The 57,671-nt window shown below is 67.0% G+C and carries 47 protein-coding genes, 1 tRNA gene and 3 pseudogenes (1 of these 51 only partly in view); 26 read left to right on the plus strand and 25 right to left on the minus strand.

The window, feature by feature from the left end; translation table 11 throughout:
* The first annotated feature begins 265 nt into the window (after positions 1-265).
* The 5 genes from gyrA to ACU4E7_RS15560 all read left to right on the plus strand — a co-directional run bounded on the left by gyrA (position 266) and on the right by ACU4E7_RS15560 (position 5,639).
* Complete coding sequence (gyrA, locus tag ACU4E7_RS15540; protein WP_238121910.1) at positions 266-3,028, plus strand: DNA gyrase subunit A; 2,763 nt, start codon at positions 266-268, stop codon at positions 3,026-3,028.
* Positions 3,025-3,636, plus strand: coding sequence for a LysE family translocator (locus ACU4E7_RS15545; RefSeq protein ID WP_238121911.1), 612 nt, complete (start codon positions 3,025-3,027; stop codon positions 3,634-3,636). Before gyrA ends, ACU4E7_RS15545 begins: the two co-directional genes overlap by 4 nt.
* A 168-nt stretch (positions 3,637-3,804) precedes the next feature.
* Positions 3,805-4,305, plus strand: a complete 501-nt coding sequence (coaD, locus tag ACU4E7_RS15550; protein ID WP_238121912.1) for a pantetheine-phosphate adenylyltransferase — start codon at positions 3,805-3,807, stop codon at positions 4,303-4,305.
* A 74-nt stretch (positions 4,306-4,379) separates the two neighbouring features.
* Entirely contained in the window at positions 4,380-4,943 is a 564-nt protein-coding gene (locus tag ACU4E7_RS15555; RefSeq protein WP_238121913.1) for a peptidylprolyl isomerase, read from the plus strand.
* A 240-nt stretch (positions 4,944-5,183) separates the two neighbouring features.
* The gene (locus tag ACU4E7_RS15560) at positions 5,184-5,639 is read left to right on the plus strand and encodes a peptidylprolyl isomerase (protein ID WP_238121914.1); all 456 of its coding nucleotides are present in this window, start codon (positions 5,184-5,186) and stop codon (positions 5,637-5,639) included.
* Positions 5,640-5,714: 75 nt separating this feature from the next.
* Here ACU4E7_RS15560 and ACU4E7_RS15565 read toward each other — a convergent pair whose 3' ends face one another.
* The 4 genes from ACU4E7_RS15565 to ACU4E7_RS15580 form a co-directional block, all read right to left on the minus strand.
* On the minus strand, positions 5,715-6,506 hold the full coding sequence (locus ACU4E7_RS15565) for a proteasome-type protease (protein WP_238122036.1): 792 nt from the start codon (positions 6,504-6,506) through the stop codon (positions 5,715-5,717).
* Positions 6,507-6,636: 130 nt separating this feature from the next.
* On the minus strand, positions 6,637-7,812 hold the full coding sequence (locus ACU4E7_RS15570; RefSeq protein WP_447019372.1) for a GNAT family N-acetyltransferase: 1,176 nt from the start codon (positions 7,810-7,812) through the stop codon (positions 6,637-6,639).
* Positions 7,813-7,870: 58 nt separating this feature from the next.
* Positions 7,871-8,614: a glycerophosphodiester phosphodiesterase family protein gene (locus tag ACU4E7_RS15575; RefSeq protein ID WP_447019373.1), complete on the minus strand. Its 744-nt coding sequence runs from the start codon at positions 8,612-8,614 to the stop codon at positions 7,871-7,873.
* 9 nt (positions 8,615-8,623) lie between these two features.
* The gene (locus ACU4E7_RS15580; RefSeq protein ID WP_447019374.1) at positions 8,624-9,088 is read right to left on the minus strand and encodes a RidA family protein; all 465 of its coding nucleotides are present in this window, start codon (positions 9,086-9,088) and stop codon (positions 8,624-8,626) included.
* A 124-nt stretch (positions 9,089-9,212) separates the two neighbouring features.
* Here ACU4E7_RS15580 and ACU4E7_RS15585 point away from each other — a divergent pair, with 124 nt between their 5' ends.
* The 8 genes from ACU4E7_RS15585 (at position 9,213) to ACU4E7_RS15620 (ending at position 16,124) form a co-directional block, all read left to right on the plus strand.
* Positions 9,213-10,061: a cell envelope integrity EipB family protein gene (locus tag ACU4E7_RS15585; RefSeq protein WP_447019375.1), complete on the plus strand. Its 849-nt coding sequence runs from the start codon at positions 9,213-9,215 to the stop codon at positions 10,059-10,061.
* A complete protein-coding gene (locus ACU4E7_RS15590) occupies positions 10,058-10,390 on the plus strand; it encodes an acylphosphatase (RefSeq protein WP_447019376.1) in 333 nt (110 codons plus the stop codon). Before ACU4E7_RS15585 ends, ACU4E7_RS15590 begins: the two co-directional genes overlap by 4 nt.
* A 145-nt stretch (positions 10,391-10,535) precedes the next feature.
* The gene (locus ACU4E7_RS15595; RefSeq protein ID WP_447019377.1) at positions 10,536-12,077 is read left to right on the plus strand and encodes an ArnT family glycosyltransferase; all 1,542 of its coding nucleotides are present in this window, start codon (positions 10,536-10,538) and stop codon (positions 12,075-12,077) included.
* Positions 12,074-12,544, plus strand: a complete 471-nt coding sequence (locus ACU4E7_RS15600; protein ID WP_447021645.1) for a GNAT family N-acetyltransferase — start codon at positions 12,074-12,076, stop codon at positions 12,542-12,544. The genes ACU4E7_RS15595 and ACU4E7_RS15600 overlap by 4 nt, the downstream gene beginning before the upstream one ends.
* Before the next feature lie 133 nt (positions 12,545-12,677).
* A complete protein-coding gene (locus tag ACU4E7_RS15605; RefSeq protein WP_238121921.1) occupies positions 12,678-13,391 on the plus strand; it encodes a glutathione S-transferase N-terminal domain-containing protein in 714 nt (237 codons plus the stop codon).
* 148 nt (positions 13,392-13,539) lie between these two features.
* Positions 13,540-15,582, plus strand: coding sequence for a tetratricopeptide repeat protein (locus ACU4E7_RS15610; protein ID WP_447019378.1), 2,043 nt, complete (start codon positions 13,540-13,542; stop codon positions 15,580-15,582).
* A 5-nt stretch (positions 15,583-15,587) separates the two neighbouring features.
* Entirely contained in the window at positions 15,588-16,022 is a 435-nt protein-coding gene (locus ACU4E7_RS15615; protein ID WP_447019379.1) for a DUF6165 family protein, read from the plus strand.
* A gap of 10 nt (positions 16,023-16,032) precedes the next feature.
* A tRNA-Ser gene (locus ACU4E7_RS15620) sits at positions 16,033-16,124 on the plus strand.
* Positions 16,125-16,126: 2 nt separating this feature from the next.
* Here the strand turns inward: ACU4E7_RS15620 and ACU4E7_RS15625 are convergent.
* Positions 16,127-16,675, minus strand: coding sequence for a hypothetical protein (locus ACU4E7_RS15625; protein WP_447019380.1), 549 nt, complete (start codon positions 16,673-16,675; stop codon positions 16,127-16,129).
* Between ACU4E7_RS15625 and ACU4E7_RS15630 the strand changes: the two are divergent.
* Both ACU4E7_RS15630 and ACU4E7_RS15635 read left to right on the plus strand, forming a co-directional pair.
* A pseudogene (locus tag ACU4E7_RS15630) lies at positions 16,656-16,820 on the plus strand (hypothetical protein); the annotation flags it as partial. The gene ACU4E7_RS15625 and the pseudogene ACU4E7_RS15630 overlap by 20 nt on opposite strands.
* A 45-nt stretch (positions 16,821-16,865) precedes the next feature.
* Positions 16,866-17,225: pseudogene (locus ACU4E7_RS15635) on the plus strand (integrase core domain-containing protein); the annotation flags it as partial.
* Positions 17,226-17,451: 226 nt separating this feature from the next.
* Here ACU4E7_RS15635 and ACU4E7_RS15640 read toward each other — a convergent pair.
* The 9 genes from ACU4E7_RS15640 to ACU4E7_RS15680 all read right to left on the minus strand — a co-directional run bounded on the left by ACU4E7_RS15640 (position 17,452) and on the right by ACU4E7_RS15680 (position 29,609).
* The gene (locus tag ACU4E7_RS15640; protein ID WP_447019381.1) at positions 17,452-18,828 is read right to left on the minus strand and encodes an FAD-binding oxidoreductase; all 1,377 of its coding nucleotides are present in this window, start codon (positions 18,826-18,828) and stop codon (positions 17,452-17,454) included.
* A 9-nt stretch (positions 18,829-18,837) separates the two neighbouring features.
* Complete coding sequence (locus tag ACU4E7_RS15645; RefSeq protein ID WP_447019382.1) at positions 18,838-20,496, minus strand: thiamine pyrophosphate-dependent enzyme; 1,659 nt, start codon at positions 20,494-20,496, stop codon at positions 18,838-18,840.
* A 74-nt stretch (positions 20,497-20,570) separates the two neighbouring features.
* A complete protein-coding gene (locus ACU4E7_RS15650; protein ID WP_447019383.1) occupies positions 20,571-22,304 on the minus strand; it encodes a M28 family peptidase in 1,734 nt (577 codons plus the stop codon).
* A gap of 39 nt (positions 22,305-22,343) precedes the next feature.
* Positions 22,344-23,045 (minus strand): aspartate/glutamate racemase family protein, encoded by a 702-nt coding sequence (locus ACU4E7_RS15655; protein WP_447019384.1) that lies wholly within the window; start codon positions 23,043-23,045, stop codon positions 22,344-22,346.
* Between the two features lie 8 nt (positions 23,046-23,053).
* Positions 23,054-24,337 (minus strand): ArgE/DapE family deacylase, encoded by a 1,284-nt coding sequence (locus ACU4E7_RS15660; protein ID WP_447019385.1) that lies wholly within the window; start codon positions 24,335-24,337, stop codon positions 23,054-23,056.
* Between the two features lie 13 nt (positions 24,338-24,350).
* Positions 24,351-26,051 carry a dipeptide ABC transporter ATP-binding protein gene (locus ACU4E7_RS15665; RefSeq protein WP_447019386.1) on the minus strand — a complete coding sequence of 567 codons (1,701 nt, stop codon included), beginning with the start codon at positions 26,049-26,051 and terminating at the stop codon, positions 24,351-24,353.
* Position 26,052: 1 nt separating this feature from the next.
* Positions 26,053-26,949 carry an ABC transporter permease gene (locus ACU4E7_RS15670; protein WP_447019387.1) on the minus strand — a complete coding sequence of 299 codons (897 nt, stop codon included), beginning with the start codon at positions 26,947-26,949 and terminating at the stop codon, positions 26,053-26,055.
* Positions 26,950-26,951: 2 nt separating this feature from the next.
* Entirely contained in the window at positions 26,952-27,950 is a 999-nt protein-coding gene (locus tag ACU4E7_RS15675; RefSeq protein WP_447019388.1) for an ABC transporter permease, read from the minus strand.
* A gap of 141 nt (positions 27,951-28,091) precedes the next feature.
* Positions 28,092-29,609, minus strand: coding sequence for an ABC transporter substrate-binding protein (locus ACU4E7_RS15680; RefSeq protein WP_447019389.1), 1,518 nt, complete (start codon positions 29,607-29,609; stop codon positions 28,092-28,094).
* Positions 29,610-30,012: 403 nt separating this feature from the next.
* Between ACU4E7_RS15680 and ACU4E7_RS15685 the strand changes: the two genes are divergently transcribed.
* Complete coding sequence (locus ACU4E7_RS15685) at positions 30,013-30,579, plus strand: cupin domain-containing protein (RefSeq protein WP_447021646.1); 567 nt, start codon at positions 30,013-30,015, stop codon at positions 30,577-30,579.
* A gap of 32 nt (positions 30,580-30,611) precedes the next feature.
* On the opposite strand, the gene ACU4E7_RS15690 is transcribed toward ACU4E7_RS15685, so the two are convergent.
* The 6 genes and pseudogenes from ACU4E7_RS15690 to ACU4E7_RS15715 all read right to left on the minus strand — a co-directional run bounded on the left by ACU4E7_RS15690 (position 30,612) and on the right by ACU4E7_RS15715 (position 36,816).
* Positions 30,612-31,760: a malate/lactate/ureidoglycolate dehydrogenase gene (locus tag ACU4E7_RS15690; RefSeq protein WP_447019390.1), complete on the minus strand. Its 1,149-nt coding sequence runs from the start codon at positions 31,758-31,760 to the stop codon at positions 30,612-30,614.
* 31 nt (positions 31,761-31,791) lie between these two features.
* Entirely contained in the window at positions 31,792-33,132 is a 1,341-nt protein-coding gene (gabT, locus tag ACU4E7_RS15695; RefSeq protein ID WP_447019391.1) for a 4-aminobutyrate--2-oxoglutarate transaminase, read from the minus strand.
* 117 nt (positions 33,133-33,249) lie between these two features.
* Entirely contained in the window at positions 33,250-34,143 is an 894-nt protein-coding gene (locus ACU4E7_RS15700; protein ID WP_447019392.1) for a LysR substrate-binding domain-containing protein, read from the minus strand.
* A gap of 277 nt (positions 34,144-34,420) precedes the next feature.
* Positions 34,421-34,889 (minus strand): annotated as a pseudogene (locus tag ACU4E7_RS15705) (IS3 family transposase); the annotation flags it as partial.
* 89 nt (positions 34,890-34,978) lie between these two features.
* Complete coding sequence (locus tag ACU4E7_RS15710) at positions 34,979-35,728, minus strand: SDR family oxidoreductase (RefSeq protein WP_238121924.1); 750 nt, start codon at positions 35,726-35,728, stop codon at positions 34,979-34,981.
* 146 nt (positions 35,729-35,874) lie between these two features.
* Complete coding sequence (locus ACU4E7_RS15715) at positions 35,875-36,816, minus strand: helix-turn-helix domain-containing protein (RefSeq protein WP_238121925.1); 942 nt, start codon at positions 36,814-36,816, stop codon at positions 35,875-35,877.
* Between the two features lie 1,078 nt (positions 36,817-37,894).
* Here ACU4E7_RS15715 and ACU4E7_RS15720 point away from each other — a divergent pair.
* The 4 genes from ACU4E7_RS15720 (at position 37,895) to ACU4E7_RS15735 (ending at position 44,217) form a co-directional block, all read left to right on the plus strand.
* Complete coding sequence (locus ACU4E7_RS15720) at positions 37,895-39,235, plus strand: porin (RefSeq protein ID WP_447019393.1); 1,341 nt, start codon at positions 37,895-37,897, stop codon at positions 39,233-39,235.
* A 462-nt stretch (positions 39,236-39,697) separates the two neighbouring features.
* Complete coding sequence (locus ACU4E7_RS15725) at positions 39,698-40,915, plus strand: porin (protein ID WP_447019394.1); 1,218 nt, start codon at positions 39,698-39,700, stop codon at positions 40,913-40,915.
* Positions 40,916-41,180: 265 nt separating this feature from the next.
* Positions 41,181-43,358 carry an OmpA family protein gene (locus ACU4E7_RS15730; RefSeq protein ID WP_447019395.1) on the plus strand — a complete coding sequence of 726 codons (2,178 nt, stop codon included), beginning with the start codon at positions 41,181-41,183 and terminating at the stop codon, positions 43,356-43,358.
* Positions 43,359-43,458: 100 nt separating this feature from the next.
* Positions 43,459-44,217 (plus strand): hypothetical protein, encoded by a 759-nt coding sequence (locus ACU4E7_RS15735; protein WP_447019396.1) that lies wholly within the window; start codon positions 43,459-43,461, stop codon positions 44,215-44,217.
* 561 nt (positions 44,218-44,778) lie between these two features.
* Here the strand turns inward: ACU4E7_RS15735 and ACU4E7_RS15740 are convergent.
* Positions 44,779-47,049, minus strand: coding sequence for a lytic transglycosylase domain-containing protein (locus ACU4E7_RS15740; RefSeq protein ID WP_447019397.1), 2,271 nt, complete (start codon positions 47,047-47,049; stop codon positions 44,779-44,781).
* Between the two features lie 336 nt (positions 47,050-47,385).
* On the opposite strand from ACU4E7_RS15740, the gene dapA reads away from it, so the two are divergent.
* The 3 genes from dapA to ACU4E7_RS15755 all read left to right on the plus strand — a co-directional run bounded on the left by dapA (position 47,386) and on the right by ACU4E7_RS15755 (position 49,480).
* A complete protein-coding gene (dapA, locus tag ACU4E7_RS15745; protein ID WP_273546213.1) occupies positions 47,386-48,285 on the plus strand; it encodes a 4-hydroxy-tetrahydrodipicolinate synthase in 900 nt (299 codons plus the stop codon).
* 79 nt (positions 48,286-48,364) lie between these two features.
* A complete protein-coding gene (smpB, locus tag ACU4E7_RS15750; RefSeq protein WP_238121931.1) occupies positions 48,365-48,841 on the plus strand; it encodes an SsrA-binding protein SmpB in 477 nt (158 codons plus the stop codon).
* 54 nt (positions 48,842-48,895) lie between these two features.
* Positions 48,896-49,480, plus strand: a complete 585-nt coding sequence (locus ACU4E7_RS15755) for a peroxiredoxin (protein ID WP_447019398.1) — start codon at positions 48,896-48,898, stop codon at positions 49,478-49,480.
* Between the two features lie 6 nt (positions 49,481-49,486).
* Here the strand turns inward: ACU4E7_RS15755 and ACU4E7_RS15760 are convergent, their stop codons facing one another.
* Entirely contained in the window at positions 49,487-50,128 is a 642-nt protein-coding gene (locus tag ACU4E7_RS15760; protein ID WP_238122039.1) for a uracil-DNA glycosylase, read from the minus strand.
* A 20-nt stretch (positions 50,129-50,148) separates the two neighbouring features.
* Positions 50,149-50,757 carry a LabA-like NYN domain-containing protein gene (locus ACU4E7_RS15765; RefSeq protein WP_238121933.1) on the minus strand — a complete coding sequence of 203 codons (609 nt, stop codon included), beginning with the start codon at positions 50,755-50,757 and terminating at the stop codon, positions 50,149-50,151.
* A gap of 203 nt (positions 50,758-50,960) precedes the next feature.
* Here ACU4E7_RS15765 and rpoZ point away from each other — a divergent pair, with 203 nt between their 5' ends.
* Entirely contained in the window at positions 50,961-51,347 is a 387-nt protein-coding gene (gene rpoZ / locus ACU4E7_RS15770) for a DNA-directed RNA polymerase subunit omega (RefSeq protein ID WP_238121934.1), read from the plus strand.
* 70 nt (positions 51,348-51,417) lie between these two features.
* Here the strand turns inward: rpoZ and ACU4E7_RS15775 are convergent, their stop codons facing one another.
* Both ACU4E7_RS15775 and rimO read right to left on the minus strand, forming a co-directional pair.
* Positions 51,418-52,464, minus strand: coding sequence for an aldo/keto reductase (locus tag ACU4E7_RS15775; protein ID WP_447021647.1), 1,047 nt, complete (start codon positions 52,462-52,464; stop codon positions 51,418-51,420).
* A gap of 124 nt (positions 52,465-52,588) precedes the next feature.
* Complete coding sequence (gene rimO, locus ACU4E7_RS15780) at positions 52,589-53,932, minus strand: 30S ribosomal protein S12 methylthiotransferase RimO (RefSeq protein WP_447019399.1); 1,344 nt, start codon at positions 53,930-53,932, stop codon at positions 52,589-52,591.
* A gap of 308 nt (positions 53,933-54,240) precedes the next feature.
* Between rimO and ACU4E7_RS15785 the strand changes: the two genes are divergently transcribed.
* Together ACU4E7_RS15785 and polA are read left to right on the plus strand one after the other, a co-directional pair.
* A complete protein-coding gene (locus tag ACU4E7_RS15785) occupies positions 54,241-56,382 on the plus strand; it encodes a sodium-translocating pyrophosphatase (RefSeq protein WP_238121936.1) in 2,142 nt (713 codons plus the stop codon).
* A 116-nt stretch (positions 56,383-56,498) separates the two neighbouring features.
* A protein-coding gene (gene polA / locus ACU4E7_RS15790; protein WP_447019400.1) for a DNA polymerase I crosses the window boundary here: on the plus strand, positions 56,499-57,671 show its 5' end (the start). 1,818 nt of this gene lie beyond the right edge of the window; the window shows 1,173 of its 2,991 coding nt (coding positions 1-1,173); it begins with the start codon at positions 56,499-56,501; its stop codon lies beyond the right edge, outside the window.

The following is a 57,671-nucleotide window of genomic DNA, read 5'->3' on the forward strand; positions in this document are numbered from 1 at the left end:
AGGTCGCGGGTGCAGCGACTGGCGCGGCAGGTGCTTGTGGTGGTCTGAGGGGTGCCGTGAGCGCCTTGCGCGGGTCGCGATTGGATGCGCGGACGAGGGCCTGTGACGCAAAACGGACAAGATGTCTGCGCGAGGGTCGGGCTGATCCTCATAACATATTGAAATACAACGTTAAAAAATAATCCTTGCGCTGGGGTTTCGCTGGCGTCCGGAGGGTGAATCGGCTACAAGTCAACAACTCCAATCGCCATGAAGGTGTTGACTTTTGGCCGAGCCCGAGACGCCGAAGTCCGGAGGCGAGCCGCCCTCGGACATCACGCCAGTTTCCATCACCGAGGAGCTGTCGCGCTCCTATCTTGACTATGCGATGAGCGTCATTGTCGCTCGCGCGTTGCCGGACGTGCGCGACGGCCTGAAGCCGGTGCATCGCCGCATCCTGTTTTCCATGTCGGAGAACGGCTACGAGTGGAATAAGTCCTACCGCAAGTCGGCGCGCGTGGTGGGCGATGTCATCGGTAAATACCACCCCCACGGTGATCAGTCGGTCTATGACGCGTTGGTGCGCATGGCCCAGGACTTCGCCATGCGGGTGCCGCTGGTGGATGGCCAGGGCAATTTCGGTTCGGTGGACGGCGATGCTCCGGCCGCCATGCGCTACACCGAGGTGCGGCTCGAAAAAGTCACCAATGCGCTGCTCGACGATCTCGACAAGGAGACCGTCGACTTTCAGGAAAACTACGACAGCAGCGAGCACGAGCCGAGCGTTCTGCCGGCCAAGTTCCCGAATCTGTTGGTCAATGGTGCCGGCGGCATCGCTGTCGGCATGGCCACCAACATCCCGCCCCATAATCTGGGCGAGGTGATCGACGCGACGATCGCCCTGATCGACGATCCGGCGCTGACGCCGGAGGCGCTGCTGGATATCCTGCCGGGCCCCGATTTCCCCACCGGTGCGCTCATTCTGGGTCGCAGCGGCATCCGCCAGGCCTATCTCACCGGGCGTGGCTCAATCCTGATGCGTGCCAAGGTGGCCATCGAGAGCCTGCGCAAGGATCGCGAAGCGCTCATCGTCACCGAGATTCCCTATCAGGTGAACAAGGCGACCATGATCGAGAAGATCGCCGAACTGGTGCGCGATAAGCGCATCGAAGGCATCTCCGAGATCCGCGACGAGAGCGATCGCGACGGCCTGCGGGTGGTGATCGAGGTCAAGCGCGACGCCCAGGCGGACGTGGTGCTCAACAACCTCTACCGCCAGACCCTGCTGCAGACGTCGTTCGGCGTGAACATGGTGGCGCTGTCGGGTGGCAAGCCCGGGGTGCTGGCGCTGCACGACATTCTGACGGCGTTCGTGGCCTTCCGCGAGGAAGTGGTCAGCCGCCGCACCAAGTTCCTGCTGCGCAAGGCGCGCGATCGCGCCCATGTGTTGGTGGGCCTCGCCATCGCGGTCGCCAATATCGACGAGGTCATCCGCCTCATCCGTACCGCGCCGGACCCGTCGAGCGCCCGTGACTCGCTCATGGGTCGCGACTGGCCGGCCAAGGACATGGCACCCCTGATCGCGCTGATCGCCGATCCCCGCCACAAGCTCAATGCGGACGGCACCTATCGGCTATCATTGGAGCAGGCCCGCGCCATCCTCGATCTGCGCCTGCAACGGCTCACGGCGCTGGGCCGCGACGAGATCGCCGACGAGTTGGACAAGCTGGCGGCCGAGATCGCCGACTATCTGGACATCCTCGCCAGCCGGCCGCGTATGCGCGGCATCATTCGCGACGAGCTGCTCGCCATCAAGGCGGAGTTCGACAACCCGCGCCGCACCGAGATCATCGAGAATTTCGGCGATCTCGATGACGAGGATCTGATCCAGCGCGAGGAGATGGTGGTTACCGTTTCCCACGCCGGCTACATCAAGCGCGTGCCGCTCTCCACCTATCGGGCGCAGCGGCGCGGCGGCAAGGGCCGCTCCGGCATGCAGACGCGCGACGAAGATTTCGTCACCCGCCTGTTCGTGGCCTCCACCCATGCGCCGGTGCTGTTCTTCTCCTCCAAGGGGCAGGTCTACAAGCTGAAGGTGTGGCGCCTGCCCGCCGCGGCCCCGCAGGGGCGTGGCAAGGCACTGGTCAATATCCTGCCGCTGGACTCCGATGAGCGGATCACGTCGGTGGTGCTGCTGCCGGAGGACGAGGGGGAGAACGGGCGCCTGCAAATCATGTTCGCCACCACCGGCGGCACGGTGCGGCGCAACGCGCTCACGGATTTCCAGCAGGTGAACCGCAACGGCAAGATCGCCATGAAGCTCGCCGAAGGCGAGGCGATCGCCGACGTGGGCCTGTGCACGGAAGACGACGACGTGCTGCTCACCACGGCGGCGGGGGCGTGCATTCGCTTTCCGGTCACCGAGGTGCGGGTGTTCAAGGGCCGCGACAGTGTCGGCGTGCGTGGCATCCGCCTGGAGGAGGGGGACCATATCATCTCCATGGCCATCATCCGCCATGTGGATGCCCCCGCCGAGGAGCGTCTCGCCTACATCAAGATGCGGCGCGCGCTCGGGGGTGAAGCCACCGATGCCGGTGAGGTGGACGCCGAGGAGGGCGCCAGCGGCAATGGCCAGCTGGGCCAGGAGCGCTATGCGGAGATGGGGGCGCTGGAGCAGTTCATCCTCACCGTCTCCGAGAATGGCTACGGCAAGCGCACCTCGTCCTACGAGTATCGGGTGACCGGCCGCGGCGGCAAGGGCATCGTCGCCATGGCGGTGAACGAGCGCAACGGCCGGCTGGTGGCCTCCTTCCCGGTGGAGGACCAGGACCAGATCATGCTGGTGACCGATGGCGGGCAGCTCATCCGCTGCCCGGTGGACGGGATCCGCATCGTCGGCCGGGCCAGCCAGGGCGTCATCGTCTTTGATACCGCCGAAGGCGAACGTGTCATGTCGGTGGAGCACATCAGCGAGGACACCGCCGGTGACGACGGCGCCGTCGAGGGGAGTGCCGATGGCGACGATGAGGCGGGGGCGCCGGAGGCATGATCTCCCTGGAGAGCCTCGCGCTGTTCGTGCTCGCCTGCATCGCCCTGGCGATGACGCCGGGTCCGAACGTGGCTCTCATCGTCGGCACCAGCCTGAAACATGGCCGCCGGGCGGGCATTCTCACCGCCACCGGGGTCAATGTGGGGCTCATTGCTCAGCTGGCCGTGGTGGCGGCGGGCCTTGCCTATCTGGTGGAGGCCTTCTCCCACCATTTCGATCTGGTGCGCTATTGCGGCGCCGCCTATCTGGTGTGGCTCGCGGTGCGCCAGTGGCGCAGCGCCGGGGCACCGCCGGCGAGTTCCGCGCCATCCGCCCATGCGGCGTTGGGGCGGGGGCTCGCGGTGGCGTTTGCCAATCCGAAGACCCTGCTGTTCCACGCGGCGTTCCTGCCGCAATTCGTTACCAATGCCGCTCATCCGGTGCCGCAGATCGCGCTGCTGGCGGTGATCTTCGCGGCCATCGCGCTGATTGGCGATGTGCTGTGGGCGCTGGCGGCGGATCGCGCCCGGGCGGCCCTGGCCGGGCGCTTCACGCGGATCGCCGATCGGGTATCCGCCGGCATTCTGGTGGGTGGGGCCGCCGTGCTGCTGGCGGCCGGCCGGCGCTAGGCCGCGGCGTGCCTCCGGGTGGGGCCGGTTGCGCCTGCGGGCAGGGGCGGCTAGAGCATCCAGCAAAGCGGCTCCAGTACATCGCGTCGCGACCGCCGCGCAGATCCGGGCGGTGTGTGGGGCGGCATCCATGCGGCGGGCAACACCGCGCGAGGCGGGGAGGCACTGATGGAAACGCGGACGGCCATCTACGGCGGTTCATTCGATCCCCTCACCAATGGTCACCTGGACGTGGTGCGGGCGGCCTGCCGGCTGGTGGACCGGCTTGTTCTGGCGGTGGGTATCCATCCCGGCAAGGCCCCCCTGTTCGCGGCCGAAGAACGCCTCGCCATGCTGCTGGAGGTGTGCGGGCCGGTGGCCGCGGCGGAACGCGCCACCATCGAGGCTGTGACCTTCGACGGGCTGATCGTCAACACCGCCGCCGAGGTGGGGGCAAGCCTGCTCATTCGTGGCCTGCGCGATGGCACCGACCTGGATTATGAGATGCAGATGGCCGGCATGAACGCGGCCATGGCGCCGGCACTGCAGACGGTGTTCCTGCCGGCCTCGCCCTCGGTCCGCCCCATCACCGCCACGCTCGTCCGGCAGATCGCTGCCATGGGCGGAGATGTCTCCGCCTTCGTGCCGGCGGCGGTGCTGGCACGGCTCAAGACCAAGTTCTCTCGCTGAGTTCCGTCGTGCGGCGGCGTCGCAGGCGCGCCGTGCCTTTCGTGCCCCGAGGGGGCCTTTCCGAGGAGATCTTCATGATGCGCGTCTTTGGCCGAATCGCAGCCGGCCTCCTCATCGCGCTCGCCTTCGCCCTGCCGGCGGCGGCGCAGTCGAAGCCCGATCCGCAGAACACGCTTTATCTCGACACCCCCTATGGCCGGGTGGTGATCGCCCTGCGTCCGGATCTCGCGCCCAAGCATGCCGAGCGCCTGAAGACCCTGAGCCGCGAGGGCTATTACAACAATGTGCCGTTCCACCGTGTGATCGATGGCTTCATGGCGCAGACCGGTGATGGCCAGTATGGTAACGGCACCGGCGGTTCCAAGTATCCGAACCTGCCGGCGGAGTTTTCCAACGTGCCGTTCAAGCGCGGCGTGGTCGGCATGGCCCGCGCGTCCAATCCCAACAGTGCCAATTCGCAGTTCTTCATCATGCTCGACGAGACCCCGAGCCTGAATGGTCAGTATACCGTGGTTGGCGAAGTGGTGTCGGGCATGGAATATATCGACAAGATCAAGAAGGGCTCTGCCGCCAACAACGGCAGCGTGTCCAATCCCGATCGCATTGTGAAGATGCAGGTGGCCGCTGACGCCAAGTGACGTCGCTTCAAGTGACATCGCTTCAAGTGACATCGCTTCAAGTGACGTCGCTTGACGCCTGTGGCGCGTTGCTGATGGCACGCACCAGGAACGACCGCCGGGGCCTTCATGCCGAAGAACCCCGGGTCTTGACCTCGCCGGCGGAGCGGTTATCGCTGCCGGCCTTCGGATGGGCGCCCGGAACGGGCGCGCCAGGGTGCGCGCCCGGCGCGGACCTGGAGGCATCGAAAGGAATTTGCCATGAGTGAAGAGGTTCTGGTCCTCGAGACCACCAAGGGGCCGGTGACCATCGCCTTCCGCCCCGATGCGGCGCCGGGTCATGTGGCCCGCATCAAGGAGCTGGTGTCGGACGGCTTCTACAACGGCGTGCCGTTCCACCGCGTGATCGACGGCTTCATGGCGCAGACCGGCGATCCCACCGGCACCGGCATGGGCGGCTCCGGCAAGAAGCTGAAGGCCGAGTTCAACGCCCTGCCGCACAAGCGCGGCACGGTCTCCATGGCCCGTGCGCAGAATCCGGATTCCGGCGACAGCCAGTTCTTCATCTGCTTTGCCGATGCCCGCTTCCTCGACGGCCAGTACACCGTTTGGGGTGAGGTGACCTCGGGGATGGAGAATGTGGACGCCATCAAGCGTGGCGAGCCGGTGAAGGATCCCGACAAGATCATCTCCGCCAAGCTGGAGCCCAAGGCCTGAGGCCATACGGTTGAGCCATGACGAGAAAAGGGCGCCCGCGGGCGCCCTTTTTGCTGGCGGGGGAGGCGCGGCGCTTCACGCCTCTTCCGGCTCGGCGGATTTCGGGGTGGCGTAGCCCTGTGCGCACTTGATGTAAGGCGGGCGCGGAATGGAGCTGTGGGCGGCCCGCAGGGCGGCCGACCAGCGTTCGCGCAGATCATGGAAATAGGGCTCGCCGGGCTCGATCCGGTATTTCAGCTCGGCCTGGAGCTTGTCCGGGCACACCACCAGCACGTCGATGGGCAGGCCGACGCCGAGATTGGAGCGCATGGTGGAATCCATGGAGATCAGGCTGCTTTTCAGGGCGTCCGAGATCTCCATCTCGTAGCTCACGGCGCGATCCAGCACCGGCTTGCCGTATTTGTGCTCGCCGATCTGCAGGAAGGGCGTGTCCTGGGTGCACTCGATGAAGTTGCCCGCCGAATAGATCATGAACAGGCGCATGGGGCCGCCGACGATCTGCCCACCCAGCAGGAAGGACACCTCGAAATTGATGGCGCTCGACTGCTCCATCACCACGCCGTTCATGTGGTGCACCTGGCGGATGGCGCGGCCCACCAGCTGGGCAGCCTGGAACATGCTGCGCGTTTCCCGCAGCTGGTGCCGCTCGCCGGTCTCCTCGTCCTCGACCCCCTCGTTGAGCAGGCTGAGGACGGACTGGGTCACCGACAGGTTGCCGGCGGAGGCGATGCCGATGACGTGGCGGCCCGGCTCCTCGAAGATCTGCAGCTTGCGGAAGGTGGAGATGTTGTCGAGCCCTGCATTGGTGCGTGTGTCGGCAATCAGCACCAGACCGTCGCGCACCAGCACTCCACAACAATACGTCATGTCCACCCCCTCGTTGCGGGAGCCGGGACTATAGCGATGGGCCTTGAGGTCCCGCAACGTGGGCGCGTGGGGAAAACGCATTCGGCATCAGGCTGTGGCGCCGCTGCCATGACGCGGCGCGCGCGCCTGCTCAATCCTGTTCATCCTGCGTGCTGGCGCGTCGGAACGGGCCGAGATCGGTGAGAATGGCGGCGTCCTCTTCCACATAGGCGCGCTCGCGCTCCAGATACTGGGCCACCGCCTCGCGCAGGCCCGGGTGGACGATGTAATGGGCGGAATAGGTGGTGACGGGCAGATAGCCGCGCGCCAGCTTGTGCTCGCCCTGGGCGCCGGCCTCCACCACCTTCAGGCCGCGGGCGATGGCGAAGTCGATGGCCTGGTGGTAGCAGACCTCGAAATGCAGGAAGGGGTGCTGCTCGATGCAGCCCCAGTAACGGCCATAGAGCGTCTGCGCGCCGATGAAATTGAGCGCGCCCGCCACATAGCGTCCGTTGCGCCGGACCATGATCAGCAGGATCTGGTCGGCGAGCCGCGCGCCGAGCACCGAGAAGAAGGCGCGGTTGAGATAGGGCGAGCCCCATTTGCGGTCGCCGGTGTCCGTATAGAAGGTGAAGAACGCGTCCCACGCCTCTTCGGTCAGGTCGGGGCCGGTGAGCCATTCGATGCTGAGCCCGTCGCCCAGTGCCTCGCGCCGCTCCTTCTTGAGCGCCTTGCGCTTGCGCGAGGCCAGCACGGAGAGAAAATCGTCGTAGCTGCCGTAGCCGGCGTTGGTCCAATGGAACTGGCGATCGGTGCGGGGCAGGAAGCCGAGGGCGGTGAGCTGCTGCCATTCCTCCGCCACCGGAAAGGTGACGTGCGCCGAGGAGGCGCCGCGCAGCCGTACCAGCTCCTTCAGGCCCGCCGCCAGCGCCGGGCGGGCGTGGGCATCGGTGGTGTCGCGCACCAGCAGCCGCTGCCCGGTCACCGGCGTGAAGGGCACCGCCACCTGGACCTTGGGATAATAGGCGCCGCCGGCCCGTTGGAAGGCATCCGCCCAGCCCTGGTCGAATACGTATTCACCGCGGGAATGGCTTTTCAGATAGGTCGGAGCCACGGCCGCCGGCGTGCCGTCGGCGCCGTCCAGAACCAGATGCTGGGGGTGCCAGCCGGTGCGCGCGCTGGCGCATCCGGTCTCCTCCAGGGCGGAGAGGAAGGCGTGGCTCACGAACGGTTCCGGCCGCGCCGCGCCGCCCGCCGCGCAGGCGTCCCACTGGGCCGCGGGGATCTCGGACAAAGCGGAGAGGATGCGGATGCGTGCGTCGGGCATCCTGCAAAGGTGTGCGCCGCAACGAACCGCCACCAGCGCGACGGACCGTCGCACCCGGTCAGGGGCGGAAGCCCTCGAAGATCATCTGGTCCGCAGAGCGCGCGGCGCGGGCGCGATCGGCGGGGGTGCGCACGGTCCAGGTGAGCACCGGCAGGCCAAAGGTGCGGGCGAGGCGCGGGGCATAGGCGTCGAGATCGGCCACCCGATAGGCCACGAACTGGAAATGGGAGGCTGGCCAGTGCAGCAAGTGGCCGAGCATCGCTCGCTGCCACCAGCTGAGGCCGGGCCATTCATCGGCGGCGAAGTCCTGCTCGGCGACGATGCCCCGCGGCACCCGGGGCGCGGTGCGCCGGATGACCGGCAGCAGGCGCGGATCGAACGACATGAGCGCGGCCTGCCCCCGATAAGCGGCGATGCGGGCCGCCACCGTGGCGGCGAGATCGAAGGCGGGCACCGCCCCGCTCTTCAGCTCGATGACGAGGGGCACCCGGCCGTCCACGCGGGCCAGCAGCGCCTCCAGGGGCATCATGCGGTCGGCGGTGGCCTTGAAGGGAACGGCGGCGAGCGCCGTGGCGGTCCGCTCCGCCACCGGCCCCACCGCGGTGGTGAGGCGATCCAGGGTGTCGTCATGGAACACCATGGGGATGCCATCGGCGGACAATTGCAGATCCACCTCGATGGCGAAGTCCGCCGCCACCGCCGCGTCCACCGCCGAGGCGGTGTTCTCGATGATGCCGGCGGCCGAATCGTGCAGGCCCCGATGAGCGACCGGTCGCCGGGTGAGCCAGCCAAGGTCGCTCATCGCGCGGGCTCAGGCCACTTCGATGACGGCTTCGACTTCCACCGCCGCGTTCATCGGCAGAGCGGCGATGCCCACCGCCGAGCGGGCATGCCGGCCCTTGTCGCCGAGCACTTCCACCAGGAAGTCGGAGCAGCCGTTGACCACCTTGGGCTGGTCCACGAAATCCGGCGTGGAGTTCACGAACGCCACCAGCTTGACGATGCGCACCACCTTGTCGAGGTCGCCGATGGTGGCCTTGGTCTGCGCCAGCAGATTGATGGCGCTGGCCTTGGCCGCGGCCTGGCCAGTGGCGATGTCGACGTCGCCGCCGAGCTTGCCGGCGAACAGCTTGCCGGCGGTGTCGATGGAGAGCTGGCCGGAGATGAACAGCAGGTTGCCGGTCTGCACCACCGGCACATAATTGGCGAGCGGCGGCGTGGGGGTGGGCAGGGTGATGCCGAGTTCGGCGAGCTTCTTTTCAACGGACGATGTCATGGGGGAGACTCCTGCCACACGGTGTGCGCAATTGGGCCCTCCTCTTCGCCCATAGGCGCGCATGGTGCAAGCACGCGCTGGTTTTGATTTCGCCGCCCCGCGGGGCGCAGACGGGAGAGCGGACATGAGGCGGCATATGCGCGGGATGGCGGTTTCCTGTGCCCTCGCCATGCTCGGTGTGAGCCTTGGCGCCACGGGGCCGGCGGCGGCCATGGCGCTGCTGGCGCACCGGGCGGCCTATGCCCTCACCCTCGACGGGTCCAAGCCCACCGGGCAGCTGGAAGACATGCGCGGGCGCATTGATTACGAGATCACCGGAAACGCCTGTGCCGGCTACACCACCATCACCCGCCAGACCAGCGAGAGCTCGGGCGGCGAGGGCGGCACCAGCCGCCAGTCGGTGATGTCGAAGGCATGGGAGGCGGGGGATGGCGACGCCTATCGCTTCGTCAGCACCACCGAGGGGGATGACGAGACCCAGGAGGTGGAAGCCCGCGTGGGGCGGCCGGCCCCGGATCGGCTCAGCGTCACCGTCACCAAGCCGCAGGACCGCGAGGTCATCCTCGACGGGCATATTCTGATGCCCACGGAGCATGTACGGCGGGTGCTGGCGGCGGCCGCCGCGGGGGAGCGCACCGTGGCCGCCAAGGTCTATGACGGCGCCACCGATCCGGCCAAGGTCTACGAGACCCTTGCGGTGATCGGCGCGGCGCGCAGCGGCGACGGTCGCCTGGTGCCGGCCGCGCAGGCGGCGTTGGCCGGGCACGTCTCCTATCCGGTGGCGGTGAGCTATTACGAGCCGGGGGCGGTCTCCGACGGCCCGGCCTATGTGATGAGCTTCTCCCTGTTCGACAATGGCGTGGTGGGTGACCTGCGCATCGATTACGGGCGCTTCGCCCTGGTGGGCAGCATGGCGGCGTTCGAGGCGCTGCCGGCGGATGCCGCCTGCGCGCCCGCCAAGGCCACTCCGTGAACCCGCCGGGGGCGCGGGAAGGGCAGGGCGACAGGACCGGCGACAGGACCATCGTGCGGGTCACCGTCCGGGGGCGGGTGCAGGGCGTGGGCTACCGCGCCTGGTGCGCCGACGAGGCGCGCCGCCGCGGGCTCAGCGGCTGGGTGCGGAACCGGGCCAGCGGCACCGTGGAGGCGCTGCTCGCCGGCGAGGCGCGGCAGGTGGCGCAGATGGTGGAGGCCTGCCGCCGTGGCCCGCATGGCGCTCGGGTGGATCACCTGGCGCTGCAGGAGGTGAGCGACGCGGTGCCCGCCGCTGATGCCGGCTTCGCGATTCTCGCGACCCTCTGACTCCTGCAGGCCCGGCTGGAGCGCTCACATCCGTGGCGCGCGAGCGGAGCGCGTGCCGCTGCGACACCGCCGGTTGCGCGGTAGCGTCGTGCATGAATGGTGGCTATAGAAGCGGTCTTCGACGTCCGCGGAGTGCGCTGTCCCCGTGAATGAGCTTCAAGCACGTCCCGTCAGCTCGTCGCCCCACGTTGGTGGCGCGTGTGAGACGGCCCCCCTGCCGTTCTGGGCCCGTCCGCGCGGGGTCACGGTCATCGTCGGCCTCTGGATGCTGCTGCATGCGCTGGTCGCCATCTTCTTCGAGGCGGCCATCAATGTGGACGACGCGGTCGAGAGCTATCTCGTCCAGTCGCTGCAGCTGAGCTACGTTCCGCGCAATCCGCCGTTCTTCGACTGGCTGCTGTACGGTCTGCAGCAGCTCGTGGGCACCGGTCCGCTATCATTCGCGATCCTGCGCTATGTGCTGCTGTTCGCGTGCGCCATGCTGGTCTACCGGGTGGCGCGTCGCGTCATCGTCGATCCACGCCTGCAGGCGCTGGCCGTGTATTCCCTCTCCGCTTTGTGGGTGGTGGGCTATCACAGCCACCGCATCCTCACCCATTCCAACGTCATGATCGTGGCCATCGCCGGCGCCATGCTGACGCTGATCGCCATCGTCCGGCAGCCCAGCGCGCGGCTCTATGCGGGGCTCGGGGCATGGGTGGCGGTGGGGATCCTCGGCAAGTTCGGATTCGTGGCGTTTCTCGGCGTGCTCATCGTCGCCTGCCTGCTGGAACCCAGCTATCGCCGCGCGCTGTTCGATCGGCGCATCGTGCTGACGCTGCTGGTGGCCGCCGCGCCGCTGGCGGTCTATGCGCTGGCGTTGCGCATGCTCGACCAGGACGTGGTGGCGGCCACCGCCCAGACCATCGGCCGTATTCCCGCCGGCTGGGATGACGTGGTGCAGAGCTATGTGGTGGCGCTGGTGGGCTATGCCCTGCCGTTCATTGCGGTGGCGGGCCTGGTGTTCCTGCCGTTCAATCGCGGCGAGGGCGCGCGGGTCGATGCCGATGCCGAGCGGGACGCCGCCCGCCGGGTATTGCGCAACCTCATCGTCATCGGTCTCGTGGTGACCTTGATCGGCATCCTGGCGGCCAGCTCGTCCAATCTGCGTGATCGCTATTTCCACGTCTTCCTGTTGATGCTGCCGGTCTACGTGTTCGCCGAGCTGGAGCGCATCGGCGGCTGGCGGGGGCGGGTGCCCGCCTATCTCGGCATTCTGCTCGCCATCAGCGTGGGCGTGATCGCGGTGCGCGTGGCCATTCCCCTGTGGCCCGATCCCCGCCTGTGCGGGCGCTGCGTGGCGGCCGAGCCGCTCTACAAGATCCAGGCCGCGGTCAGCCGCACCCTGGGGCCGTCGCCGACCCTGGTGGCCGATGACCGCACCTCTGCCGGCCGGCTCCGCGCGGCGATTCCCGGCGCCCGTGTGGTGATCGTGAAGGAGCCGCAATACCGCCCGCCGCCGCGGCCCGCCACCGGCTGCGCGCGCATTACCGGCATCGTCAACGGCCTGCCGAAGCTGCTGTTGCCGCCCGAGGACCACAACACCGTCTCCATGGCGGTCAAATGGTGGTCGCCCCTGATGTCGCCGCACCGCTGGAGCGACTGGCAGTTCACGCCTCTGTCGCCGGACGATCCGCTGTGCCGCTGACGCGCGATGCCGATCGGCTGAGCGTGCGCCTGGCGGGTGAGCGCGACCTGCCGGCGTTGGTGGCGATGTTCGCCGCCGACGATCTGGGCGGCCATGGGGACACCACCGCGCCGGACGTGGCGGGAGACTATCTGGCGGCGTTCCGTGCCATCTGCGCCAATCCCGCCACCCGTCTTTATGTGGCGGAGCTCGATGGGCAGGTGGTGGGCACCTTCCAGCTGGTGCTCGCCCGCGCGCTGCCCGGTCGCGGCGCCCTGCGCGCCATTCTGGAGGCGGTGCAGATCGCGCCCGATCGGCGGAGCGGCGGGCTCGGGGCGCGCATGGTGCAGTGCGCCATGGCCGAAGCATCGGCGGCGGGCGCGGCCACGCTGGCGCTCACCTCGAACATGCGGCGGGTCGATGCGCATCGTTTCTATGAGAAGCTGGGCTTCTCGCGCTCGCACTTCGGCTTCAAAATCACCCTGTGAGCGCGCCTTGGGGCAGGGTGCAGCCGCTGGCGGCCCCAACCGGGCCGCTCTTGCCGAGCGGCGCCGGGGTGGCTACGTCTAGCCACGCGGCCGCCATAATCGGCCAGAACCACAGCGTTTCGGGGAGCGATTCATGGCACAGGCCCAGGTCAAGCCCATCGAATTCTATTATTGGCCCACGCCGAACGGATGGAAGATCTCCATCATGCTGGAGGAGTGCGGGCTTCCCTACGATGTGCGACTGGTGAACATCGGCAAGGGTGACCAGTTCAAGCCGGAATTCCTCGCCATTTCCCCGAACAACAAGATGCCGGCGATCGTCGATCCGGAGGGGCCGGATGGCGCGCCCATCTCGGTGTTCGAATCGGGCGCCATTCTGCAGTACCTCGGCCGCAAGACCGGCATGTTCTATCCCACCGAGGAGCGGGCGCGAGTCGAGGTGGAGCAGTGGCTGTTCTGGCAGATGGGCGGGCTCGGGCCCATGGCCGGCCAGGCGCATCATTTCCGCATCTATGCGCCGGAGAAGATTCCCTATGCCATCGAGCGCTACACCAACGAGGTGCACCGCCTTTATGGCGTGATGAACACCCGCCTCAAGGATCGGGACTATCTGGCCGGGGCCTATTCCATCGCGGACATCGCCTGCGTCGGCTGGACCAAGTCCTGGGAGAAGCAGGGCCAGAACATCGAGGAATTCCCCTATCTCAAGGGGTGGCTGGAGCGGGTGATGGCGCGGCCGGCGGTGCAGCGCGGCCTGTCCGTCAATGTGGAGCAGCGCGCGCAGCTCGATCTCGCCAAGGACAAGGACGCGCAATCGGTGCTGTTCGGGCAGCGGGCGCGCAGCTGAGGCGCGCCCGGGGTTGGTTGTGGCGGTGAACCGGCGGCACCACAGCACTCTTGCGCATTTTGCGGGGGCCAGGGCGTTCCCTCCAACCCTGAGGTGCTCTAAGACAGGCGTCGACCGGCATTGACGCCAGGCCAGGAGCCGCCCGCCCATGTCCCACGATGCACGCGCCGCGTTCAGTCGGGCGACTGAACTGCATCGTCAGGGCAAGCTCGATGACGCCATCGAGATCTATCGCCGTCTCAATCGCAGCCAGCCCGCCTTCGAGGTGCAGCGCCTGCTGGTCTTCGCCCTTCTGCAGGCGGGGCGGAGCAAGGAGGCTCTGGCGGCGGCGCGGCGCGCCCGCGAAAGCTATCCCGGTGAGGCCGATGCCTTCGTGCTGCTGGGGGCCGCGCTGCAGGCCAATCGGGCGCTGGAGGAGGCGCTGGCCGCCTATGAGGCGGCAGCGCAGCGCGCCCCCGACCTCGGCGAGGCCCATTACCTGGCGGGCAAGCTGCTGAGCCTGCTGGGGCGCCAGGGGGAGGCTATCGCCCGGTTCGACCGGGTGCTGGCGCTCGATCCCCGCGCCACCGAAGCCCTCGCCTACCGCGCCGCGGCCTTGCTCCACGAGGGCGCGCAGGCGCGCGCCCTCGCCGATTACGAAGCCTTGACCGCCATGCAGCCGTGGCATCCCGAGCACCGCCTCGGTCTGGCGGAGGTGCTGCTGCGGGCTGGTCGCTTCACCGATGCGGTGGCGCAGGCCGACGAGGCCCTGCGCTCGCCGTCCGTCGCCGCGGAAGCGCATCTGTTCCGCGGCCGGGGCCTGCTGGGCCTGGGGCAGTGCGCCGCCGCCCGCAGCGCGTTCGAGGCCGCGGTGGCGCTGGCGCCGGGAGAACTGGCCTGGCGGGCGGATCTGTCGCGCCTCGCCCGGGTGGAGGGGGCGCCACGGGAGGCGCTCTCCATCTGCAACGCCGCCATCGCCCTCGATCCCCATTGTGTGCCGCTGCTGGCAGAGCGGGCAGAGGCGCGCCGCGATCTCGGCGATGGCGATGGCGCCCTGGCCGATGCCCGTGCTGCCATCGCCCTCGACCCGGGCTTTGCGCCGGCGCAGGTCACCCTGGCCATGCTCGAGGCGGATTTCGGCCGGCGACCGCAGGCGAACGCCGCCCTCGCCGCCGCCGTGGCAGCCGATCCCTCCGATCCGCAGGTGCGCTATCTCGCGGCGGCGGAGCATCTGGCCCACGGGCGCTGGAGCGCCGGCTGGGCCGATTATGAGAGCCGCGTGGCCCTGGTGCCGCCGTCCTTCCGTCCCCTGGGCTTTGCCCGCTGGGATGGGGTGGAGCCGGTGGATGAGCTGATCGTGCTCGGCGAGCAGGGGCTCGGGGATCACCTCATGTTCGGGCGGCTGCTGCGGCTGCTGGCCGATCGCGGCCTGCGGGTCCGCTGGCTGGTGGCGCCCCGCCACGTGGCGCTGCTGCGCCGCATTGATGCGCGCGTGTCGGTGGTCAGCGATCTTGACGGACTGGACCTCGCCGCTCCCGGCCTGCGCTGGGTGCCGATGGGGAGCCTGCCCGGCCTGATCGCGCCCGACCCCGCCACCTGGCCCAAGCCGCCCTATCTCACCGCCGATCCGGAACGGGTGGCGCATTGGCGCACCCTGGGATGTGATCCCGCGCCGCCGCCCGCCGAGACGGAAGGGGATGGCCCCGCCGAGGCGCCTGAGCCTGAGCCGGTCCGGTTCCGCATCGGCATCTGCTGGCAGGGTAATCCCTCGCCCCTGGTGGATGTGGGGCGCTCGGTGCCGCTCGCCGCCTTTGCCCCGCTGGCGCAGATGGAGGGGGTGGAACTGGTGTGCCTGCAATGGGGACCCGGCCTGGAGCAACTGGCGCAGGTGCCGTTCGCCGACCGGGTGCTGCGCCTGCCCGAGGGGCGCGACGCCGATGGCAGTTTCGTCGACACGGCGGGGGTGCTGCAGCATCTCGATCTGGTGATCACCTGCGACACATCCATGAGCCATCTGGCCGGCGCCCGGGGGCGGCCCACCTTCGTTCTGTTGCGCGCGGTGCCGGAATGGCGGTGGGGGCTGGGCGACGCGCACACTGTGTTCTATCCGCACCTTCGGTTGTTTCCTCAGCAGCGGGCCGGGGACTGGAGCGAGGTCTTCACCCGCGTGGTGGCGGCGACGCGCCCGCTGGTGGCCGCCAAGGAGGGCTGAGGTCCATGCCTGATCCGCTCATCCTGGCGCCCATCTCGGTGGGGGAGCTGTTCGACAAGATCTCGATTCTGCAGCTGAAGGCCGCGCACATGGCGCAGGCCGCCCAGCAGGCCCATGTGCTGCACGAGCTGGCAGAGCTGACCGCCTTGCAGCGCCAGCATGGCCTCGAGGGCGCCTTCACGGATCTCGCCGCGGCGCTGCTGCAGGTGAACCGGCAATTGTGGGTGGTGGAGGACGAATTGCGTGCGATGGAGCGCGACGGCCGCTTCGATTCGCATTTCGTGGCGGCGGCGCGCTCGGTCTATCGCCTGAACGATCAGCGCTCGGAGCTGAAGCGGCGGATCAACCTTTTGTCCGGCTCACAGATCGTGGAAGAGAAGTCGTATTTCGGTCAGGAAGGCGCCGAGGCGCCTTGCAAATGCGACCCGGGTTCGGCATAGGAGGGGGGCCGGAGACGTGGCCGAGAGGCTGAAGGCACTCGTTTGCTAAATGAGCAGACCCCCAAAAGGGTCTCGAGGGTTCGAATCCCTCCGTCTCCGCCATTTCAGTCCGCCTCTGGGCACGCCAATCGCCGCGGATTGTTGCCCTTGAGCAGCAGTCGGCGTCCTGAGCAGCTCCGTTTTCGATCCCATGATGCGGATTGCATCGTCTGCAACCTCGACGCGCTGCGCCGGGGCGCGCAGATGATCCCGCCGATAGCCGCCCTCGCGGCTATGAATCCGCTCCCGCGCGCGGCGTGCGAACCTTCGATCATCGCCGGGCTAAGAGCACTGTGGCCGGGGCTTTCGAGCAATGCCCGCGCCCGGTCGGCATCGGTTCGCGCCTGATCGCGGATGACCTTGAGGCCGGCTATCCGTTCCTTAAGTGCCGGATCGCCCAGATCGGCCACACCTGCCTCGATAGCGTCATAGAGCCGCTTGAGGCGCGATTCCGATTCGGTGGCCTGCCGCTGCAAAAAGGCGATGTGTTCGCGGCGGCGCTCGGCCTGATCCTCGCGGCGACCGAGGATGCTGCCAAGCAGCTTCTCCAGACGGGCGGGATCAAGCAAGCGGTCCTCGATATGGCTGACCACCATGTCATCGAGCTTGTCCACGGGGACCGCGTGGCCCTTTCAGCCAGTCCCGCCCTACCGCGCCTTGATCGAGCAGGCGTGGCCGATCTGGGCGATCCGGGCGACGGCGTTCACCTATTATCGCTGGCGCAAGGAGTTCGGCGGGCTGAAGAGCGACCAGGTGAAGCGGCTGAAGGATCTGGGACGAGAGAACGAACGGCTGCGCAAGGCGGTTTCGGACCTGTTCGTGCCGAGGGGCGTGCCCAGCCATATCCGTTCCGACAATGGCCCGGAGTTCATAGCCAAGGCGTTGCGGGACTGGATCACGGCAGTCGGGGCCAGGACGGCCTTCATCGAGCCGGGCTCCCTCATGGGAGAATGACTATTGCGAAAGCTTCAACTCCAAGCTCCGGGATGAACTGCTCGACGGTGAGAGCTGCTACAGCCTGGCCGAGGCGAGGAGTGTCATTGAGGGCTGGCGTCAGCATTACAACACCGAGCGGCCACACTCCGCGCTCGGCTACAAGCCCCGGCACCGGCCGTCATCGTGCCGCCAACCTCAAATGCGGACAACAGACCCACAATGCATTAGACTTAAGCGGCACCACTCAATATGGGCAGGCCACCTAGTTGTCTAGCATAGACTAGGACCAAGCCGAGGCGCGCGTATTGCGCCGAAAATAATAAATAATGAAATAAAATGATGTAAAATTATTATATAATATTTTGATATTTACTGTATTCATGTATGTGATACGACAAATTTATATACTTTTTTATTTTTATTTATCTATATTATGGCCTTCGCGTTATGAATATTAAATAACGCGATTTGCATTCAGGTTGTATTCGGGGTCGAGCGTTTCCTTCAGGCGGCGCATCAGGGCAAGTTCCTCAGGGCCTCTGGAGATGCTCAACTGCGCTCGTTTCTTGCGGCCAATGCCGTGCTCCGCTGACACGGAACCGTCGAAGCGGGCCACGCTCTCATACACAATCGCATCGACCTCGGCGCGCCTTGGGTCCTCGGGATCGGCGAACAGGGCGCAGACATGGATATTGCTGTCGGCCGCATGTCCGAACCAGAACACCACGAGATCCGGCAGTCGCCGTGCCATCTCGGTGCGTAGCTGTTCCACCGCCTCTTCGATAGTCGCCAGCGGCAGGGAAATATCGAGGCCGTGGACTCGGTAACCCCGGCTGCGGTAGTCCGCCGGAGTTTCACGGAACGCCCAGAACTGCCTGACCTGCGCTTGGGATTGAGCGAGGACCGCATCATGGATCAATCCGCGCTCAAAGGCGTCCGCGAGCACCTGCTCCAGCGGCTCCGAACCGGCGCCGGCCGCAGCGGCCACATCCAGCAGCACCAGCAGGCGTGGCGAACCTGGCAACGGGGACGAAGCTCCGCAGAAGCGCTGCGCTGCGACCTGGAACTCCCGCCACATCACCTCGAAGGCCAGCAACTGCCCGGGCAGAGCACCCTGGATGGTATGGAGCACGCGCAGCGCATCGCTGAAGGTGTTGAGGGCCAGCATTGCGGTGTGAACCTCTGCCGGCCGCGGGTGGAGGCGCAGGACCACACGGGTGATGACCCCCAATGTCCCTTCACTGCCGATGAGAAGCTGGGGCCAGTCGTAGCCCGTGTTGTTCTTCATCATCTTATTGAGGGAGCGGACGATGGTGCCATCGGCCAGCACTGCTTCAAGGCCGAGCACGTTGTGGCGCGTCATGCCATAGCGCAGCACCTGGTTGCCACCGGCATTGGTGGCCACATTGCCGCCGATGGTGCATGAGCCGCGCGCGCCAAGGTCGATCCCGCACATGAGGCCGGCGGCTTCGGCCGCCTGCTGCACCACCGCCAAGGGCGTGCCCGCGAGGGCCGTGAGAGTGGATGCCGTAGCATCCACTTCCTCGACGCCGGTCATGAGCTCCATCGAGAGTGCAACTTCGTCGGCGCTGGGATGGGCGCCTCCCGCAAGCCCGGTCATGCCGCCCTGGATGACGATGCGTTGCTGGTGTGCATGACAAAGACGCAGGATCCGGGCGACGTCTTCCGTGCTCTTGGGACGAACCAACGCACGAGGTTGGCAGGGCGGCAGATTGCTCGCATCCTGCCGGTTCCGAACCGGCACGGCGTCGTCGGTCAGGACCCGCTGTTCGCCGAGCATTGCGCGCAGCGCCGAAACGATGTCGTCCATGAGCCTCCCTCAGCTCAATCGAGGGGCAAGCAACGGCCATGGGTCGGGGAAATTGGGGTCGGTCGCGACCTCGATCAACGCCGGCGTGCGGGCCGCTACAGCCGCGCGCAGGGCCGCTTCCAGGCCCGCAGGATCCTGAACCTTGGAGGCTGGCACGCCGAAGCTCGAGGCAAGGGAGACGAAATCCGGATTCTGAAGGTTCGTGGCGATCACCTTGCCGTCGTAGAGATTGCGTTGCATCCGCTGCACATTGGTGAAGGCATTGTCGTTGAAGACCACGGCGATGACGTTGATGCCATGCTGAATGGCGCTCGCCATTTCGGTCGCCGTGAACAGGAAACCGCCATCGCCGCAGAGGGCGACAACGGGGCGGTCCGGGAACGCCACCTGGGCGCCGAGGGCGGTCGCGTAGCCGAAGCCGAGAGTGCCCTGGTATCCGGGCGTGAGCAGGTGTCGGGGGGCGGGTAGCCGAAAGGCGGCGGTGGCGACGTAGGCGATCTGCGTATAGTCGGCGACGATGATCGCTTCCTCCGGCAATGCGGCGCGCAAGGCACGCACATAGGCCATCTGCGGACCGATCCGCCGCTCGAACTCCGCCGCGGACGCCTGTTTCAGCGCCTGCAGGTCCTGGGCGATGGAGGCGCGCGCGGCACCGGTCCGCTCCAGCTCGCCAAGCAGTTGCGCCACGGCTTCGCGGGCGCTCCCGAAAATGGTGATGTCGGGTTTGCCGCCGGCCAGCACCTGGGCGCGGTCCACATCCACCTGGATGAGGGTTTGACCCGGCCGCAGACCCCACAATTTGCGGGGCAGGTGCAGCCGTGTCCCGATGGCCAGGATGACATCCGCCGCGCGCCACAGACGAGACGCCTCGTGGAGGTTGAGGGCATAGGGGCTATCGGTGGCGATGAGGCCGCGACCTTGGCGATGGGTCGCCACTGGCGCCTGAAGCCGGTGGGCGAGCGCTTCGATCAGGCTGGCCGCCTCCAGCGCGCCGCCGCCCGCGAAGATCAACGGCGCGGTGGCGTTGGCGAGCACCTGGGCCGCTTGGGCGATCGCATCCGGGTCGACCTCGGGTGCCACCTGCTGCTCCGCATCCACCATCGGCGCGGGACCGACCGGCGCCTTCAGGGCGAGAACGTCGGGCGGGATCTCGATGCCCACCGGGCGGGTCCTGCCGCCGCGGGCGTGCCGGAATGCCTCGTGCACGGCCCCCGGGATCTCATGGGGGTGAGAGACCCGGCAGTTCCATTTGGTGAGGCCGCGCATGACGCCCGTCTGATCAGGGATCTCATGCAGTTCGCCGAGCCCCCGGCCGATGCTGGCGGTCTCGATCTGGCCGATCAGGGCGAGCACCGGCGCACCGCAGGCATAGGCGGTGGAGAGGGCGGCGGTGGTGTTGAGGAAGCCGGGGCCCGGGACCACGGAATAGACGCCGACACGGCCACTGGCCTGCGCATAGCCGAGCGCGGCATAAGCGGCGCCTTGCTCATGGCGAAAATGGATGACGCGCAGCGCATCGCCGGCGTCGTGGAGGGCGCAGAACAATGGGTCGAGCTGAATGCCCGGAAGCCCGAACACGGTGTCCACCCCATGATCGATCAACGCCGACACCGCCGCCTCGGCGCCGCTCACGCGCGATACGGCCCCTGGGATCTTCTTCACAGACATGACCAGCTTTCCGGTACAGACAATGCGGGAAACGACCTCCCGAGACCTCAAAGTCCCGGGAGGTCCGGCTTGGCTCAGCCGAGCAGGGTCTCAATGGTGCGGTTGGCCTCGCTCACGCCATCCTTGGCCCGGTTGCGCTCGCGCAGGGTCTCAGTCCACTGCAGCTTGTAGGCGGCGCTCGCAGGGTCGAGCTTGGCCAGCTGCTCGATGGTGTAGAGGCCCGGCATCGGCGTCTTGAGAGCGGTGAGGCCGTAGGTGTCCTGCGACCAGCGCCCGCTCACAGTGCCCGTCACCGAGGTGAGCTGGCGACACAGGCGCAGCACCGTCTCGTTGAACCGGCGCGCCTCGGCGTCGGTACCTTCAGCGGCGACCCGCGCCCCCTCCTGCTTCAGCCTCTCGGCATTGGCGCGCAGCTTGACCGCTTCCGCCTGGAGGTCAGCGAGATTGAGCTCAACGCCGAGCTTGGCAAGGTCGGCAAGGCGGTTGACGATCACGTCCGCCACCGCCGTCATGTCGAACGGCAGCACCTTGCGGTTGGCGAGCTCGTAGGTATAGGCCGCGTGCATCTTCAGGCTGTCGGCGAGCAGCGCCGGATCCACCACGTCGAGGGTGTCGAACGTGCTGTGGTACCACCAGCCCAGGGTCGCGCCACGCCACGCCTTCTGCTGCTCCGGCGGGTGCTTATGGCTGGCATAGATGGACGGCACGCCGATGCCGAAGAACGACTGGTCACCGGTGCGCGCCAGCGGGCTGGTGCCCACGTTCTCGATGCCGAGGACGTCCTTGACGAGATCCCGATGGAACTGGGCGACCTCGTGGGAGGCGGTGCCCTGGAACTTGGAGGCGCCGAGCATGCCGGTCGAATCCACGTTCAGATACAGCACCGCATTGGCGGTGAGGTCGTCCCAGAACCGGTCCACATACCAGGACGAGCCCTCCATGATGCCGGTCTCGTGGGCGGCCCAGAACGCGAAGACCACGGAACGGCGCAGCTTGCCCTTATACTTGGCGAGGGTGCGGGCAATCTCGATCACCTCGGAATTGCCGGTGCCATTGTCGGTGGCGCCGGGCCCCCAGGCGTCGTAGTGGCCGCCGACGATCACGAACTTGTCGGCCTCCTCATTGCCTTCGATCCGGGCCATGGGCAGCAGCGCCTTGCCCCAGCGGTTCTCCGCCTCGCAGAACATGCGCACGCGGACCGGGCCGGCCTTGACCTGCTCGGCCAGCCACTGGCCGTCGGCGAGCTTGATGCCCACCACCGGGATCTTCGGCATGAGGCTGAAATTCTCCGGGGTCGGGTTGCCCCACACCGGCTTGCAGGTGCCCATGGGCAGGGTGTTGTGCTCGGGCAGGCCCCAGTTCATCATGATCTGGCCCACCGACCCCATGGCGCCGGCAATGCGCACCTTCTCCGGCCGCGGCGGCGCATAGGACAGCTCGGAGAGGGTGATCTTGCCGACGGCGTCGACCCCCTCATAGTCCGGAATGCCGCCGGGCCCCACGTGAACCAGCTCGGCCTCCAGGCCCTCCGGAGGCGTGGCGCCGGCCTGGGCGAAGGTGTTGGCCTCGATGATGCGCGGCTCCGGGCCGAGCACTTCGATGCGCGCCTTGCCGGGGAAGCTCACATAGGCGTCGAGCTCGTGGATGGTCATCGGCACGCCGGCCGCGTCGAACTGGGCCTTGATGTATTCGGCCGCTTTCCGCTCGGTGGGCGTGCCGGCGAGGCGGTGCGGGGTTTCTTCTGAGAAGAAACGCACGTCCTTGAGGACGGATTCCACCGACAGGGCGGACAGAATTTCATCACGCATGGGTCTACTCCGGAAGAAAAAGCCCCGGCTCGAAATGGGTCAGCAGGCTTTGGGGAAGGGATAAGCGGTGCGCGCGTGGCTCAGCCTCATGGCGACGAGGCTCTCGGCCATGGCAATGGCCGCGCGGGCCGGATCGACGACCGGGACTGGAACGTCCTTCAGGGTCTCCGACAGGCCGAACAGGGCGAGGCAGGCGAGCACCACCGCATCGGCGCCATCGCGCTCGGCCATGGCGGTCACCGCCTCGCTCACCAGGCGGCGGGTGGTGGCGAGGTCCTTGCGCAGGTCCAGCACCGGGACACCCAGGGCAGCGACGGAGGCGAGGCTGGCGCCGAGGCCCATGCCCTGCACCCGGTGCCGCACCAGGCGCGGGTTGGTCATGGGCGTCAGCACCGAGAAGCGGAACCCGAGCACGGAGGCGAAGCTGCAGGCCGACTGCAGCGGGCCCACCACCGGCACCGAGACCCGCTCGCGCCCGGCCATCACCGCCGGATCGCCCGCGCACCACGGGATGAAGGCATCGAAGCCCTGATCGGAGAGGCGCAGCATGTGGGCGACGATGTGGGTGCTGGCTTCCTCGCGCTCGAATTCGGATTCGATGCTCAAGGGGCCGTCATCGTTCTTCACCATGACGATTTCGGTACCGGGCCTGGCGCCGGCGAGGAGAAACCGCCGGCGTTCGTCGAGCGCTTCGGGGCTCATGCCCACATTGGGAACGATGATGCCGATCTTCATGGTCATGGGGCCCCTCAGTTGCGCACGCCGCACCAGGACAGAACCGACGCGGCGAGGACCTTCGCCGTGGAGACGACGGTGGGAATGAGCACACGCTCGTCGATGCCGTGCATGTTCTCGACGGTCGGGCCGGTGCAGACGGCGGCCATGCCGTAGTATTGGGAAAACCGGCTATCGATGCCGCCGCTGCGGCCGATGAAGCGCGTGGGGCGACCGAGCACCTTTTCGGCGGCACCCTTCACCGCGCCGACGAACGGGTGGCTCGGGTCCTGGTGCCAGGGGTCGGCCTGCCAGCCATACCAGGTGATGGCCGGCGGGTGGTCCGCCAGCCACGGATGACCGGCCGCCACCGCGGCGATGGTCTCCTCCACCAGCCGCCGGATGTCGACGAGCCGCTCGCCCGGCACGAAGCCGATGCGGCACTCGATCTCCGCCTCGGCCGGCACGCTCGACGGCCAGTCGCCGGCCTTGAGGGTGCCGACGTTGAGGTGGCAGGAGCGTCCGCTGTCCTGGCCGATCAGCTCGAACACCGCCTCGCGCCCGCGCAACTCGTCGAGTTCCACCAGGGCGTTGACGATGGGCATCATCATGGCGATGGCATTGACGCCCTTGTGGGCCTGGGCCGCATGGGCCGGCTTGCCCGCCACCCGGACCCGGAAATAGGCGACGCCGGCATGGGCGATGGTGACGTTCAGATCATGGGGCTCGGCACAGATCATGGCATCGGCCCGATAGCCCGCCTCCAGGCAGGCGAGGGTGCCGCCGGCGCCGCCGGCCTCCTCATCCACCACCGCCTGCAGCATCACGTGGCCGCGCGGGGCGAGCCCGGCATTGGCGAGGATCTTCAGCGCGTAGAGGTTGGCGACGAGCCCGGCCTTCATGTCGCCGGCCCCTCGGCCGTAGAGCCAGTCTCCGGCGATGTCGCCGCTCCAGGGATCATGGCTCCAGGCCTCCGGCGCGCCGGTGGCGACCACATCCATGTGGCCGTTGAGGATCAGGGAGGGGGCGCCGTCCTCGCCGGGCAGGCGGGCCAGGACATTGTGCCGCTCCGCATAGGACATGCCGGTATCGACGAAGCCCGGATGGCTGCGCACCGCCGGGATGTCGGGGGCGAGGGTCATGACCTCCAGGCCCAGCCCGCTGTCACGGTAGAGCTGTTCCATGTGCGCGGCCATGGCCGCTTCCGTTCCCACCACGCTGGGGATACGGACCACCGTCTGAATGTCCGCCAGCAGCGCGTCACGCAGGCGGTCAGCCTCGGCATCGAGACGCCGCACCATGTCGTCGGAAAGTGCCACGGGTGGGTCCTTTTCAGATCGAGCCGGCAGGGGTGGTCGCCCGATGGCGGGCGAATGCCACCCGGTCCTCCTCGTGCACCAGGGGAACCGCGGAGATGAGAGAGCGGGTGTAGGCGTGGCGGGGCGCGTACAGGATCTGGTCCGTGGGGCCGGTCTCCACGATCTCGCCCAGGTACATCACCGCGATCCGGTCGGCGATCGCACGGACCACGCCGAGATCATGGGTGATGAGAACGTAGGTGAGGTTCTGCGCCGCCTTGAGGGTCTTCAGCAGGTCCAGGATGCGGGCCTGCACCGACACGTCGAGCGCCGAGGTCGGCTCGTCCAGAACCAGGATCTGCGGCCGCAGCGCCAGGGCGCGGGCGATGTTGATGCGCTGCTTCTGGCCACCGCTGAGCGAGGGCGGCGTCCGCTTCATGAAATCGACCGGCAGATCGACCGCTTCCAGCAGTTCCGCCACCCGATCCCGCCGCTCGACGGCGCTCAGCCCTCCGTGGAGCTTCAGCGGCAGGGCGACGATCTGTTCGATGGTCTGGCGTGGATTGAGCGCCGAGCCGGGATCCTGGAACACCATCTGGATGGTGCGGCGCAGCTCCCGCAGATGCGCGCCCTCGAGGTGGGTAATATCGCGTCCATCGATGGCGATGGTGCCCGCCGAAGGCTCGATGATCCGCGCCAGCATCTGCGCTGTGGTGGACTTGCCGGAGCCGGATTCCCCGACGATGGCGAAGGTCTCCCCCCGTCGGATGTCGAAGGACACCGACTTCACCGCCTGCACCGGCTTGGCGCCGCCATAGCTCTTCGACAGTGCGGCGACGCGCAGTTGCGGATGGTCGGCGGCTTCGGCCGGGCTGGGCGCCGGCGGCACATCGGCGGGGGTCGCGTCCATGCGCGGGATCGCATCCACCAGCCGGCGCGTATAGGGATGGCCGGGATGGTCCAGCAGCGCAGCGGTCTGCCCGCTCTCCACGATGGCGCCGCGGTACATCACATAGGTCCGGGCGCACAGCCAGCGGGCGACGCCCAGATCGTGGGTGATGTAGAGGCCGGCCAGCTTCTCGCGCTCGACCAGCTCCTGGATGATCTCGACGATCTTCTTCTGCACCGTCACGTCAAGCGCCGTGGTCGGCTCATCGGCGATCAGGAGACGCGGAGTGCCGCTGATGGCGAGCGCCAGCAGCACGCGCTGGCGCATGCCGCCGGACAATTGCACCGGATAGCGCTTGAGCACGGCGCGCGGATCGGTGATGTGCACCTTCTCCAGCAGGTGCGCCGCATAGTCGAGCGCCTGGCGCCGCGCTGCCGGACGATGGCGTTCCAGGAGGTAGGCGCCGAGCCGCCGCCCGCACCGTTCCCAGATGATCACATCGCTCATCTGGGAGCCGATCTTGAACGACGGATTGAGCGCCGCCATGGGGTCCTGCGGCACGTAGGCGATGAAGCGCTTGAGATCCTCGCGCTCGGCCTTGGGTAGGCCGGGCAGGGTCTTGCCGAACAGGGTGGCGGTTCCGTCCACCACCCGCGCCGGCGGCATCGGCAGGATGCCGAGCAGGTATTTGGCGGTGACGCTCTTGCCGGAGCCGGTCTCGCCGACCAAGCCGACGATCTCACCGGGATCGATCCGTAGGCTGACGCCGTTCAGGATCCGCTGGAAGCCATCGAGCGTGCGGAACTCCATGGCGAGCTGATCGATGGTGACGAGAGGTTCGGCCATGTCAGTCCTCGCCGAAGAAGTCGCGCAGGCCGTCGCCGAGCAGGTTGAAGCTCAGCACGGTGACGAAGATGGCGAGGCCCGGGAACAGGGAGGGCCACCACGCCTCGGGCAGATAATGGCGGCCCGAAGCCACCATGAGGCCCCACTCGGCGGTCGGCGGATTGGCGCCGGCGCCCAGGAAGCTGATGGCCGTGCCGATCAGGATCGCATACCCCGCATCCAGCGAGATGGTGACGAGCAAAGGCGAGGTCATGTTGGGCAGGATCTCGCGGAACATGATGTGCAGATCACCGGCACCGAGGGTGCGGGCCACCACCACGTAATTCTCCTGCTTGAGGGAAAGGGTCTGGCCATGGGCGATGCGTGCGAAGGAGCGCCACCAGACGAGGCCGATGGCGATCATCGACCCGGTGAGGCTGGCGCCCATCACCACCGAGATGGCGAGGGCCAGCACCAGCGCCGGCACCGCCGAGAAAACATCGGTGATGCGCATCAGCACCTTTTCGACGGCGCCGCCGTAATAGCCGGCGACAAGGCCCACCGGCACGCCGATGGACACCGCCAGGGACAGCACGACCACCGCCATGGTCAGCGACAGGCCGGCGCCGTGCAGCACCCGGGTGAACACGTCGCGGCCGGCCTCGTCGGTGCCCATGATGTGCTCCAGGCTCGGCGGCTGCAGCAGGCTCTCGAAATGCACCGCGTCCGACACATCCTCCGGGTAGGGGGAAATCCAGGGCGCGAAGATGGCGACAAGCACGATCGCCAGCAAGGTGAGCATCCCGGCCACCGCCAGCGGATTGCGTCGCAGCCGTGCGAAGCCGCGGGCAAACCCGCTCTTGCGCGGTGGCGCCAGGCTTTCGATGTCGAAGCTGGGGTCGGAGGAGATCTCGGTCATGCTCAGCGCCCCAGCCGGATGCGTGGATCGATGACGGCGTAGAGCTCGTCCACCACGAAATTGATGATCACCACGAACACGCAGATCACCAGGGTGACGCCCACGACCGCGTTGAAATCGTTGGCAACGATGGCGTCGGCGCCGAACCGGGCGATGCCGGGCCAGGCGAACACCTTCTCCACCACAAAGGCGCTGCCCAGCATCAGTGGAAACAGGAAGCCGATGACCGTGAGCGACGACGAGAAGGCATTGCGCAGCACGTATTTGTAGTTGATCAGCAGCGCCGGCATGCCGATCGCCCGGCTGAGCGCGGGGTAGGGCTTGCCGAGCTCGTCGATCATGCTCGCCCGGACCAGGCGGGTGATGTTCGCGAGCGGGCCGAGGGCAAGCACGATGGCGGGTCCCGCGATGTGCCGGAGGGCGTCGCTGAACGCCGCGAAATTCAGCGTCAGTAGGCTGTCCAATAGAAAGAAGCCGGTGATGTGCTCGGGTGGCGGGCCCGAGATGCGCCCGGTGATGGGCAGTAGCAGTAGCCAGGATCCCAGCACCAGCTGGAAGATCAGGGCGACCCAGAACTGGGGGAACGACACGCCGAACAGGGACGCGATGCGGCTCGTATGGTCCACGGCGCCATCCCGATGCACGGCGGACATGACACCAAAGGGCACCCCAAACACCACCGCCAGCAGCATGGCCACGGTGATCAGCTCAAGCGTGGCCGGCAACCGCTCGGCGATGATGGGGCCAACGTCGCGCTGCTCGATGAGGGAGGGGCCGAAATGGCCTTCCATGAGGCCCCGGACATAGTGCAGGTACTGGACCGGCAGCGACTGGTCGAGGCCCATCTCGGCCCGCAGGCGGCTGACTTCCGCCGGCGTCGCCCGATCACCGAGCGCCACCGCGACCGGATCGCCGGGGATCACCCGCACCAGCACGAAGATGAGGATCGACACTCCAACCAGTACGAGCGCCATGTGCAGCAGGCGTTCAAGAAACCTCATGCCCTGTGTCCGGTTCGAGATGGGGCTGGCGGCGGCGCCGGATCGGCGCCGCCGGGAAGGGGCCGAAGGTGTCTGTGTCCGCCGTGAACGGAGATGCCACCCCTTGCGGTCGGCGGTCCGTTCTGGCGGGCAGACGAGGGCTCAGCGGGCCTGCTTCAAAAGGGGATCGGCGGCATCCAGGCTGAAGCGATCGAACCGCAAGTCGAAGAACATTGCGCCGGCGTCAGCCTTGAAGCCCTTCACATAACGCCAGTGGGGGAACTGGCGAACATCCACGTGGGAGAACACGCTGGGCGAGTCTTCCGCGATGAGCTTGACCGCCTCGCACACCAGCTTCTGGCTTTCGGCCGGATCATTGGCGTCGTTGGCCTGCTGGATCAGCGCCGTGACCTTCGGGTTGTCGTAATAGATGCCGCCGGGCGGATACGACGCTCCCCAGCCCTTCTTGGTATAATAGGTCAGGAACTGGTTGGGGTGAGGCACCTTAGCCGTGTCGTAATAGACGACGAAATTGAAGGCCGTCTCGGGCTTGGTCTGAGCGGCGGTGATGTCGGACCAGCGCACCGCCTTGACCTGGGCATTGAGGCCGATCTTCTTCAGGTTCGTCGACAAGAGCAAAGCGATGTTCTTGAACCGCTCGCTGCCGGCGACGGCGGCGATGTCCATCTCGAACGCCTTGAGCTGCTCCGGCGTATATTTGGACTGGGCCAGCTCCTGCTTCGCCTTCTCCAGGCTGAAGTCGTAGCGGGTGATGCCCTCGCACTTGCCCAGCAGCTGCGGCGGCACGGGGCCGCGCAGCTCCTCGCCGCCACCGAGGATGAACTTGGTCACGGTGTTGGCGTCATAGGCATAGGCCACGGCCCGCCGCACATGGGGATCGTCCAGCGGCGGCTTGGCGTTGTTCATCACCACGAACCAGGGCGTCGGCTGGGGGTCGCGCTCGACCACGAAGCGCTCATCCGACGCCAGCTGCTTCTGCACCTGGGTGGGGATGGAGACCGTGCCGACGTCGAGCTCACCGCCCTTCAGCTTGGCGGCGATCGTGACAACCTCTGGAATGGTCAGGATGCGCACGCTTTCGGGCGTGCCCGACCCGGCCTTGCTGAAGGGGTAATCCGCAAAGCGCTCCAGAACCACCGCTTCGGATGGCCGGAAGTCCACGACCTTGTAGGGACCCGATCCGGCATCGTGCGACTGCAGGAACTTCGCGCCATAGTCCCCATATTCGCCATACTTGCCTTCGGCTTTGTTGGCCAGCAGCAGATCCTTGTTTAGAATCTTGAACAGGAACAGCGCTTGCATGAACGCCGGATCTGGCGCCTTCAGGTTGAAGCGGACAGTGTAGGGATCGGGGGTTTCGATCCGCTCCGCATCGATGGACTTGAAGTAATTGGCAATCGGCCCGCTCATAGCCAGCAGCCGCTGCATGGAAAAGGCAACGTCCGCGGAGGTGATTTCCTTGCCATCGTGAAACGGCACGCCATGCTTCAGCTTAAACGTATAGCTGGTCTTGTCGGGCGACACCTCCCAGGATTCGGCGATCCAGGGAACGACCTTTTTTTCGGGATCGGGGAAGACCAGCGTATCGTAGACATTGACCGCGGTCATATACTCCCAGTTGTTGGTCTGCCGGATCGGGTCGAGGGACGCGATCTCCATCTCGACCCCAATCCGCAGCGTGGGGGCTGATTCCGCGGCCTTTGTGCTGCCAGATGCCGCCATGGCCGCGAGCCCGGCGAGGCAGGTCGCCGCCAGAAGCTGCCGCAGCCGGTGCGAAGACGCTTCACGGCGGGCAGAATGTCTTCCAAAGCCTTGAAAACGCATGGATGTCCCTTCACTCTGGAAAGCCTGAGGGGGTATCGGAGATCCCCCATTTTCTGGCGTGGTTGTTTTTTGCGGTTAAAAAATTTTTGACAAAACTTAAACCTATTGGCAACTATTTTTTACACGTGTCTGCGGGATTTGTGCGGCCCAATGACGTAGCGGCAAAACTTAAGTCACCCGATACATTTGAAAGAATTGTCGGGGCTGTGGGGCGAGGTATGTCTTGAACAGCGAAGCAATGCGCACTGATGCGGATGATCCCTTCGATGTCGGCCGCCGGCTGCGGGAACTTCGCACCCAGGCGGGGTTGTCGCAGCGGGAATTGGCGCGACGCTCCGGCATCACGCACACCAGCGTCTCCCTGGTCGAGCTGAATCAGGTCAGTCCATCCGTGGCATCCCTCAAGAAGATGCTGTCGGGCTTCCCCATGTCGCTGGCGGAGTTCTTCGCCGTCAGCGAAGCCGAGGCCCCGCGCATCTTCTACCCGGCCAGCGATCTGGTGGAGCTCGGCGACGGAGCTTTGTCCCTGCGGCAAGTGGGTTTCGATCTGCGGGACCGCAAGCTGCAGATGCTCTATGAGCGCTACGCGCCAGGCGCCGATACGGGCGACCCGCCCTACGGCCACGAGGGCGAGGAGGCCGGCATCGTCATCGCAGGCGCCATCGAGCTCACCGTGGGGGAGCACGTGCGGGTCCTGAATGCCGGCGATGCCTACTATTTCGACAGCACGATGCTGCATCGTTTCCGGAACATCTTCGCGGACGACTGCATTATCGTAAGCGCCTGCACGCCCCCGACCTTCTGAGAAGGCGCGCGCGGGGGTTCGGGGCGCCGCCATCACCGCCGGTGCCCCTGCGCCAGGTCGACCTTGCGCCCCGTCGGGGCAGCGGTCACCTCCAACGCGGCCTCCACTTCCGCCGCGCTCAGTCCGGCCGCCAGGGCCGCCTCGATCACGCTGCTCCAGCTGTTGGCGTCGATGGGTATGCCGGCCTCCTGGCGGAGCTGCCGTGTCCGCTCCTCCTGCTCACCGGGAAGCAGCACCGGCGCGTCGGGATCTGCGGGCGGCGAGGCGCGGTAGAAGGCGGTCGCCGCGCTCACCGCGTCACACCAGCCGTGCGCGCCCGCCAGACGTTCCGGGTCCAGCACGATGGACAGCATGTTGTTCGAAAGCGGGCCGCGCGGCTCGAACGTGCCGTGATGCATGGTTCCGCCGCCGCTCAGGGCGCCCGCCAGCAGGTCGCACATGAGCCCGAGGCCGGCGCCCTTGTGGTCGCCGAAGGGCAGCAGGGCCCCCATCGGTTCGGAGAACAGCACCTCCGGATCGAGGGTCGGGTTGCCGGATGCATCCAGCAGATACCCGGGCGCGGCGGCGGTGCCCCGATTGCGGGCGACACGCATCTTGCCATAAGCGGCGCGGCTGGTTGCGAAATCCAGCACCAGCGGCAGGGTGCCGGGGCGCGGCATGCCGATGGTCAGCGGGTTGGTGTGGGTCCGCGCATCCCGCCCGCCGTGGGGAGCGACAACCGGCGGCACATGCACCACGTTGACGAAATGGATGGAAACCAGCCCGGCTGCGGCACACTGCTCGGCATAGGTGCCGATCCGCCCCATGTGATGACTGTTGCGCACGCTGAGGATGCAGGCGCCGTTCTGCCGCGCCCGGGTGATGGCAAGGTCCATGGCCTGCGCGGCAATGGACTGGCCCAGGCCACCGTGCCCATCGAGGGAGAGCAGCGATCCGAAGTCGGAGACGACCGAGACACGGCGGTTGAGCCGCACCAGGCCGCCCCGGATGGCGGTGACGTAACCGGGGACGGTGCCGACCCCATGGGAATCGTGACCCAGAAGGTTGGCGCGCACCACGTGCCCTGCCACCAGGCGGGCTTCCCAGGGCACCGACCCCAGGCGCTCGAACAGCCGCTGCACCAGGCGTTCGAGGGCTTGCGCGCCGACGCGTTGGTCGGCGGCCTGCGGCGTTGACGTCATGGGCGCCTTCCCCGGTCAGCGGCGCACGGGCTCAGCATTTGGCGGCGCAAAGAGCGCGCTCCAGCTTCCCCATCCCCTCGTCGAGGATCGTATCGGACGCCGTGAGCGGCACCAGGATGCGGATGGCATTGCCCAGCACCCCGCATGACAGCAGGATGAGCCCTTCTTCGAGCGCCGCCTGGGTCACCCGGCGGGTCGCCTCCGCGTCGGCCTCGTAGCCGCCGCGCGAGCGCACCAGATCGAAGCCCACCATCGCGCCCAGCCCGCGGATATCGGTGATCGGCGCCACATCGTTCCGCGCCGCGATCTGGTGAAGGCGCGCCTTGAGGCGTTGGCCAACCGCCTCGGCGCGAGCCAGCAACTGCTCTTCCGCAATCACGTCGAGCACCGCGAGCGCCGCCGCGCAGGCGACCGGGCTGCCGGCATAGGTTCCGCCCAGACCACCGGGGTCGGCCGCATCCATGTGCTCGGCACGCCCCACCACGCCCGAGAGGGGGAAGCCGCCGGCCAGCGACTTGGCGATGGTGATGAGGTCCGGCTCCACCCCCGAATGCTCGATGGCGAACATCTTGCCGGTCCGGGCAAAGCCGGACTGGACCTCATCCACGATCAGCAGGATGCCATGGCGATCGCACAGCGCGCGCAGGGCCTGCAGCAGCTCGAACGGCGCAGGGTAGAAGCCGCCTTCGCCCTGCACCGCCTCGATGATGATGGCGGCGACGCGGCTGGGGTCCACATCCGCCCGGAACAGGATGTCGATGGCCCGCAGGCTGTCCTCGACGGTGATGCCGAGCTGCGGCACCGGGAACGGCACGTGAAAGATCTCGGCCGGCATCGGTCCGAAATCCTGCTTGTAGGGGCGCACCTTCCCGGTCATAGCCATGCTGAGCAGGGTGCGGCCGTGGAAGCCGCCGGCGAAGGCGATCACCGCCGATCGCCGGGTGGCCGCGCGGGCGATCTTCACCGCATTCTCGGTCGCCTCGGCGCCGGTGGTCAGCAGCAGGGTCTTGGCGGCACCGCTGAACGGTGCCAGGGCATTCAGCCGTTCCGCGAGGGCCACGTAGGGCTCATAGGGCACGATCTGATAGGCCGTGTGGGTGTAGCGATCGAGTTGCTCGGCAACCGCCTTCATCACCTTGGGGTGCCGGTGCCCCACGTTGAGCACGCCAATGCCACCTGCGAAATCGATATAGCACCGGCCCTCCGTGTCCCACAGCTCCGCATTCTCCGCGCGGGCGGCAAAGACAGGGGTGGCGACGGAAACGCCCCGCGGCGTGGCACGCTCGCGACGCGCGAGCAGGTCGATCGGGGACGGGACAGCCGCAGAGCAGGCCACGGCAGTTGCAGGGGAAACAGCGGTTAAGGACGGCATATCGGGCTCCTGAAGCCCGGATCATGCGTGCTTGATGCGGCCCCCGTAAGCCGATTTGTTGCCACCATGGTGGTGCAGAAAAGGCACCGGGGTGGAGAAGGCGCTCAGCCGAGCGGCTCAGCCTAACGTTTCTTGGCCCAGCTCCGCCTTGAGCCAGCGGTGCAGACGTCGGACGCTGGGCGTGTTCCAGCTGTCGACAGGGGCGCGGAGCACGTAGGGATCAAGGGTCACCTGGGTCACGAGCACTTCCTGCAGCCGGCCGGCGGCGAGCTCATCGCGCACCAGAAGAGGATTGGCCAGCGCCACGCCCTGGCCCTGCAGAGCCGCTTCGACGGTCACGTCGGCGTACCACAGCCTCGGCCCGCCGAGCACCGGGACCGAGGCCATGCCCGCGCGCTGCAGCCAGCGGCGCCATTGCTCCTTGCTGTCCTCGTGGAGCAGCGGCCGGCGCGCAAGGTCTTCAAGATCCACCACAGGCCCGGTCCGGCGCAGAAAGTCCGGGCTCGCCACCGGAAACATGCGTGGCCAGCTCAGGATTTCCTGCTGCAGGGAGGGCTCCGCCTGCATGCCGTAGGTGATGGCGACGTCGGCGTCCCGATGGCTGAAGCGCGGCATGCGATCGGTGGGGGTGAGCACGATCTCGGTTGGAGCCAGCGCTTTTTCGATCTCCGGCAGGCGGCGGGTCAGCCAGCGGGTCGCAAGGCCCGCGGCGCACCAGATGCGGATTTCGCCACGGGCCTGCGGCGGGTGCAGCAGGTCGGTGGCTTCCGCGAGAATTTTCAAGGCGCGGCCGATTTCGCGGTGATATCGTAGGCCGTCGTCTGTCAAGGCGACTCCGGTCGCGCTGCTGATCACCAATTTGGTGCCGACACGCGCTTCCAGGGTACGGATGTGGCGACTCACGACCGTGTGGCTGAGGGCCAGCTCGGTGCCCGCCTGGCGGATGCTGCCCAACCGGGCGGCTGCCTCGAAGGCCAACAGAGCGTTGATCGACGGCAGATTACAACTCAAGATATTAGCTCGAAGTCTGGGTATTTTTAGCTAGCGCATCGCAGGGGCCCTGTCGATGCTCCAGGCGATAGACTTAGAAGCGATGGTGCCGGATCGTTGATCTGCTGCCAGGCGCAAAGCCGTCGCCCGTCTCATGGGGCGCCAGGGGATGAGCGAACTGCGGGCGTGTAAAGCCACCGGCTTCTGCCGCATGACCATGTGATACCGAGCGAAGCGGGCCGACGACGGCGCCTCGCCCTCGCGCAGGTATTGCTCGAACCCGCGAGCCCACTGCTCAGCCGACCAGCTTGCGGGTGAGCATGTCGAGCACGCCGGCAAGATAGAGCCAGCCCTCGCCTGTGGGGAGGTAGGTCAGGTCCGCCAGTCAGACCTGGTTCGGGTCCTGGGTCATGAAGTAGCGGGCGAGCCTGTTGGGAGCGATCGGATCGGAATGGCGCCCGTCGGTCGTCCGGGTGCGGCGTGGTAAGGCCGCCAGCCCCCGGATGCCGGCGCGGCACATCAGCCGCTCGACTCTGGAACGGCCTACGCGGCGACCGTGGCCTGGCAGGACCGCATGGATCCGCGGGGCGCCATAGGTTCCGCTGCCTCCGCGTGGATCAGCCGGATATCATCGGTAAGCGTTCGGTTGGATTCCGCGCGCGAACGCTCTGGCCGGCTGCGCCGTGCGTAATAGCCGCTGGCCGACAGCCCAGTGCCACGCACGTCACACGGACCGGCCACGCATCGCGATGCTCATCGACGAACCCGAGGCCGTTCAGGTCCTTCCTTCATGGGGCAACTTCCCGCTCATCCGCCGTCCCGTTTGGAGCGGGAAGGCGGATGGCAGATGATGGCATTACCAGCTCTGATCGACCGGAAGGACGAAGAGTTCGGCCACATTGACATGGGCCGGCGCCTGAGCCGCGAACAGGATGGTTCCGGCAATGTCGGCGCCTTGCAGGAAGGTCATCTGCTTTGCGAGGTCATCCATCTGCTGACGGTATCCCGCATCGGTGATCTGCTCGTAAAGCTCGGTGGCCACTGCGCCGGGCTGGATGCAGGTGACGCGAATGTTGTGCTTCTCGCCGATCTCCATGCGAAGGCCGTCGGAAAAGGCGGTCACCGCATGTTTCGTCGCACAATAGACCGATAGCCCCTTGAAGACCTTGCGGCCGGCGATCGAGGACGTGTTGAAGATGTGGCCGGAATGCTGCTGGATCATCTGCGGAAGCACGGCTGCAGTCGTGTTCAGAAGACCTTTTACATTGACGTCGACCATGCGAAGCCACTCGGATGTCTTGAGTTGGTCGATGTCGGAAAGTGGCATCAGGCCGGCATTGTTGAAGAGGATGTCGATCGCGCCATAAGCATCGACCAGCTTCTTGACGCCGGCTTCGACGGAAGCCGGATCGACGACATCCATCGCGATGACCAGGGCCTCGCCTCCCTTCTTCGCGATATCGGCCTTCAGCTCTTCCAGCCGATCGGTGCGCCTCGCCGCGAGGCCGACCTTCACGCCGGCTTCGGCAAGCGCAAGCGCCGTTGCCGCGCCAATGCCGCTCGACGCGCCGGTCACCAGCGCGACCTTGCCATTGATGTCCGTCATGACCTGTCTCCTTGTTGCTTGCGAGACCGCTCCAAAGCTGGAGAAGGGCTCGCTTTCGACAAGAAGAAGCCTAGAGGGCCAAGGCTCTTCTCTCTCTTGGGCCTTTGCCAGGGCTGTCGGGATTTTGCTGTATTCGTGCGGTCTGGTCAGATGCCCGAGCGGGCTCCGCGATAGTCGCTTGGCGAAAGACCCGTTTCGCGGCGGAAAATCTGTGCGAAATGACTGGGGCTCGAGTAACCCACGGCCAAGCTGATTTCGATGATACTGGCGTCCGTTTCCTGCAGAAGTTGCTGCGCCTTGGTCACCCGCCGCCGAATGAAATAGCGCGAAGGGGGAAGGCCTGTCGCTCTCTTAAACAATCGGCTGAAATGGAATGCGCTGAGACCGACGTCGCGCGCCAGGCGGCCGAGGTCGAGCGGCTCGTCCAGCCGGTCCTCCATGGAGGCGATGGCGCGGCGGAGCTTTGCACCGGGCAGCACACTTTGCCCGCGCGTGTCGCCATCGACGATGGCGTAGTGACGCACGAGATGGACGGCGAGGCTCTGTGCCAGCCCTTCGACATAAAGCGGGCTTGCTCCGGCATCGGTTGTCAGTTCTCCGTGGAGAAGGCTCAGGATCTGCGAGAGCGTCGCGTCATGGCTGCCGGAGACCTCTTTCAGTGTCACGTTTGCGCTGTCCTTGCCGTGCATTGCTTTGGCAACGCGCGCAAACAGCGGCAGGGAGACATAGAGGTGCATGACGCGGAAGGGCTGACCTCGCTCGGCTTGCCAGCGCATTTCATAAGGTGTCGACGAGCGGGTGAGAAAGAAGTCGCCCAACGCCACGCGGCTTGCCATCCAGTCGCCGCCAAGCTCTCGTTCTTCGACTATGGCGCTCCCGGACATGACCCAGACGATCATCGGTTCCGCGACGGCGGGAACCAGAAAAGGCGCCTGAACCTGATTGTGAGCGAACACCTGTAGGAAGACGTCAGTCCAGGCCGGCCCATCGCCGCTCAAGAGCATTGTCCCACTGATGTAGGATTGAAGCCCAACCGGGGACGTCCGCTCTGGCACGGCAGACGGTATCGATGATTGGCCCCGGGCCATGGTCACCTTCCTCTCGCATCGTGCAGATGGCTGGCCTTGCTCCGCACAAATGACACGGAGGTAACCATGTCCTTCAGCCTTACAGAGCATGGAATTCTGAACGGCGGCGGCGACATGGGACTCTTACCATCGCCATGTGGACGAGTCGCGGTGCATCGATGTGCGGTCAGGCACGCGGCAGCGCCCCCGGATGCTTGGAGATGACAGGCGCCCGTCGCGCGTCATGCATCTCCATGTGATGCGCGCTAAGACCGTGATGCGCGCCAAGGGCGAGCTCGTCTGCATCGACCGCAAGGAGGTTGGGCGGCGGTGGGGCGTCAGCCGACGGGCGAGCCGCCGACGGAAGGCGCATCAGGCGGAACATCTGCCTGCTATCGCCAAGCTCCGCCACATGCGGCCGTACGAGACCGGCTGTGGCCGCCAGCCTGCCGGGCGAGGACCGCGTGTGCCTCTTGATCACCGGGACTGAGACATCATGCTTCCGGCGCCACCTGCGCGCCGTCTCGCGCCTCGTCCGATGCGACGGGGGAAGGGGGGCTGATGAGAATCCGTCCGGCACCGTTCTTCCGCGATTTGTGGCGAAGCGGGCGAATCCTGACCGCTGGCGCGCCTCATGGTCAGTGCAGTACGGTTATCAAATACCGCTGCACCGGGGGCGCGGGTGCGTGCCGTGAACCAGCCTGGCGGCCCCGCATCCCCCGCAGCGCCTTGAATCGCACCGATTGGCGATCCGTGCCGCGCGACAGAAAATGATTTATTAACAATTGATTAAGGGGAAAAGGGTGAAGGGCGACAAGGTATTCAGGTAGGTGCTCACAAATACGTGCTCTTCTTGCAACACCTATCTGAAAACCACCCCTCAGGGCCCGAGTTTGGTGCTGTTCTGATTGATCACGCTTCCGCCTTTTGTATGTTGGCTTTGCGACGAAGGGGGGCAGTCCCCGGTCGACCACCGCGGGTTGAAGCCACGGAACATGGCGCAGCGCGTAGGTGGTAATCGGGGCAAGAACCTCTCAATGGTGCAGTCGCACCGGCGAAGCGGCACTCGCTCCCTCGGATTAAACTTTTGGAGGTCACGATGAAGATGGTGAAGAGCCTTCTCCTCGGCAGCGCGGCGGGTCTCGTCGCGGTGGCTGGAGCCCACGCCGCCGACCTGCCTGTCAAGGCGAAGGCGGTCGAGTATGTGAAGGTCTGCGCTGCGTATGGCGCTGGCTACTTCTACATCCCCGGCACCGACACCTGCCTCAAGATCGGCGGCTATGCCCGTTTCGATACCTATTTCAACGCGACGGGTACCTTCAACCCGATGATCACCGGCGGTACCTTTACCGACCGCACCAGCGACGTGATCATGCGTGCTCGTGGCGTGTTCGACATGGACGCCCGCACCCAGACCGAGTACGGCACCCTGCGTTCGTACGTGCGGTTCGGCATCAACAGCACCACTGACACCACCGCCAATGCCACTGGCAACGGTGAGTCTCAGGGCATCTACTTCGAGCGCGCGTTCATCCAGTTCGCGGGCCTGACCGCCGGTTATACGTCGTCGTTCTTCGACTCCGGCATGAACTTCATGTACACCACCCCGTACACGAAGTCGGACAAGTGGACGAACCTCATCGGCTACACCGCTGAGTTCGGCAACGGCTTCTCGGCGACCATCGCCCTCGAAGACAACGCTTCCCGTTCCACCTACGGTGGCTACTGGACCGCTCCTGCTCCGGATGATGCCGCTGGCGGCACCCAGATCCCCGACATCGTCGGCAACCTGCGCCTGAGCCAGGCTTGGGGTACCGCTCAGCTGTCCGCGGCTGCGCACCAGATGCGTGTCGCTCTCGGCGGCATCGACATGTACGAGTCGTCTAACGACCAGTGGGGTTGGGCGATCCAGGGTGTCCTCGAGTTCAAGCTGCCCATGCTGGCCGCTGGCGACTCGATCTTCTTCACCGCTGCCTATGCTGACGGCGCCCTCAACTATGTGGGTCTGTCCGGCTCCTCCACCGGCACCTCGCAGGCCCTCGGTCGTGTGAACGGCTACGGCACCGGCGATGCGCTGTATCGTCTGGCTGACGCCGTGTCCGACGCTTTCGGCAGCTACTCGACCTCGACCGCTTGGTCGGTGTCCGGTCAGTTCCGTCACTTCTGGACCCCCGGCCTGCGTTCGGCCGTCTATGCCGGCTACGCCAGCGTCGACGCTCCCGACTCCGCCTTCGCGACCGCCAACGGCTATCTCGACGTTGACGTGTGGCAGGTGGGTGCGAACACCATCTGGTCGCCGGTGAAGAACCTCGATATCGGTGCGGAAGTGCTGTACTCGAAGATCGACGGCAGCCTGCCCTACAACACCGCTGCGGCTCCCGGTTACGGTGGCTCTACCGACCTGTGGTCGGGTGGTGTCCGCGTCCAGCGGAACTTCTGATCATCGCTTAAGCGTTGATGGAGAGGGTCCCGGCGAATATCGCCGGGACCCTTTTTCTTTGCTGCAGCATCAAAAGTCTCTTGTTTGGGAGATATGCGATGCAGTTTTGCTGCTGCTACACTTTAGAACGCTGCAATAGTGGCGGCGTACCTATTCCTTTTCAGTCCGACGTGTCTCACAATCGCAAATGAAGACGGTTCGCGTGGCCCGTTAGGGGCTGGCTCGGTGTCTCTCGAGTCGCCGGCGGTGGGCGCGTTCGGACGCAGGGCGGCAGTTCAGCTCCTGTCACCGCAGGAGTTTTCACCGCAGAGGTGATTTCCGACTTGCTGTTGCCCGGGGGATATGCCATTTCGGCAATTGATATAATGTATCATGGGGGTTCCGATGACCATTTGTGTTTCACGTCGCTTGCTGTCCAACGGGGTGGGGCGCCTTGCGCTGGGCATCGCTGCGACGGGTTTCATGGGGTCCGCGGCTCTGGCTGCTGATCTGCCCTACACCACCAAGGCGGCGCCGGCCTATGTGAAGCAGTGCCTCGCCATGGGTGAGGGATTTCTCTACATTCCGGGCACCGACACCTGCCTGCGCGTTGGCGGCTATGTGTGGGCGGAAGGCTATTACAACACCTATTCCAACTATCTGGCGACCAACAACGACAGCTATTCCATCGCCACGGCCGGCGTGATCATGGATGCGCGGACCGCCACGGAATATGGCGTGTTGCGCTCCTATATCGATGCGCGCTTCAAGTGGCGCACGTCCGATGCGTGGTCCGACGGGCCCAATTCGAGCGAAATCCAGCTGTGGGACGCCTATGTCCAGTTTGCCGGCCTGACCGCCGGTCACACCCAGTCGTTCTTCGATTTCTATGCCAACGCCAACGTGCTCGGTACCGATCCGGCGACCGTCGGTTCGGACACGCGGCTCAACATGGTGGCCTACACGGCCGAGTTCGGGCAGGGCTTCAGCGCCACCCTGTCGCTGGAAGATTCGGCCGAGCGCGGCTCGGGTGTGCTGATTCAGGATCCGGGGCTGCCGGGTGCCCTGGACAGCTATCAGGCGGGTTGGCAGGTGCCGGATATCGTCGGCAACCTGAAGTATGAGGGCCAGTGGGGCACGGTCCAGCTCTCCGGTGCGCTGCATCAGGTGCGCGCCCTGACGGTGCTCAACACCCTGTCGTCCGAAGACAGCTGGGGCTATGCGCTGCAGGCGGGCGTGATGTTCAACCTGCCCACTCTGGGTGAGGGCGACACGCTCTATCTGCAGGCGGCTTATGCCGATGGCGCCATGTCCTATCTCGGCATTCAGGATGCCAGCGGCGAGTATGCCGCGCCGGATGCGTTCATCGGCGTGGGTGGTCTCACCAAGGTCAGCGGCTGGAACGTCACGGCCTCGCTGCTGCACAATTGGAACGCCAAGTGGAGCACCGCGGTGTTCGGTGGCTACGCCTCTTATGACTTCGACGACGCACTGGTGCAGGCCATGTATGGCAGCTCGGGCGGCGTGAACGGCAACGTGGGTGGCTATATCGGCTTCACCCCGGTCAAGAATCTCATGATCGCGCTCCAGTACGACTGGAACTACAACAAGGCGAACGACTACGTGGCGACCGGCTATGGTCCGAGCCGCGGTTCGGTGGACGCCAGCGAGGTTCTGCTGATCGCCACGCGCGATTTCTGAGTCTGACCTCTGGTCAGCCAAGAGCGGGCCCCTTCGGGGGCCCGTTTTCGTTTTTGCGCATGGAAGAACACAGGGGGACGCCGGGGGCGGCGCCAGCTGGACACCACAGAGGCGGGGAGGGTTCGCCACACGGGCGTGTTCGGGCTTTCGGAACCGCCGTCAAATGTGCTGAACTCCGCACGCGAATGGATGAGCGGGCGGGGGACGAGAGGCGATGGCCGGTGCTGCGTCGGGCGGCAAGACGGAGGGTGGAGGGCGCGAGGGATTGTCGAATCACCATGGAACGGTCGGCCCGCGGCGGCGCGGCTGGCGCCCTTGGGTGCTGGTGGCCGGGGTGGCGGCCTGGGCGGTGCTCGCCGCCTTCACCCTGCTGACAGCGCGCGGGCCCATCGAGGCGGAGCTCACCCAGAGCGCGGAAGCGGTGCTGGCGCGCAGCGGCGAATCCTGGGCGCGCGCCCGGTTCGAGGGGCGCGACGCGACCCTCGAGGGCGAGTCGCTGGCGGAAGAGGCGCGGGTGAAGGTGCGCACCTCGCTGGAAACCATGTTCGGCGTCCGCACCGTGCGCGATGCCACGACCCTGTTGCCGGAGCGCCGACCCTTCACGTTCAGCGCGGTGAAAGACGGCCGCAAGCTGGCCCTCGATGGCTATGTGCCATCGCGCTATGTGCTGGCGCGCATTCTCGCTGCCGCAAAGGCATCGGGAGATGTGGTGTCGGGGCAGGAACGCCTGGTACGGGCGCGGGGGGCCCCGCCCGGGGATTTCGCCGCCTTGGTCACCTTTGGCCTGGAGCAGCTGAACCGCTTGCCATCGGGGCGCATCACCCTGTCCGATGGCGCCATCGCCATTGAGGGGCGGGCGCCGGATCTTGCCACTTATGATGCCTTGGCCGCCACCATGCGCGGGCCGCTGCCGCAGGGTATGACGCTCGCGCGCTTCGCGGTGCGGCCGCCGGTGGCCTCGCCCTTCTTCTGGTCGGCGAGCCGGGAGGGGGAGATGGTGCGGGTCAGCGGCTATGTGCCCTCGGAGGAAGCGGGGGCGGAAGTGGCCAGCGTGCTGGCGGCCGCCCTGCCAGGGGTGAAGATTCGCGACGACGCACGGCTCGCCGATGGTGCGCCGAGCACAGATCTCTGGCTCAAGGCCGTGCGCTATGTGGGCCGGGTGCTGGCCGAAGCGCCCGAGCTGCGGGCAAGCCTGTCCGACAGCGCCATCTCCATCGAGGGACAGGCGCCGACCTTCAAGGCGTTCGATGCCCTGTCCGCCCTGCGGCGCACGCCGCCGGAGGGCTTCCAGGTGACCCGCTTCGCGGTGGAGCCGCCCCGCGCGGTGCCGTTCACCTGGAGCGTCGAGCGCACGGCGGATGCGGTGCGCCTCACCGGCTACATTCCCTCGGACGAGGCCCGGCGTCTGTTGCAGGATGCGGTGCGCAGCGCCTTTCCCGGCGTGCCCGTGCAGGATGAAATGCGGGTCGCGACCGGGGGGCCCGCCCCCGATGTGTGGGGCGCTCAGGCGAATTTCGCGGTTGCCCAGCTCGCCAAGCTGCGCAGCGGCACGGCAGACGTGAGCGGCACGAAACTCTCGCTTTCTGGCGAGGCCATGGATTCGGCGGCGTTCGTTTCGGTGATGAAGGCGGTGGCGGCGACGCCCGGCAGCTTCTCGGTCAACACCGCCAAGCTCGAGCCGCCGCGCATCTCGCCTTATGTCTTCGCGGTGCGGCGGGATCGCGATGGCCTCACGGTTTCGGGCTTCTACCCGGATGATAAGGCCCATGCCGCGCTGCAGGTTGCGCTGGAGCGGGACTTTCTGAAGGAGAAGGTGAACGATCTTTCGGCCGTCGGCGGTGGCGCGCCCGCGGGCTTTCTGCCCGCCGCCCTCACCGGGCTCGCCCAGCTGGCCCGCATGGGTAATGGGGAGCTGACCCTTACCGATACGCAACTGCGCCTCACCGGCGCGGCGCTGCGGGGGGCAGCCGCGCGCGAGATCGAGGAGGATCTCAAGCGTGGCCTCAAGCCGCCGTTCAGCGCCGAGACTGCCCTCGATGTGGCAGTGCCGGGCCCCCTCGTGGGAGCGCAGGAGTGCCAGGCCCTGCTGTCGGAGCTCATGGGGCGCGGCACCATTCTGTTCGATACCGGCAGCGCGCGGATCGACCGGCAGAGCGTCGGCATTCTGGATCACCTGATCTATGTGCTGCAACGCTGCCCCTCCACGGTGGTGGAAATCGGCGGCCATACGGATACGGTGGGTGACGAGGCCACCAACCAGCGCCTGTCGGAAGCCCGAGCGCAGGCGGTGGCCAATGTCCTGGCAGAGGCGGGCATCGCCCGCGAGCGCCTCGCGGCCATCGGCTATGGGGCGACGCGGCCTGTGGCGGCAAACGACACGGAGGCTGGGCGGGCGCAGAACCGCCGCATCGCCTTCGTGGTGAAGGAGGGGCACGCGCCATGATCTATCTTGCGCTGTCCTTGTGGCCACATCTTCTCGTTGCGTTCATCATCGGAGTGGTGACAGGCTATGCCTTGAAGCGGCGGCGATCGGGAGGCGCGCGGTGACGGCTTTCAACGTAGATGTGCTGATCCTGCTGGCGGGGGCCTTTCTGCTCGGCCTGATTGCCGGCTGGTGGCTGCGGCAGGCGCGCCCGCCACGGGAAGAGGCGCTGCCCGGCGGCTCCAGCGCATCCACGGAGCCGAAACCCGAGGATGCTCCGCCGATGCCGCCACCCGCCCCAACGGTGGCTCAGGATGACCGTCCGGTCGAGACGCTCGCCCCGGCAGCAGCCGCCGAAGCGCCGGCAGAGCCGGCCACGGGCGCCGGCCCTTCAGCACCGCCGGGTGAGCCGGACAAGGCGGATGATCTGGCGGCGGCCGCCGCCGCGCGCACGGCGGATCTGTTCGGGCATCTGCTGACCGGCGGCGCGCCGGCCAGGCGGGCCAACCCTCCGGCTTCACCGGCGCCGCCCGGCGGGGGCACGGGCGGGAGCGCTGGCGCCGCGGCCACTGCGGCCCATCCCGGGAGCAAGCCGCCGATCCTGGCCGCGCCTGAGGGCACCGCCGACGATCTCAAGCAGCTCAAGGGAATCGGCCCGCAGAATGAGCAGAGGTTGAACGCCCTCGGCATTTATCACTTCCGCCAGATCGCCGCCTGGACGCCGGAGCAGGTGGCGTGGGTGGGCAGCTATCTCGCCTTTCCCGGCCGGATCGAACGCGAGAACTGGATCGACCAGGCCCGCGCCCTGGCGGGGGAGGGCGCGCCCGGGCCGTCGGCGCCGACCGCCTCCTCGCCCGGCGCGACGGACGACGCGGTCTGAACGAAGGGCAGGCCCGGCTTCGGCCCCCGGCTTGGCACTGGAAAGCCCCCTGGGGTTCACTGGGTGTGCCGTTGCCGTTCGCTAAATGCCTGATGTCCGGCCGCACCTGCCAGGGCGCGGCGGGGGCCGGTATGCTGCACGACTTAAGGCGCCATGGCCAATCGCGGTGACGCGATCAGGGCAAGGTGCCGGCGGCTGAACCGCGCCCACGGCCCATCCACCACGGCACTGCACGTGCCGGGGCGGTGATCGCCGAGAGGGGATTTCATGCGTGCGGACCCCCGTGGCGCAGGGCGTTGAGATGGTAACCGGCGCGCAGGCTCCCGGCCGCGCGCGTTCCCGCCCTGTGGCCCGGTTCACGTCCAGCCACCATCCGCCGGTTCCATCGCCTGCACCCGGCGCTATCGCCTTCGCGCCATCATGTCGCGCAGGGTCATCACCGTGTCCTGAAGCGGTCGTGGTGCGGGGCAGGGCATCCATCCTGCGCGCAGCGGCGCTCATGGTGACGGCCAGGAAAGGGCCTCCGCCCGCCTTGGGGCGGCGTGCGAGGGCCTGCGCGGTTCAGCGGCCGCTGCCGCGCAGGTCCGCTTCCATCTGCAGCTTCGAGGGAATGTTGAAGCGCACCTTGTAGGCTTGGTAATTCTCCATCACCCGCTGCACGTAGTTGCGCGTTTCGGAGAAGGGGATCAGCTCCACCCAGTCCACCACGTCCACATTGGGGTCGCGAGGGTCGCCATAGCGCTGGATCCACTTGGCGACATTGCCGCGCCCGGCGTTGTAGGCGGCGAACACCAGCACATAATTGCCGTCGTACTGATCCACCAGCTCGCCCAGCTCGGCCGCGCCGAACTGGACATTGTAGGACTGATCGCTCATCAGCCGCGCTTCGCTGAAGGAGGCGCCGGTGACCTTGGCCACCTGCCGGCCGGCCGCCGGGGTCACCTGCATGAGGCCCATGGCCTTGGCGCTGGACAGGGTGCGCGGGTTGAACTGGCTTTCCTGCCGGGCCACCGCATAAACGGCGGCCTTGTCCACCGGATGGCCGATGGCCGTGTAATTGGGCAGGCCGAAGGTGGGGAACGCCTCCCGCTCCAGCGGGTGGCCCTCGGCCATGGCTTCCTTGCCCACCACCAGGGCGCCGCGGGCATCGCCATTGGATTCGGCAAGGTTGGCGAGCAGCGCCAGCTGGCCCGAATCCTCCAGCCGCCAGGCCAGGTCGTAATAGATGGTGATGGGGATTTCGCGCTCGCCGATGGCGTAGAGCATGCGGATGGCCTTCACCGGCTCCAGGCGGGAGAAGGTGTTGCGGTCGTTGAACGAGACATCGGCCGTGCGCAGCACCACCGGCGACATGCCGAGCCGGGTGCGGGCCAGCTGCCCATAATAGGTGGCGGGATAGCGCGCCGCCTGCTCATATGCCGCGCGGGCGCGCCCGCTGTCGCCCATGGCTTCGGCCGCCCGAGCCTGCCAGTAGGCGGCGCGGGACAAGGTGATGGGGTGCTTCTGGCCGTGGCCGATGCGGGCGAAATGGGCGGCGGCCGTCTGCGGGTCCCGCAGGAAGCGCAGCGCGATCCAGCCGGCGGTGAACTGCTGTTCGGCGCGGTAGTTGTCCGCCTTGGGGGCGACCCCCGTGGCGGCCACTTTGTAGGCGGTTTGCGGATCTCCCGCATCCAGCAGCTCGCGGGTTACCAGGCGCCGCTCGATCCACCATTCGTCCGGGTCCGCATTGGCCTCGGGGGCGGAGGCGCCGGACAGCAGGGCGCGGGCGGCATCGCTGGGCTTGTCGGCCCGGCGCAGCAATTGCGCCTTGGCGAACAGATAGGCCGGGTCGCTGTTCAGGGTGAAAGGCACGTTGGCCAGCAGCTTGTCGCCATTGGACTCGCGGCGGGCGATGGCCAGGCGCGCCTTGGTCAGGGCCACCACGTCGGAGCCGGCACGCGAGGCGGCGCGCAGGGCGCGGTCGGTGTCCGGCTTGTAGCTGAAGCGGTCGGCGCGCAGCTTGTGGTCGGTGCGGGTCAGGACGGACCCGAACTCCTCCATGATCTGCTTTTCAAACAGCTCGTTGAGGTCGTCCTCGCGCCACGCCTCGCGCACCCAGTCCACCGCATCCTTGCGGTCGCCGGAGGCGATGAGGGCACGGGCCAGTGCCACCTTGCCCTCGCCGGTCAGCGGCGGCTGGTCGGCGAAGAAGGCGCGGGTCCGCTCCGGGCCACGATTCTCCTGGTAGAGCACCCGCTCGGCACGCCGGCGCAGGGTGGATTGGGTCGGCCAGCCGGGATTGGCGCGCAGGAATTCGGAGACGTTCTCGAAGCCGAGGTCATTGGGCGCATGGCGGATCACCAGCCAGGTGACGAGGTTGCGCGCCACCGGATCATCGAGCTGGCGGGCGGCCGACATGGCTTCGCTGGCGCGCCCGTTGCGGGCGGCGCTCACGGCCGCACGCAGGGTGCCGAGCTCCCCGGAGGGAATGGAGGACGATGTGGCCAGCGCCGGCGCGGCCGGCGCCGGCGTCGGCGCACGCGGCGGGGCCACATGGGCGACGGTGCTGCGCGAGCCGCTCTTGCTGGCGGTCTTGCTGCCGCTCTCGTGCTTGGCGGTGCTCTTCGTGGATTTGGAGCTGGTGGATTTGGTGGACTTGCTGCTGCTGGCCACCGGCTTCGGCAGCGGCTTGGGCGCCGGCTTCGCGTGGGTGCTGCTGGTCTTGGAGCTTTTGGCGGCGGCGGGTTTGGCGGTCGGCGTGGGGGCCGTTCCCTGCGCCGCATACGCGGCACCAGCCAGGGCGACGGAGATCGCCAGGGCGCTCGCGGAGATCAGGCTCGAGAAGGGCGACATTCGGGGTCCTCGCGTTGCGGGGCGCGCTTCGGGTTTGGCCGCCATGTTGGGCGAGGGGCCTTGACGAAACCCTAACCAGACCCGCACGTCTGGCTTGCGCGTGTTCCGTGTGCCTCACCTTGGGTGTGCAACTTGATCTGAGATCGCGGCAAAAGCGCGGCTGGCGAGGTTGTGGGCGCGAAGGCCTTTCCGGAACGCTCGCAACAGGCTATGGGATGCGATCCACGCTGGTGCGGAGCGCCACCCGCCCAGGGTGTCGCTGGTGTCATCACGATGCCGTCATTCCGGTCCAATCGCGTGTCGCAACCCAGAACGTTAGGAAGCAAGGCGCCCGCCATGTCGCCCATCCCGTCCCCGTCGCCCTTCCGCGGCTCCTTCACCGCCCTCGTCACCCCGTTTCGCGATGGGGCGGTGGACGAGAAAGCGTTTCGCGACTTCGTGGACTGGCAGATCGCCGAGGGCTCCCATGGCCTGGTTCCGGTCGGCACCACGGGCGAGAGCCCGACCCTGACCCATGACGAGCACAACCAGGTGGTGGCCTGGGCGGTGGAGCAGGCGGCCGGCCGCGTGCCGGTAATCGCCGGTGCCGGCTCCAACAACACCGCCGAAGCCATCGCCCTCGGCCGCCATGCGGAGAAGGTGGGCGCCAGCGCCCTGCTGGTGGTGGTGCCTTATTACAACAAGCCCAGCCAGGAGGGCCTGTACCACCACTTCAAGGCTGTCGCCGACGCCGTGAGCCTGCCCATCTTCATCTACAACATTCCCGGCCGCTCGGTGGTGGACATGTCGGTGGAGACCATGGCCCGCCTGTTCGAGATCAAGAACATCGTGGGCGTGAAGGATGCCACCGCCTCCATGGCGCGGGTGTCGCTGCAGCGGCAGGTGCTCGGGGCGGATTTCGTCCAGCTCTCGGGCGAGGATGCCACCGCGCTCGGTTTCATGGCCCATGGCGGTGCGGGCTGCATCTCGGTGACCGCCAATGTGGCGCCGCGGCTGTGCGCGCAGTTCCAGAATGCCTGCCTCAATGGCGACTTCAAGACTGCGCTCGCCATTCAGGACAAGCTGATGCCGCTGCATTCGGCGCTGTTCGTGGAGACCAACCCGACCCCCACCAAATATGCCCTGACCCTGCTGGGCAAGATGACAGACGAGGTCCGTCTGCCGCTGGTGCCGGTGTCGGAGCCCACCAAGGCGGTGGTGCATTCGGCCATGGTCCACGCCGGCCTCATCAACTGAACACACGGGCGCCAGCCTGCGGGCTGGCGCCCCCTCATGCCGCTTGTGCCGGCGGCATCCGAAGGCCACATTCCCTGTCATGAGCGACAATAAGAAAGACGCCCCCCGCAAGGTGGCCGCCGAGAACCGGCGGGCCCGGTTCGACTTTGCCATCGAGGAAGTGTTCGAGGCCGGGGTGTCCCTCACCGGCACCGAGGTGAAGAGCCTGCGCACCGGCAAGGCCACCATCGCCGAGAGCTACGCCGCCCAGAAGAATGGCGAGATGTGGCTCTTTAACGCCTACATTCCCGAATATCTGGAAGCCAACCGCTTCAACCACGAGACGCGCCGACCCCGCAAATTGCTGCTGCACAAGCGGCAGATCGCCAAGCTCGGCAATGCGGTGGAGCGCGAGGGCATGACCGTGGTGCCGCTGAAGATCTATTTCAACGAGCGCGGCCGGGCCAAGGTGGAGATCGCCTTGGCCAAGGGGCGCAAGAGCCACGATAAGCGCGAGGCGCTGAAGGAGCGCTCGTGGGCCCGCGACAAGGCGCGGCTCATGCGCGAGCGCGGCTGATTCACCTGTTCCGGGCCGGCGCCTGGCGCGGCCCCACCAGTGCGGAGAGGGGCCATGGCCGAGTATCAGACGCTGCCGGATGACTTGCCCGCGCCCCAGGACGACGGCGCCGCCGATCACCTGCCGGGGCTCGAACTGCCCATCATCGGCCTGCCGGCCACCAATGGCGAGCGGGTGGACCTGTCCTCCCTCGCCGGCCGGGCGGTGGTCTATGTCTATCCGCGCACCGGGGTGCCGGGCGAGCCCCTGCCGGATGGCTGGGATGCCATTCCCGGCGCGCGCGGCTGCACGCCCCAGTCGTGCGCCTTCCGCGATCACTATGCGGCACTGAAGGCGGTGGGCGTGGAGCATGTGTTCGGCCTTTCGGTGCAGGACACGCCCTATCAGGCCGAGGTGGTGGAGCGGCTGGAGCTGCCGTTCCCGCTCCTGTCCGATCATCGCCGGGAGTTCGCCCAGGCGGTCCGGCTGCCCACGTTCGAGGTGGATGGCGCGGTGTTGTTGAAGCGCATCACCCTCATCATCGACGAAGGGGCCATCTCCCACGTCTTCTATCCGGTGTTCCCGCCGGACGAGAATGCGGCCCAGGTGCTGGCGCATCTGCAGGCCCGCGCCGCCGCGCGGGACGAAGGGGAAGAATAGGACGCCTCAGCGCGCCGGGGTGGCCAGGAACGCGCGCACGTCCTGGAATACGGCGCGGAACATGGCCGGTGTCAGCACACCCGTATTGGTGTTGTAGCGCGAGCAATGATAGCTCGCGAACACCCTGAGGCCGGCGATGTCGCCGCTGACGCCGTGGCCGAACTTGAGGTGCGAGGCCCGGGCGCCGAGCGCCGCCAGGGTGGAATCGTGGGCGATCTTGCCCAGGGTCACCACTGCGCGCAGATGCGGCATGCCGGTGAACAGGGGCGTGAGGAAGCGCCGGCAGGTGCGGATCTCTTCTGTCGTCGGCTTGTTCTGTGGCGGCACGCAACGCACCGCGTTGACAATGCGGGCATCCTGCAGCGCCAGCCCATCGTCGGGTCGGGCATCGTAATGGCCGGTGGCGAAGCCGAAGTCCAGCAGCGTCGCATAGAGCAGGTCGCCGGCATAATCGCCGGTGAAGGGCCGCCCGGTGCGGTTGGCGCCGCGCAGGCCGGGGGCGAGGCCGACGATGAGCAGCCGCGCGTCCTTCGGTCCGAACGTGGGCACGGGCGCATTGAACCAGCCCGGTTCCGCCGCCCGCCAGTCGTCACGAAAGCCGGCAAGACGAGGGCAGAGCGGGCAGTCGCCCGCGGGCTCCACCTCCAGAACGCGCGCCATGGGACCGCTCAGCAATTGTCGCTGTCGGTGCCCGCGGTGGCGCCACGCCGCTCCAGGAATCGGGGCGTCTCCTGCATGCGGCCCTGCCGCTCGGAGGGGTCGCGACCAATCTTGGGTTGCAGTTCCACGAGGTCGATGAAGACATCCGCCTGGCGGCGCAGATCGTCGGCGATGAGCGGCGGCTGGGTGGAGATGGTGGACACCACCGACACCCGGATGCCCTTGCGCTGCAAGGCTTCCACCAGGGAGCGGAAGTCGCCGTCGCCGGAGAACAGCACGATGTGATCCACGTGCTCGGCGAGCTCCATGGCATCCACGGCGATCTCGATGTCCATGTTGCCGCGCACCCGCCGGCGCCCCTGGGCGTCGGTAAATTCGCGGGCGAGCTTGGTCACCACCGAATAGCCGTTGTAGTCCAGCCAATCGAGCAGAGGACGAATGGAGGAATACTCCTGATCCTCGATCAGGGTGGTATAATAGAACGCTCGCAGAAGATAGCCCCGGCTCTGGAACTCCTTCAGCAGCCGCTTGTAATCAATGTCGAAGCCGAGCGCCTTGGTTGCCGAGTACAGATTTGCGCCATCAATCAGAAGAGCGATCTTTTCAAGGCCCTGCATAAAATTTCCGCCGGTCGAAAGGGATGGGCGTAACGCTGGAACGGCTGTAACCCGCACCGTCCGCTGCCTTTCTCCGACGAAGCCCGGTCCAACGCAAGCGAAAAAGGCACCCTCGGCTTGCCCAGAGGTTCGATTTGTTGTATCGACCCGCTCTTCCCAGGCTTATGATCCAGCGCGTTTGCGCATGAGGGAGTGCCGAGCCCATGGCCCGCGTCACGGTTGAAGATTGCATCGACAAGGTAGACAACCGGTTTGAACTGGTGCTGCTCGCCGCCCACCGCGCCCGGATGATCTCCTCGGGCAGCCAGATCACCATCGATCGTGACAACGACAAGAACCCGGTGGTGGCGCTGCGCGAGATCGCCGACGAAACGGTGAGCCCCGAGGATCTCAAGGAAGATCTGATCCACTCGCTGCAGAAATACACCGAGGTGGATGAGCCCGAGCCCGAGGCCGCGCCCATGATCGCGTCCGGCGAAGGTGGGGGCGACGACAGCGACGTCATGCTCGACCGCATGACCGAGGAGGAGCTCCTCGCCGGCCTGCAGGGCCTGGTCCCGCCCGAGCATTCGGACGACGACGAGGGCTGAGCCCCGCCGTTTGGCCGCACCGCAAGATGCGAGAACGCCCGCTCGGTCCCCCGAGCGGGCGTTCCGTGTTTCAGGGTGCTGGATTGCCGTGGATCTGGTGCAGCGCGTCGATGCGGGCCAGCACGTCGGCGCTCAGGGGCGTGAGGGCGCCGGCCAGGCACGCCTCGAGCTGGGCCATGCTGGTGGCGCCGATGAGGGTGGCGGTGACGAACGGACGCGAGGTGACGAAGGCCTGCGCCAGCGCCACCGGGGTCAGGCCCACTTCGGCGGCGAGCTTAAGATAGGCGTCGATGGCCGCCTCGGTGCCCGGCTTCTCATAGCGCTGGCCGCGATCGAACAGGGTGCTGCGCGCCCCCGCCGGCCGTGCGCCCCGCTGGTATTTGCCGGTGAGGTAGCCCTGGCCCAGGGGCGAATAGGCGAGCAGGCCCACCCCCTCGCGGGCGTGGAACTCGGCCAGCCCTTCCTCATAGGTCCGGTTGATGAGGTTGTAGGCGTTCTGCACCGAGACCACCCGCGGGCCGATTCCCGCATCGGCGGCGCGCAGGAAGGCGTGGAGCCCCCAGGCTGTTTCGTTGGACAGGCCGATGTGGCGCACCTTGCCGCTCTTCACCAGCTCGGCCAGGGCGGCCAGAGTGTCCTCGATGGGCACTTCAGCGCCGTCGCCGGGCGCGCGGGCGGGCGCGGCATTGCCGAAGATCGGCACGGCGCGATCGGGCCAGTGGAGCTGGTAGAGGTCGAGATAATCGGTCTGAAGGCGCTGCAGCGAGCCGTCTATGGCGGCGCGGATGTTGGCGGCGTCGAGGCGCGGCCTCGCGCCGTCGGCGCGATACCAGGTGTTGGTGGTGGGGCCCACCGCCTTGGAGGCCAGCACCACCTTGTCGCGATTGCCGCGCGCCTTCAGCCAGGTGCCGATGATGCGCTCGGTGGAGCCCTGGGTCTCCCGTCGCGGCGGAATGGAATAGAGTTCGGCCGTATCAATGAAATTGATGCCGTGATCCAGCGCATAATCGAGCTGGGCATGGCCTTCGGCCTCGGTATTCTGCTGGCCGAAGGTCATGGTTCCGAGGGCGACAGACGACACCTTGATGTCGGTGCGCCCGAGCGGGCGATACTCCAGCATGGAGGGCTCCGGGAGATCTGTGCGGATCTTGAGGCGCGGGCCAGGACGCGCGCGCCGGTGAGGGCCCTCAACATAGGCACCCCAAGCCCCTCTTGCGAGGGGGCTGGCGCCGCCAAATCCGTCAGAAGCCGACGGCTGTTCCGGAGAGGTCGTAGGGGCCGGCGGCCTCGATCTTCACGGTGGCGATCTCGCCCACCCGCAGCGGCCGGCGCGACGCCACCTTCACGGTGCCGTCGATCTCCGGCGCATCGCCCTTGGTGCGGCCGATGGCGCCACTGGGCGTCACCGCATCGATGATCACCTGCTGGCGGGTGCCCACCTTGCGCTTCAGCCGGCGGGCGGAGACCTTCTGCTGGGTGCGCATGAAACGGTCATAGCGCTCGGCCTTCACCTCGTCGGGCACCGGATTGTCGAGGCCGTTGGCCACCGCCCCCGCCACCGGCTCGAACTTGAAGGCGCCGGCGCGGTCGATCTCCGCTTCCTCCAGGAAGTCCAGCAACTCCTGGAACTCGGCCTCCGTCTCGCCGGGGAAGCCGACGATGAAGGTGGAGCGCAAGGTGAGGTCCGGCACCGCGCTGCGCCACGCCTGGATGCGGGCCAGCGTCTTCTCCTGGGAGGCCGGGCGCTTCATCCGCCGCAGCACCGTGGGGCTCGCGTGCTGGAAGGGAATATCGAGATAGGGCAGCACCTTGCCGGCCGCCATCAGCTCCATCACCGCGTCCACATGGGGGTAGGGATAGACATAGTGTAGGCGCACCCAGGCGCCGAGATCCCCCAGCGCGGCGGCAAGGTCCAGGAAGCGGGTGGCCACTTCCTTCTCGCCCTCGGCGCCCTTCCACAGGCTCGGTGCGTAGCGCAGGTCCTGGCCATAGGCCGAGGTGTCCTGGGAGATGACGAGGAGTTCCTTCACGCCGGCCTTCACCAGCTTTTCCGCCTCGCGCAGCACCTCGCCTGCCGGGCGGGAGACGAGGTCGCCGCGCAGCTTGGGGATGATGCAGAAGGTGCAGCGGTTGGAGCAGCCCTCCGAGATCTTCAGATAGGCATAGTGGCGCGGGGTGAGCTTCACCCCCTGGTCGGGCACCAGATCGAGGAACGGATCGTGCTTGGGCGGCACCGCTTCGTGCACGGCGGCGAGCACGCTCTCATATTGCTGCGGGCCGGTGACGGCGAGCACGCCGGGATGGGCGGCGGTGATCTGCTCGGGCTCGGCGCCCATGCAGCCGGTGACCACCACCTTGCCATTCTCCGCCAGCGCCTCACCGATGGCCGAGAGGCTTTCCGCCTTGGCGCTGTCGAGGAAGCCGCAGGTGTTGACGATGACGAGATCGGCCCCCGCATGGGTCTTGGTGAGCTCATAGCCCTCCGCCCTGAGGCGCGTGACGATGCGCTCGGAATCCACCAGCGCCTTGGGGCAGCCGAGGGAGACGAAGGAGATGCGGGGCGACTTCAGCGCGGTCTCGACCATGATGCGCGGGGACTTCTTCGGCTGTTGGGGGCAGGCCGCAGGGGTTAGGGGAGCAACGCTCTCCCGTCAATCCCGACCGGCGCCGGCGGGGTAGCGAAAGGGCAGGGCGTTTTTGAGGCGGGCGCGGGTGGGCGGTGCGGTGGGCTGAATGTTCTCGTCGCCCCCGCCTTCCGGTGCCTCTGCCGCACTGCAGCGCTCCGGCTCGCGGTTCTGCCGCAGCGCGCGGCTGGTCCCTTGCCGGGTGTCGTCAATCCTCTCACACTCTCAGGTATAAGAATGACGACTCTGAAAACGCTGGGGAGAGGCTCATGCTGGCACTGCTGCTCATCATCGCCTGCGGCCTGTTGGCGGTCGCCTATGGAATCTGGGCCATCCGCAGCCTGATGGAGGCGGATGCCGGCAGCGCCCGCATGCAGGAAATCGCTGCCGCCATTGCCGAGGGGGCGCAGGCCTATCTCAAGCGCCAGTATCTCACCATCGGCGTGGTGGGCGTCGTCATCTTCGTCCTGGTGGGCGTGTTCCTGGGCTGGCTGGTGGCGGCGGGCTTCGCCATCGGCGCCATTCTGTCGGCGCTCGCCGGCTTCATCGGCATGAATGTGTCGGTGCGGGCCAATGTGCGCACCGCCCAGGCGGCCACCCTCTCCCTGGCCCGGGGGCTCGATCTCGCCTTCAAGGCTGGCGCTGTCACCGGGCTTCTGGTGGCGGGCCTCGCCTTGCTCGGGGTCTCCGCCTATTTCCTGGTGCTCACCCAGCTGCTCGGCTTTGCCCCCAACGCCCGGGTGGTGGTGGATGCGCTGGTGGCGCTGGGCTTCGGCGCCTCGCTCATCTCCATCTTCGCTCGGCTCGGCGGCGGCATCTTCACCAAGGGCGCCGACGTGGGCGGCGATCTGGTCGGCAAGGTGGAAGCCGGCATTCCGGAGGATGATCCGCGCAACCCCGCCACCATCGCCGACAATGTGGGCGACAATGTCGGCGACTGCGCCGGCATGGCGGCCGACCTGTTCGAGACCTATGCGGTGACGGTGGTGGCCACCATGGTGCTCGCCGCCATCTTCTTCGCCGCCACCCCGGCCACCCTGCACACGCTGCAGCTCTATCCGCTGGCCATCGGCGCGGTGTGCATCCTCACCTCCATCGCCGGCACCTTCTTCGTGAAGCTCGGGCCCACCTCCTCCATCATGGGGGCGCTCTATCGCGGCCTCTTGGCCACCGCCGGCCTCTCGGTGTTGGCTCTGGCGCTGGTGACCTGGCTGCTGCCCGGCTTCGGGCCCATCGACGGAGCCAGCTTCTCGGGCACCGCGCTGTTCGTGTGCGGCATCGTCGGCCTGCTGGTCACTGCGGCCATCGTCGTCATCACCGAATATTATACGGGCACCGGCTATCGGCCGGTCCGCTCCATCGCCCAGGCCTCGGTCACCGGGCATGGCACCAACATCATCCAGGGCCTTGCCGTGTCGCTGGAGGCGACGGCGCTGCCCACCCTCGTCATCATCGCCGGCATCCTTGCGGCCTATGGACTGGCCGGCCTGTTCGGCATCGCCATCGCCGCCACCACCATGCTGGCGCTGGCGGGCATGATCGTGGCCCTCGATGCGTTCGGCCCGGTCACCGACAACGCCGGCGGCATCGCCGAGATGGCTGGCCTGCCCAAGGAAGTGCGCCAGTCCACCGATGCGCTGGATGCGGTGGGCAACACCACCAAGGCCGTCACCAAGGGCTATGCCATCGGCTCCGCCGGCCTTGGTGCCCTGGTGCTGTTCGCGGCCTATAATCAGGATCTGAAATACTTCATCTCCCAGGCCGCCGAGGGCACCTATTTCTTCGGCGTCACGCCCAATTTCTCCCTCGATAACCCTTATGTGGTGGTGGGCCTGCTGTTCGGCGGGCTGCTGCCCTATCTGTTCGGCGCCATGGGCATGACGGCGGTGGGCCGGGCCGCGGGGGCCATCGTGGAGGAGGTGCGGCGCCAGTTCCGCGAGAAGCCGGGCATCATGGCCGGCAGCGAGAAGCCGGATTATTCCCGCGCCGTGGACATGCTCACGGTCGCCGCCATCAAGGAGATGATCCTCCCCTCGCTGCTGCCGGTGCTGTCGCCCATCGTCTGCTATTTCGTCATCTATGCGGTGGCGGGCGGCGGGGTGGCCGGCAAATCGGCGGCCTTCTCGGCGGTAGGGGCCATGCTGCTCGGCGTCATCGTCACCGGCCTGTTCGTGGCCATCTCCATGACCTCCGGCGGCGGCGCCTGGGACAATGCCAAGAAGTCGTTCGAGGATGGCTTCGTGGATAAGGACGGGGTGCGCCACTACAAGGGCTCGGAGGCGCACAAGGCCTCAGTGACCGGCGATACGGTGGGCGACCCCTACAAGGACACGGCGGGACCCGCCGTGAACCCCATGATCAAGATCACCAACATCGTCGCTCTGCTGCTGCTGGCGGTGTTGGGCCACTGAGGGCGCGCCAGCCGCGAAGGGGGACGACGGGCCCCGCGGGGTTGTTCGCGGGGCGGGGGTGGGGCATCGTGCGGGCGCTTTGACCCGCGCCGCCCGGCGCCACGATGGATGTTGCCATGTCCCCTTCGCCCCGCCCGATCCAGCCCGGAGACCGCGTGTTTCTGGTGGATGGCTCCTCCTTCGTGTTCCGGGCCTATTTCCAGTCCATCAACCAGGACCGGAAGTACAATTTCCGCTCCGACCGGCTCCCCACCGGGGCGGTGCGCCTGTTCTGCACCAAGCTGTTCCAGTTCGTGCGCGACGGCGCGGTGGGCATCAAGCCCACCCATCTCGCCATCATTTTCGACAAGTCGGAAGATTCGTTCCGCAAGGCGCTCTACCCCCAGTACAAGGCCAACCGCTCCGATCCGCCGGACGAGCTCATTCCTCAGTTCCCGCTGATGCGCGAAGCGGTGCGGGCGTTCGGCCTCATCCCGGTGGAGCAGGCGCGCTACGAGGCCGACGACCTCATCGCCACCTATGCGGACCAGGCGGTGAAGGCGGGGGCGGAGGTGCTCATCGTCTCCGCCGACAAGGACCTGATGCAGCTCATCGGCCCCCATGTGGCCATGTATGACCCGGCCTCCGGCGAAAGTGGCGGGCGCGGGGCGCGGCCCGAGCGGCGCATCGGCGAAGCCGAGGTGGTGGAATATTTCGGCGTGCCGCCGGACAAGGTGGTGGATGTGCAGGCCCTGGCGGGGGATTCCACCGACAACGTGCCTGGCGTGCCCGGCATCGGCATCAAGACCGCGGCCCAGCTCATCAACGAATATGGCGACCTGGACACGCTGTTGGCCCGCGCCTCCGAGATCAAGCAGCCCAAGCGCCGCCAGTCGCTGCTGGAGAATGCGGAATCCGCCCGCATCTCCAAGCAGCTGGTGGAGCTGGTGCGCGATGTGGCGGTGGAGGTGCCGCTGGCCGATCTGGTGCTGGAGGAGCCCGACGCCCGGCCCCTGGTGGCCTTCCTGAAGGCCATGGAATTCACCACCATCACCCGCCGGGTGGCGGAGGCCTTCGGGGTGGATGCGGGCGCCATCGACCCCGACCCCAAGCTCGCCCCCCAGGGCCTGTTCACCCCCGGCGAGACGGAGGCGGAAGCGCCGCAGGCGGCCAAGGGCAAAGAGAAGGCGGCCGCGCCGGCGAGAAGTGGCGGCGTGGACATTCTGCCCAGGCCCTCGGAACTCGCCCATGCCCGCGCCGAGGCGGCGCGCGCCACGCCGGTGGACCGCAGCGCCTATCGCACGGTGAGC

Source organism: Xanthobacter sp. ZOL 2024, from assembly GCF_052932325.1.

Coding starts and splice junctions, on each gene's coding strand:
- ACU4E7_RS15545 (WP_238121911.1), top strand. CDS start 3,025: ATGATCTCCCTGGAGAGCCTCGCGCTGTTCGTGCTCGCCTGCATCGCC.
- coaD (WP_238121912.1), top strand. CDS start 3,805: ATGGAAACGCGGACGGCCATCTACGGCGGTTCATTCGATCCCCTCACC.
- ACU4E7_RS15555 (WP_238121913.1), top strand. CDS start 4,380: ATGATGCGCGTCTTTGGCCGAATCGCAGCCGGCCTCCTCATCGCGCTC.
- ACU4E7_RS15560 (WP_238121914.1), top strand. CDS start 5,184: ATGAGTGAAGAGGTTCTGGTCCTCGAGACCACCAAGGGGCCGGTGACC.
- ACU4E7_RS15565 (WP_238122036.1), bottom strand. CDS start 6,506: ATGACGTATTGTTGTGGAGTGCTGGTGCGCGACGGTCTGGTGCTGATT.
- ACU4E7_RS15570 (WP_447019372.1), bottom strand. CDS start 7,812: ATGCCCGACGCACGCATCCGCATCCTCTCCGCTTTGTCCGAGATCCCC.
- ACU4E7_RS15575 (WP_447019373.1), bottom strand. CDS start 8,614: ATGAGCGACCTTGGCTGGCTCACCCGGCGACCGGTCGCTCATCGGGGC.
- ACU4E7_RS15580 (WP_447019374.1), bottom strand. CDS start 9,088: ATGACATCGTCCGTTGAAAAGAAGCTCGCCGAACTCGGCATCACCCTG.
- ACU4E7_RS15585 (WP_447019375.1), top strand. CDS start 9,213: ATGAGGCGGCATATGCGCGGGATGGCGGTTTCCTGTGCCCTCGCCATG.
- ACU4E7_RS15605 (WP_238121921.1), top strand. CDS start 12,678: ATGGCACAGGCCCAGGTCAAGCCCATCGAATTCTATTATTGGCCCACG.
- ACU4E7_RS15610 (WP_447019378.1), top strand. CDS start 13,540: ATGTCCCACGATGCACGCGCCGCGTTCAGTCGGGCGACTGAACTGCAT.
- ACU4E7_RS15615 (WP_447019379.1), top strand. CDS start 15,588: ATGCCTGATCCGCTCATCCTGGCGCCCATCTCGGTGGGGGAGCTGTTC.
- ACU4E7_RS15640 (WP_447019381.1), bottom strand. CDS start 18,828: ATGGACGACATCGTTTCGGCGCTGCGCGCAATGCTCGGCGAACAGCGG.
- ACU4E7_RS15645 (WP_447019382.1), bottom strand. CDS start 20,496: ATGTCTGTGAAGAAGATCCCAGGGGCCGTATCGCGCGTGAGCGGCGCC.
- ACU4E7_RS15650 (WP_447019383.1), bottom strand. CDS start 22,304: ATGCGTGATGAAATTCTGTCCGCCCTGTCGGTGGAATCCGTCCTCAAG.
- ACU4E7_RS15655 (WP_447019384.1), bottom strand. CDS start 23,045: ATGACCATGAAGATCGGCATCATCGTTCCCAATGTGGGCATGAGCCCC.
- ACU4E7_RS15665 (WP_447019386.1), bottom strand. CDS start 26,051: ATGGCCGAACCTCTCGTCACCATCGATCAGCTCGCCATGGAGTTCCGC.
- ACU4E7_RS15670 (WP_447019387.1), bottom strand. CDS start 26,949: ATGACCGAGATCTCCTCCGACCCCAGCTTCGACATCGAAAGCCTGGCG.
- ACU4E7_RS15675 (WP_447019388.1), bottom strand. CDS start 27,950: ATGAGGTTTCTTGAACGCCTGCTGCACATGGCGCTCGTACTGGTTGGA.
- ACU4E7_RS15680 (WP_447019389.1), bottom strand. CDS start 29,609: ATGGAGATCGCGTCCCTCGACCCGATCCGGCAGACCAACAACTGGGAG.
- ACU4E7_RS15685 (WP_447021646.1), top strand. CDS start 30,013: ATGCGCACTGATGCGGATGATCCCTTCGATGTCGGCCGCCGGCTGCGG.
- ACU4E7_RS15690 (WP_447019390.1), bottom strand. CDS start 31,760: ATGACGTCAACGCCGCAGGCCGCCGACCAACGCGTCGGCGCGCAAGCC.
- gabT (WP_447019391.1), bottom strand. CDS start 33,132: ATGCCGTCCTTAACCGCTGTTTCCCCTGCAACTGCCGTGGCCTGCTCT.
- ACU4E7_RS15710 (WP_238121924.1), bottom strand. CDS start 35,728: ATGACGGACATCAATGGCAAGGTCGCGCTGGTGACCGGCGCGTCGAGC.
- ACU4E7_RS15715 (WP_238121925.1), bottom strand. CDS start 36,816: ATGGCCCGGGGCCAATCATCGATACCGTCTGCCGTGCCAGAGCGGACG.
- ACU4E7_RS15720 (WP_447019393.1), top strand. CDS start 37,895: ATGAAGATGGTGAAGAGCCTTCTCCTCGGCAGCGCGGCGGGTCTCGTC.
- ACU4E7_RS15725 (WP_447019394.1), top strand. CDS start 39,698: ATGGGGTCCGCGGCTCTGGCTGCTGATCTGCCCTACACCACCAAGGCG.
- ACU4E7_RS15740 (WP_447019397.1), bottom strand. CDS start 47,049: ATGTCGCCCTTCTCGAGCCTGATCTCCGCGAGCGCCCTGGCGATCTCC.
- dapA (WP_273546213.1), top strand. CDS start 47,386: ATGTCGCCCATCCCGTCCCCGTCGCCCTTCCGCGGCTCCTTCACCGCC.
- smpB (WP_238121931.1), top strand. CDS start 48,365: ATGAGCGACAATAAGAAAGACGCCCCCCGCAAGGTGGCCGCCGAGAAC.
- ACU4E7_RS15755 (WP_447019398.1), top strand. CDS start 48,896: ATGGCCGAGTATCAGACGCTGCCGGATGACTTGCCCGCGCCCCAGGAC.
- ACU4E7_RS15765 (WP_238121933.1), bottom strand. CDS start 50,757: ATGCAGGGCCTTGAAAAGATCGCTCTTCTGATTGATGGCGCAAATCTG.
- rpoZ (WP_238121934.1), top strand. CDS start 50,961: ATGGCCCGCGTCACGGTTGAAGATTGCATCGACAAGGTAGACAACCGG.
- rimO (WP_447019399.1), bottom strand. CDS start 53,932: ATGGTCGAGACCGCGCTGAAGTCGCCCCGCATCTCCTTCGTCTCCCTC.
- ACU4E7_RS15785 (WP_238121936.1), top strand. CDS start 54,241: ATGCTGGCACTGCTGCTCATCATCGCCTGCGGCCTGTTGGCGGTCGCC.